Below are 57671 nucleotides of genomic sequence, written 5' to 3' on the forward strand. Positions count from 1 at the left end.
TTGCTTTGTAACCTTTAGCCGCTGCAATCATTGCAAGCCCGATACCTGTATTTCCACTCGTTGGTTCAATAATTGTATCACCTGGTTTAATTAAACCTTCGTCTTCTGCAGCTTCAATCATCGCAAGACCAATACGGTCTTTAACACTGCTCCCTGGGTTAAAATATTCAAGCTTTAGATAAACATCAGCACTATTTTCATCTACTAATCTGTTTAATTTTACAATTGGTGTTTGACCGACTAACTCAGCCACTGAATTTGCAACACGAACCATTAGGGCACCTCTATTCCGAGTATTTTTATTGGATTTATATTATTAAATTTACCAGTTTTTAAGCCAACTTGTCAATTGTTTTGATTGAAAAATTTCAAATAAATTGAAAATACGAATAGTAGATATGTACTAATTAAGTCAATTGTAATGGTTTTCCAAATAAAACCTCTTTAGGTCACAGAATGACGACCGTTGTTTAATGCGTTTCTTTTTCTCCATAAAACCAATTGACCTGCGCCTCATCCCAAAAAATAGAGGCTGTAGCTGGTGTTTTCATTTGATCGAGAGCAATTTGCCGGCGGATCTGGTCTTTTACCTCCGCATAGGAATAACTTTTTCCACTGATTTTCCCATTAAGTTTTAAGAGGACATACCCATCCTTCACCTTTATCGGCTTGCTGACAGCCTTTGGTGTTAATTTTTTAGCCTCGGTCATATATTGCTTTGGATATCGCTCATCGTCTTCACTAATGTAGCCGATATCCCCGCCTTCATTGGCTGAAAACTCCTCAATTGACCGTTCCATGGCCATGGCTGAAAAGCTAGACCCACGGGTAAGCTCTTTTGCAGCTGTTTCTGCTTCTTTTTTTGTTTTGACCACAATATGTGATAAGTGATAGGCAGCTGGTACAGTAAATAGATTTTTATTTTTCGTATAATACGTTTTCATTTCACTATTGGAAACAGACACATCCTTAGTCAAAAGCTCTTCTAAGAGCAGACTGCTGCGGATTTCATCCTTCCATTTAGTTTCGGTTTGATGACTTTTCTGACTAAAAGAATGATAAGTGGTCTGAAGCATTCGATATTCTCGGTTAACATCTTGATTTGATACCTTAATTTTATATTTCGCTGCCATTTCCTCGATTACTTTTTGATCAATCATTTCCTTCAATACATCTTTGCCATATTTAGCTTCTAATTCATTCAGCCAGGCTTGTCTCGTAATTTCCTTCTTCCCTATGTTTGCCACGGCCTCGTCATTAGCCGCTGTACCACTTACCTCGTTTGCCCTTGTCAGAAAAAAGGCTGCAGTCAGGCAGTTTAAAAAAACAAGGGCGGCAATGATCATCCAAAGCTGCTTCTTCCCCAACCATTTCTCCTCCTAAAGAAAAGTGCAAGCACCCTGGTCAGCGGCGTATGGCCTCCTCGAAAAAGCTATCGCTTTTCCTTCGTGCGGTGCTTATGCTGCCGAAGCCTTCCTTGTGGAGCACTCCAACTGAGATAAAGGAAACACGAAGAGCGGTAGCTTTTTCGTGTTGACTTATCGTAGGGCGGAGTGCGAAGAACACTAGCCGCTAGGGTGCTTGCGCTAGACAATTCTCAAAGATTTTTCTAGTTTCTTATTTCCTAAAGAAAAGTGCAAGCACCCGTTTAACAAAGTCCACCAGGGACAGGGTGTTGCACTCGATCTTTTTGCATAATATAGGACTTATTTCGATTCAGCCCTTAATGCTTCTAACTCTTCTCTTGAATACTGATACTTTTCATTACAGAAGTGGCAATGTGCTTCCGCCTGCCCATCTTCTTCAATCATAGCGGTGATTTCAGCAGCCCCTAGGCCAATAATAGCATTGGCAAAACGCTCTTTGGAGCAATTACATTCAAAGCTGACCGGCATTGTCTCTAATATCTTCACATGCTCTTTTCCAAATAATTCTTCAAGGATTTGCTCGGGGCTAAGTCCCCGCTCAATTAGTTTTGAAATCGGCTCTATCGTTTTTAGGCGTTCCTCTAATTTAGATATAAGCTCATCTGGTGTTCCCGGCATTAGTTGAAAAATAAATCCTCCTGCAGCCAAAATGGAGTCATCCGGGTTCACTAACACACCAACTCCTACAGAGGAAGGTATTTGTTCGGAGGTCGCAAAGTAATAGGTAAAGTCTTCACCAAGCTCTCCAGAAACAAGAGGAACTTGTCCGGAGAAAAAGTCCCTTAATCCGGTATCCTTTACCACGGCAAGTGTGCCCTCAGTACCGACCGCACGGCGGACGTCAAGTTTGCCGTGTTCATTGGATTCAAAATCAACCTCCGGATTAGTCACGTAACCGCGGACCTCACCCTTGGCATTACTATCAACCACTATCGGGCCAAGCGGACCGCCCCCATTAATTTTCACAGTGAGTTTATCCTCACCTTTAAGCATGGCCCCCATCATGACCGCTGCAGTCATCGTGCGGCCAAGCGCAGCTGACGCAGTGCGCCATGTTTGATGACGGCGCTGTGCCTCACTAATTGTCGCTGTAGTACGAACAGCATATGCCCGTATATTCCCATCATAGGCAAGTGCCTTTACTAGATAATCCTTCATTGTCTCGCTCCCTTCTTGCTGAATAATTTTAGGTTATCCCATGTTCCGTTTATAGATAAGTGAAAGACCCTTTAAAGTTAAAAAAGGATCGACAATATCAATAATCGTTGACTCTTGTGAAATTAAGCCTGCTAATCCACCTGTGGCGATCACAGTAGGCTTTTTGGAGCTTTGGTCCATCATCCTTTTCACAATTCCTTCAACTTGTCCTACATAGCCATAGACAATACCTGCCTGCATAGCAGAAACAGTATTTTTTCCAATAACCGCTTCTGGCCTGGCGATTTCAATCCGCGGTAATTTTGCTGCTCTTGAATAAAGCGCCTCCGTCGAAATTCCAATTCCAGGGGCAATGGCTCCACCCATATATTGACGTTCCTCATTCACATAACAATAGGTGGTTGCTGTACCAAAATCCACTATGATTAGTGGGCTTCCATATTCGTGAATAGCTGCAACAGCATTCACAATTCGGTCAGCACCAACTTCTCTTGGATTTTCGTATTTAATATTAAGTCCTGTTTTAATGCCAGGTCCGACAACAAGAGGCTTTACGTGAAAATACTTTTGACACATTCTTTCTAAAGCAAACATGATTGGCGGCACAACTGAAGAAATAATAATACCATCAATATCAGAAAACTTAAGACCGGAAAAGTCAAATAAGGCCTTTATATTCATTCCAAACTCATCTTCTGTACGGTTGCGGTTTGTTTCAACCCGCCAATGATACTTAAGGTCATCCCCATCATAAACACCTAAGACGATATTGGTATTTCCCACATCAAATACGAAAATCAAATCTATCACTCGCTTTTATTAATATTCTTTTCCTCATACGCAACATCATATCATAAATAGTATATGAGTAAAAAAAAAGAGTGCCTCCTTGAAGCACTCTTTTCAACTTTATTTACTTATAATCGATATCATCTGAAGGACTGTCTAGAAAAGATTTTTCCTCACTACCAGTTTCATCCTTCTTTTTATTGATATTGACCTTCACATCATCTGTTTTTTTCGGTCCAATCTTAACCGTTTCTAGATGAAGTGATGGCTCTGGCATATGACCATTTTCCACCAGATATTTAATTTGTTCAGCTACAAGCGTTTCAACCTCAAGAAGTGTTGTTGCAATGAGGTCAAGCTTATCACGATTTTCGGTAAGGATTTTTCTAGCTCTTTCATAACATTCTTTAATAATACTTTGGATCTCGAGGTCAATTTCATAGGCAATTGCATCAGAATAATTTTGCTCATTATGGATGTCACGTCCTAAGAAAACCTGACCGCCTGATCCTTGACCAAATTGGAGTGGTCCAAGCTTATCACTCATTCCATATTCCGTTACCATCTTACGAGCAATTCCTGTTGCACGCTGGAAGTCATTATGTGCACCAGTACTTACTTCACCAAACACGATTTCCTCTGCAACACGTCCGCCTAATAAACCAACAATTTTATCAAGCAATTCTGGTTTTGTCATAAAGTAACGATCTTCTCTTGGAAGCATAACAGCGTATCCACCAGCCTGCCCACGTGGAACGATCGTAACTTTGTGAACCATGTCAGCTTCATCAAGCACTAATCCAATAACAGTATGACCGCCCTCATGGAAGGCAACAATACGGCGTTCTTTTTCTGAAATAACACGGCTCTTTTTTGCTGGACCGGCAATAACACGGTCTGTTGCTTCATCAATGTCTTCCATGTCGATTTTCTTTTTATTACTGCGGGCAGCCACTAGTGCTGCTTCATTCAATAAGTTTTCTAAATCAGCACCGGAAAAACCAGGTGTACGCATAGCAATATTTTTTAAATTAACGGTTTCGTCTAATGGTTTATTACGAGCATGTACCTTCAATACTGCTTCACGTCCAACTACATCTGGGCGGTCGACCGTAATTTGACGGTCAAAACGTCCTGGACGTAATAACGCTGGATCGAGAATATCTGCCCGGTTTGTTGCAGCAATAATGATAATACCTTCATTAGCTCCGAATCCATCCATTTCAACTAAAAGTTGATTCAATGTTTGTTCACGTTCATCATGTCCACCGCCAAGTCCAGCTCCACGCTGACGTCCAACGGCATCGATCTCATCAATAAATATAATACACGGAGCATTCTTTTTCGCATTCTCAAATAAATCACGTACACGAGATGCCCCAACCCCGACAAACATTTCAACGAAATCTGAACCGCTTATCGAAAAGAAAGGTACGCCCGCTTCTCCGGCAGTGGCACGTGCTAGTAATGTCTTACCAGTACCTGGAGGTCCTACTAAAAGGACACCTTTTGGTATTCTTGCTCCAAGTTCAGCAAACCTTCGAGGGTCTTTTAAGAATTCAACTACCTCAACTAACTCTGCTTTTTCTTCATCTGCACCGGCAACATCTCTAAAACGAACCTTTTTCTTATCATCGTTATACAGCTTTGCCTTTGATTTACCAAAGTTCATGACTCGGCTTCCGCCGCCTTGAGCTTGGTTTAACAAAAAGAAGAATAAAATAAAGATAATCACGAACGGTATAATGGAAGTAAAGAAAGTAACCCAGCCGCTAGTTTCTTTTGCTGGTAAAACTTCCACTTTTGAATCAGCTTTATCAATACGGTCGAGAATCTTTTCACTGTTAGGTATATAGGTAATAAACTTCTTGTTATTAGCTTCAAACTGCCCCTGAACCTCATAAACACCTCGTTCAGGCTGCATGGAAAATGACTTAACTTTACCACTTTCTAGCTGCGATACAAATTTATCATATGAGATATGATCTGTCGGCTCGTTGCTTCCATTAAAGAAACTCACCACGCCGATAATAACTAAAAATATTAATAAATAAAAGATGGTATTACGGAAAATCCGATTCATCTCTTACCTCCTCCCGCGGATAAAAACTATATTAAATAGTATCATAGAAAATCTTACTAATTCAAGGAATTACTCTCAGTAAAAAGGCTTTCAACAACCAGACTGGCTGCTTCTTCTTATACATTATTTACTATAAACTTCTGGTTTTAATACACCAATATATGGTAGATTACGGTATTTCTCAATATAATCCAATCCATAACCCACCACAAACTCATCTGGAACAACAAAGCCAACATAATCAGCTTGGATGTCACTCTTCCTGCCAGTTGGTTTGTCGAGCAAAGTAACGATTTTAATGGATTTTGCTTTACGATAACGGAATAAATCAACCAGATAGCTTAGTGTTAATCCACTATCGATGATGTCTTCAATAATTAATATGTCCCTTCCTTCAACAGAAGTATCAAGGTCCTTTAAAATTTTAACCTCACCGGAGGATACAAGGGCCGTACCATAACTTGATACATCCATAAAATCCATTTCAAGATAACAATCCATTCGTTTTAGAAGGTCTGCCATGAATGGCATTGCTCCTTTTAAAACCCCAATCGCAAGCGGGAAACGGTCTTGATACTCTTCCGTTAGCTCCCCTGCTAATTGCTTAATCTTCTCTTGAATTTCTTCTTCTGAAACTAATACCTTTTCAATATCATCTTTCATCATAAAATGTGCCCCCTAGAAGATCATTACATAATGTATGTTAGTTGGATATATTGTTCTGCAGTTGGATCGATACCTTCAAAAGAAGACCTTTTTAAATTTGGTAGCCAAATAATGAATCCCTCTCCGTCGGTTATGACCGGCCAAACATCCCGGTCCTGCCGTGGAACTTTTTGATCAATAAAAATATCTTTTAATTTCTTTGAACCCTGTATGCCTTTGATTGTCATTCGATCGCCTTTTTTTCTATTTCGGATAATCAAGGGAAAATGAAGAAGGGCTAAGTTAAAAATGGCACTATTCGGTAACACGTCAGGGTTTTTCCCAGTTATATAATCGATTACAATGCTCCCTCCATTTGGCAGCATAATCGTTCCAGGCTCATTGATTTCAAAATGAAATAATTCTGGCTTTATTTGCTCATATTGGAAAACAAGTTGAGAATATGAGCGAATAACCTTTAAACCCTTAGGAAGATCAAGTGTTCCTGAAGGTTCGTGATGGCTAATTAAAGAAGATACTTGATCGATATGTATTGCAGAAAGAGATGCAGGTTTTTCTTTGTAAAGATAGTTTAATATTAGTTGAATCCCTCTCCTTTGTAAAGGTAAAGGCATTGTTTGGAATTGTTTTATGTCAATAGTAATTTTGTCCTCTTCTCTTTTTGTCAATACTGTATTCAATCGCTCAGCAGCTAATTCCAGCAAATACTCTTCATCACTTCGCAATTCTTCACTAAATCGTTGAAAATGTTCATGTACTTGTCTGTTTTCAGCTTTAAGGAAAGGCAGTACCTGTTTACGAAACCGATTCCGACTATAAATAACCTTCGCATTGCTTGGGTCTATCCTTGGGATGAGATTATGCTTTTTACAATAGTGTTGAAGCTCATCTTTCGTTAAACATAGAAAAGGGCGAAAGATAATCCCTTCATAAAACGGCCTGGAGAATGGGATACCCGCTCTTGCCTTTCCACTGCTTCCTCGTGTCAGCCGCATAAGTATTGTCTCCATTTGGTCATCACCATGGTGCCCTAAAGCTAAATACGGGGATTGGTACCGTTCCATTATGGTCTGATAAAAATCATATCTTACTTCTCTACCGGCAATTTGAGAACTTTTCCCTGTCTCTTCCATGATTTTTGTTACATTAACTTGAACCATTTCAAATGGAATGTTGAATTGTCCACAAAAGTCTTTGACAAACATGGCATCTTGGTAGGATTCTTCGCCACGGAACATATGGTCAACGTGGGCAGCCACAAGAAACAGATTTCTTTTTTCTCTTTCCTTCAGCAAATAATGCAGCAGTGCCAATGAATCGGGCCCACCCGACACCCCCACTACAATTCGTTTGTTTTCTAAGGAAAAGGAATGGTGCTGTAAAAAAGCTTCAACTTTTGATTCCAACATATCAATTGCACACTTTCTAAAGCAAATTTGATTAAAAGCGAATTAGAAACGCGCCTCCGCTTTTCTTTTTAGCTTACCACTTTTGATTATGAACTATCAAAAATTAAGGCAATGAAATTTGGGTTTTCTCTTTATACGGATGAAAGCAAGATTGGTTTCAATTTATTACGGTAAATTATTAAAAGTATACCAAGCATATAACACACCTAGAACGGTTGCGATAAATAAAAATTCCATCCAGCCGCTTTTTTTCTTTTTTCGCTTGTAGCTCTGTCTCGAAAGCGGGACGGATTGTGCAGCTTTACCCCCGGCTTGTTTCGTTTGAAGAGGATCCAGTTTGTTTACCTGAGGTTTTGTTTGTGCGGAAAGGTTCTTATTGTCAACCATTACACCTAATAAATCTGCCCGCATTTGTTTAGCTTGAGTGTATTGCCCTTGGAGTGCCTTTAGAATAACAGGTTCTAATTTTATTAATTCTCGGTTTTGTCGAATCGCATCCTTCAGTTGCTTGAGTCCGCCTGTTGTTTTCGTAAATCGTTTGGGATAGGCTGTATTGATCATGATCATGGCAACCGCAAATAAATCGTAGGATGGTTCAGCCTTTCTGGAGCCTAATCCCCAATAGCCGCGATCATAAAACTCAGTGAATTCTTTAATCGCTCTACCCTGAATGGTCGTTCCGCCGACATCTATACACCTGATTTTTGGCGGAGGCCCCGTCACGATTAAATTTTCCGGTTTCAAGTCCCCAAAGACCCAGCCATTTTGGTGAAGCTGCTCTAAATCATTCAGCAGCTGCAAAAACAAAACACTTGTCCAAGATGGACCTTTCGTTTGCAGGAAGGACAGGAAATCCGGTCCTTGAATATATTCCATTGCATAAAAAGAAATACGTCTGTTATCCCAATGCCAATCATCAACATCAAGCAAACAAGGTCCGAGGGAGTGTCCCTGGACCTTAGCAAAGGATTTTAAAACATTAACCTCTGAGGTGATTGACATACCATTATCACTCATTTTTAAAGCGACCTGTGTGTCTTTATGCTTGGCGAGATAAACCACCCCATTTGCACCAAATCCTAGTTCCTTAATAATCGTATATTTTCGTGCATGCCACTTTCCTGTAATGATTGTTCCTGGGCTAGCCTTACATTGAGTCTTCAAAGTATGATTCATCATCACGAGACAGCAGGCTCCTTAATGATTGTTTTTTTTCTGTAAAAGCAGATAAGGCCATTTTTAATGCCGGTCCAGTTGGCGTAATGCCCCCTGTCGACAGCTGGGAAAAGACACTTGTTAAAACTTGTAGTTTCGGTGTCCAATCGAGCAATTTTTCGACATCATTCTTTTTCCCGGGAAATACATAAACAGAAAACAGATTATCTCCGGTCCTAGCATTCAAGCTTAGAGAAAGGTCAAGGAGTGCCTCTTTTACAGTTGGGAGTTTGTGTTTCATACTTGCGCTTGTATCGACAAGAATCAACACCTCTAATTCGACCGTTTCCCCTAATTCATCGACAACCTCCATTACTTCGCCGCGCTTTTCTGGCGGCAGGTCCTCCATTGTTTGTGAACGTCCCAATATTTCCTGAAGCTGGCGGTTAACGACACCTTGAATGGTTTGATTCATTGCTTTACGAGTAACCATCTGCACCGTTTGCGATAGCCTTTCCGCATAAACAATTTGACTGACCCCTCCGCCTGACATGGCCATTCCTTCAATTTCGCTGATTCCTTTTTCATCTATCACATCATGTTCCATCACACCAATGACATTCACTGTAATCCCTTGTTCATTTGCAAGGGCAGCCATGGCAATCGGGTCATCCCCCTGGTTTGAGCACCCATCCGTAATCAGTAAAATTTGCCGAATCTTCCCTGTGTACATAACCTTCTCCCTCCAGATATAGTATTGCTACCATTTTCGACGGGATAAGGTGGATTTATACATAGTTTATTGGAAGGATGGTTAATATAATCGGTTAAGCATGGCGCTTTACTTTCTGAATAGGAATGGAGGCCCACTTTGGTGTGTTATGTTTTATTTTGGCAACCGTTACCGTCATGTCATCATCAATCAAACCAGATCTGGAGCGAATAACCTCTTCCATGATTAAATCTGCGACCTCTTGCGGATCATCGGTCTCCAATTCTTGTACCTTACGTTTCATCCATAAATCATAATTCTCTACATGCTTGGGTCCTTCAAATACTCCATCACTCATCATAATGAGCAGATCTCCTGCTTTTAATTGTTCGCTGACAACATCCACTTCAAATTCTTGAAGAATTCCCATTGGCAGATTACTGGCCTGAATTTTAATGACTTTATTTCCTCTTTTTATAAAGCTCGGTGTCGAGCCAATTTTAAGAAATTTAGCAGACGCATTTTTCAAGTCGATCATCGCTAAATCTAAAGTTGAAAAAATTTCATCAGTCGTCCGAAGCGATAGGATGCTGTTTACCGACTTAATCGCAACTTTCTCTTCTATTCCTGATTGTAATATTTTTTGCAGGAGCTGAAGTGTTTCACTGCTTTCATAATGAGCTCTTTCTCCATTCCCCATTCCGTCACTTATGGCGATAGCAAATTTACCTAGTCCGAGCTCAATAGTCGAATAGCTGTCACCTGAAACTAAGCCGCCATCTTTTGCTGCATGGGCGACACCCGTATCTACCGTGTAGGCCTTTGATGAGCGGAAGTTTACATTACATAACTCATGAGGAAGGCGGGCACATTCCTCCTTGTTTACTATAATTGTTTCCCCGAGAATATCTGACAGCATTGGTGCGATTAATTTATCACATTCCCCATGACCATTACAAAATGGTACTGTCATCTCGATATCGACATTGCCTTGTTCAAGGCTGTAAATTTCGACCTGTTCAATCTGAATCCCAAAATCCTGGATTGCCTCCATTATTTGTTCTTCCTGTTTATAATGATTCTCTCTTTCACGCTGGATTTCTTTTGCAAAGTTATCCATGACCTCAGAAACACCTAATAATTGCTCTGCAACCAGCTTACGGCTTTCCCGCACTTGCTTCTTTAGTTTTAAATTGGCTTGAAAGAAGGTTAACTGCTGGCCGATGGTTTCGTATACCTTTTTCGGACGAGAACAAATTTTATCCCATTCTCTTGCCAATCTAGGCGAAACATTTCCTTCATTTTGATCCATTTCATGAATAATTTCTTCCATCGCCGCATAGGTTGTATTAAAATTCTTTGCCCAGCATTGTTCCTTTTTAAAACAAGTTTGGCAAGTCCGTTCCGTTACATTGCTCATGAAATAATCCATTTCACGGTTTTCTTCCTCATCCTCCTGCATTATTTCCATTTGTGAGAAGCTCTTTGATAGGGCATGGAAGACACCCGAAAATTGCGACACCCGTTGTGCAGTAACATCGCGCATTTTACGCATGTATTTTTGCTGCTCTGCCGTATGTTCAGGTGTTCCCGGGATATATTTTGCTAGTCTTGATGTAAGAGCTTGGGGCGTTAAGAGAAATAGGAGAATGGCAGATAAGGTCTCCAAGACCGTTTGAAGAATCGAGCCTCCACCCTCCCCATACATGCCAATTAGCAGAGTGGCAATAAATAAGCCGATGGAAACCCCGATTTTTTTTCCTTCCTTTAATAAACCGCCAAGCACCCCTGAAAATGCTAACAAACTCATATGATAGAAGCTCGATACACTTGCAAGACTAAAAATTAACCCGGTCACTACTCCGACCGTGGAACCGACTGTGGCCCCGGCAATAAAGGAAAAGACCAATACCAAATATCTCGACATGATATGTTCTATTGACATATCATAAACCTTCCAGCCGATCGTCCCTGACATAATCGAGGCGAGCATAATAATTAAGCAAACAATCTCTTCCGTTTTTAATAGCTGTCTCCGCTTATTTAACGTTAATAATGGAATACTTTGCAGAAAAATGAGTGTCAGGATAAAGGCCAGGCTTGCTTGAACCCCGACCATCATTAAATCATAGAGGGTTATTTGTCTTGCTAGAATGAAGGCCTCTATTAATTTCCCTGCGCCAAGGATAATCCCGACAAAAAATGGCAGGGATCGTACTTCATTCGTCAGCCACTTTTCACTAATTCGATAGATAGTTAAAAATAGAACCGTTACAGCAAAGGTAAAGGCAGCGTTTCCTAAGGAAATAGTAGCAGCTCCGACGGTCAACCCGATTAGGGCAAGCGGTGCCCGATCTCGTTTGATTAAATAAACTGAGGCAAAAAACGGCAGGCAGAATGGTGTTAACTTTGCTAAAATCAGGGCCCGTCCTAGTAAGAATCCTACTAATACTAATAAATAACCCTTTTTAATTAAAAAGGACTCAAGCATTAATTGAACTTTCCGTAATCCTCTTCCTAAGTCCCATTTAGATGAATGAAGGTTGACTTCCCCGACTGGTTCTATGAAACTTACGTTAGCCTTTTCCATAAATCACACTCCCTATTCTTTCATCGTTGCAAACTATTATAAAATTAATAGTTTTAAAAGTTTGTCAAAATAGTGAACAAGTTAAAATAATCGTTCGACGGTTTTCACTATAATCATTCAAATAATATATTTATGTCGTTTAAAGTAGAAAAGGTGCCTGTCACCATGTGAAGAATTCACATGGTGACAGGCACCTTTTCTTAATGTTTGAGATTAGGATCAAACAAAAAAGACAAGCCGCCGTTGACTTGTCTTCTATATGTTAAGTGAAACCTGCCATATCCCATTAAGTGTGCAGCAAGTTAACCCCGTCTAGCTCCTCTTCCTCCACGCTTGGATTCCGTGGAGCGCTTTAAGGAAGTTAAACGATCCTCACTATCTTTTAGGAATTTGGCCATTTTAGACTCAAAATTTTCCCCTTTATTGTTATTACGATCGTTTGAACGGTTTTGACGAGGGCGTTGCGAATGTGAATATTGCTTTTTTTCCGGCTCTGGACGATCCTTTGCCTTTTTAATCGAGAGGCCGATTTTTCCATCTTTCTCAACATTAAGGACTTTAACCTCAACTTGGTCGCCAACCTTTAGATGGTCGTTAATATCTTTTACATAATTGTCAGCTACCTCACTGATGTGTACAAGCCCTGTTGATCGATCCGGCAACTCCACAAACGCTCCGAATTTTGTTATCCCTGTTACCTTCCCTTGTAACTTGCTGCCTACTTCAATTGACATAAAAAGAATGTTCCTCCTTAAATTTTCCAAAAATCAAACTTTTTATATATTATACAGAAACTAAAAAATCAGTGTCAATAACTCGCACAGCTGGGTCAATTTTCTTTACTGTCTTCAGGAATATTAAAAATGACTTCATCCTTTTTCGAGAAAAAATACTCTTTCCTCGCTAACTTTCCTATATAATCATCATCATTTAATTTAACAATATTTTCTTTAAGGATTGATTCCTGTTTTTTCAAATCTGCAAGCTGATGATCAAGCTTTTTCTTTTGCGCCAGTTTAGCATCGAGTTTAGCGGTTTGGGAAATGTGATTTGATATCATCAAATAGGTTAGCAAGCTAGCAAAAACAAAAAACACCGATAAACGTCTTAGCACTAATCTTCTTTTTCTGCTTGAGGCAATCTCGGCGTATTGTTGCTTCTCCACATAGGTTGTCTGAATTTTAGATACATTTCTTTTTAAATCCGCTCCCATTTCCCCTAAAACCTCCTTACTCTTTTTTCTTTTTCCATTTATCTCGCCATTTATTAATATAATTCATGATTTCCTTTAAATTTCCTGCCGTTTTATTATATAACTTCTCGACGGTTTTTTTAATACCCTTCGGCAAAAGTTTCCAAAATAACTGCAGTATTCTTTGCAATGGAAATACAATAATCTTGAGTATTAATAGTAAAACCTTATAAACAAATTTGACAAGGGTGATTAGTCCCCTGCCAAGTGCGAGAATTATCATAATTAATAGTTGAATAAGACCCACGACAGGTTTATAAATCAGCATTTGAATCATTTTGGTTATAAATTTATAAATGGCGATAACTGATTGAATCCCCATCTCTAAGAGATGAAGGTAAATGCCTTTAAGCAATGCCTGGTAGGCGGCATATCCGCAAAGAAGGGCAATAAAGATGTAAAAACGCAATTCACCGCTATTTACTATGAATAAGGTATAGAAAATAATCAAAGCTTGAATAACCCAAAATAAAATATCATTTATGAAGACAATCCAAGCTTTTTGTTTTGGACGATTTAAAAACCGTTGATACGTATCAAACATGGCACCAAACAACGACCCCATGCCAATCATGGAGAGCATGGTAAGGAATTGCGTTGAAAGGGTCATTTGAATAACTTGCTAAAGAACCCTTTAGCTTTCTCCCCATGCTGTTCATCCAGATAAACTAAGTCAAAGATCTTTCCTTTAATGGAGACAATTCCTTTTTCGACATCGAGATTTTTCATTTGCAAATTTTGTCCTTTAATTGCTAAAAATCCCATTACTGTTTCTAATAAGAATTCCTCATTATCAAAACTTTCTACTTGTTTTACTCCAGTAATTTCAAGCAGCTTTCTTCCTCTCATAATAACATCATGGTCAGGAACGCTGCTTTTTGGTGGATTGCTATCATAATATTGGCTCATCTTTCATCCCTCACAATCATTTGTACAACCTTTTGTACATTTTTATGTGAGGGATAGATAAATTAGAACAGTTACCTAAAACGGGTCTGGAGAACCCAACTTCTCTTCTTTTAAAATCGTATACATTTCAGCGGCTTCTTCCTTACGCGATGTTTCTTGAATTCGATCAATTCGCGCAGTTATTTTACGCTGCCCAAGGCGGATGGTTAATTCATCGCCTACCTTAACTGTCGAGCTGGCCTTTGCTTCTTTGCCATTAATTTCAATTCTGCCTTGATCAGAAACTTCCTTTGCCAAAGTTCTTCTCTTTATGATTCTTGAAACCTTTAAAAATTTATCTAAGCGCATTTGCACTTCCCCCTCTTTTATAATCCCTTTTCCTTCGCTTTATCCCAGTATAGATCAAGCTGTTCAAGTGTATGATCTTCAAATGACCGACCACTATTCTTTACCTTTTCTTCAACATACCGAAACCTTCGGATGAACTTTTCATTTGTTTCAAATAAGGCTTCCTCTGGATGAATGCTTAAAAATCTCGCAACATTCACGAAAGCAAATAGCAGATCGCCGAATTCCTTTTTAGCAAGGAGAAGGCCTTCCTCTGTTCCATCAAGCTCATTTACAAATTCATCCAGCTCTTCCTTCACTTTCTCTAACGCAGGGTTAATTTCCTTCCAATCAAAGCCAACCTTCGCCGCTTTCTTTTGCAGTTCATAGGCACGCAGCAGGTTTGGCAGTGCCATTGAAACACCTTCTAAGATGGAGGCAGGCTGCTGCTCTCCTTTTTCCTCCTGCTTGATCTCTTGCCAGTTCTGAACCACTTGTTCCGCAGTGTCTGCCTTCCTATTCCCAAATACATGTGGATGCCTGCGAATCATTTTCTCTGACAGTCCCTCGATAATATCATCGATGGAAAAATATCCATCATCCTCGCCTATTTGGGCATGTAGCATGACTTGAAGCAGTACATCGCCCAATTCCTCAACTAAATGATCAATATCATCATCATTAATCGCCTCTATGACTTCATAGGTTTCTTCAATTAAGTATCTCTTTAACGATTCATGAGTCTGTTCCTTATCCCAAGGACAACCTTCAGGACCCCTTAAGATCGCAATAATGTCACGAAGCTTTGCAAAATTTTTCAACAATATTTGTTCATTTTTAACAGGAGGAACATAAACAGATGTTAAATTGTTAACAGATACATTTCGGTCCAATTCATACAAGGCCACTCTTTCAATCGATTCCTGACTGCTTCCTGCCGCTGTTACTATATATACCTCATAATCATCCGGCAGCTTTTCCATTAAGGTTAGTTTAACTTCGGATGCGATAAATTGATCGTACACCTGGCTGATAAACATATGCTGCTCCAGCTGCAGCTGGCTGGCAAAAAGCGCTGTACCATCAAGAAGCTGGAAACCTTCGACCGGATCAATCTTTAATGAAGCAAAAATGGCATCTAAAAAGCTCTGCCCTCCGCCAATCGTGATGTGAATCCCTTTTTCTGGACCATATTCTAGAAGAAGCTGAACCGTCCGCTCCGCCACCAATGGATGCCCGGGAACAGCGTAAATAACTGATTCAGTTATTGCCTCCTGCAGCAAGGTCTGAGCAATTTCTTCATAGACAGCTTCAAACTGATCATGTTTTTCATAGACTGCATCAAATGAAACATAAGTTAGACCTTCTTTTTCAAGACTTGAGACAACTGGATGCTCTTTTGTCCGCAAGAAAAGACGGTTTGCCTTTAATATTTTCCTATATACCCCAACAGGCAGCTGCTCTAGATCTCCAGCACCCAGTCCTAGTACCTCAATTTCTTTCACCATGTTCACTCCTATCCTTTCGTGCTAATAAATGAATGAATTTGCTGCCAAACGGAAATAGTGCCAGTTCTTCCTCACGAAAAATTCTGCCGTGGATAATAATCAGTAGAAACAGGAAACCGCCAGTTACTACTGCGCTTATCGATTGCATGGCGGCACCGAGCCGCTCCATTTCAAAATAAGCAAACAAATAATCTGTTATGTATAAATAACCCTTTAAGAACAGGATCATACTCAACGTTGCTGTCAGTATCGTTCTTAAGAATCCATTTACTAATATTCTACCAGTAGATATTTTTCTAAATCCAATCATTAAGATTAGTGTAACGATTGCTAAGGAAATAAGCGAGGAAACTGCCGCTCCCCTAATACCTTCTAACGGAATCAACCAAATATTTAGTAGATATTTTACCGGAAACACCATGGTCACAGCAAAGGCTGGAAACAATACCTTTCCCATTCCCTGCATGATGGCAATGATCGTTGAGATGATCGATGTAAAGAAAATCACAAAACTTAGAATCCCCAAAACAGATGACCCTGACTTATTTTCAAACAGCATAATGTTAGTAGGCTCAATAATGGCCCAAAGGCCTGCAGAAGCCCCAGCACCAACGACAAAACTAACTTTTAATGCTAATTGAATATGTTTCTGCAATTCCTCCCGCTTAGACGTTAAACGTGCTCTAGCGATCAACGGCACAAGGGTTAGTGACATGGATGTTGCGGCAACGGTTCCTAATTGGATTAATGGCTGACCACGGTCAAAAACCCCTTTAACACTTTTGGCTAGTTCTGCTTCCATTCCATTAGCAACAAGCAGGGAATAAAGATTAAGGGAATCAGCTAATTGGGTGAAGATCATCAGCATTCCACTTAAACAAATCATCAACCCCTGGAAAAAGAGCACCTTCCAAATAGCTCCAATTTCCTGTTTATAATTTTGAAACAACCCTTTAACAGGCTTTATTATTTTCCATTCTTTACGAATCCTTAAGAACATAAACAGAATGATAGCGGAAATGATACTTCCGGTGATGGAGCCAAACATCGCCCCGCCCCCGGCTAAATACAATGAAAGTCCTTTGTTCATAAAAAGCGAGGACAAAAAAATAATCGTCAACACTCGGACCGATTGTTCCCCGACTTGTGATAAAGCTGTTGGGGCCATATCGCCGACTGCCTGATAATATCCCCTTAACAAGGAGCTGATCGGAAAGGTTAAAAACACAATCGCGACGACTCTTAGTAAAATCGTTAAATGTAAATCGTTCATCCAACCCGCAATTTCCTCAGCCCCTAGATAGAGAATGAAAAAACAGATAATCCCAAAAATTTGTAAAAAAAGATACGAGGCGGACAGTAGCACGCGAGACCGTATAACGTCACCTCTTTCCTTCTGCTCTGCATAAAGCTTAGAGATAACCACTGGAAAGCCAGTGGTTGACAAAACCACCGCCATGCCATAAAACGGGTATACTTGCTGATATATGTAAAAACCGACATCACCAACAATATTTTGAAAAGGAATTCGGTAAAAGGCACTTAAGATCTTTGTAACGATAGCCGCAATGGTTAAAATAAAGGCCCCTTTAAAGACGGCTTTTGATGGTTTTAAGGACTTTTGCATTTTTTCACCTGCCTAGTAAAACTCCAAGGTATTATAGCACAAGAAAAGCGGAAACGCCTTGAACAGGCGTAGCTGCTAGACAAATAAAAAAGACAGCAGATGCTGTCTTTTTTATAAATTATAAGTTCTATCTTAAGACTCCATTTGTCGGGCTAGAAACCCAGCCGCAGTTTCCACTGCTTTTTGCTCTACTTCACCAAGAGTACCTTCTTTAGAAAAGATAATCACTCCGCCTATTGGGTCTCCGTTTGCAATGATAGGCCCAATGGTGTACGATGAGACAGTTTCATTATTTCCTTCAATTAACGCCATTTCACCTTGCTGTGTATGTAGAACGGAATTTCGTTCTTCCATCGTTTTTTCGACTAACTCACTGATGTTCTTATTTAAATAATCCTTTTTGGAACCACCAGCTACTGCAATATACGTATCTCTATCACAAATTAAAACAGGATTACCGAGGCTATCAAATAGGGCTTCTGCATATTCTTTGGCAAAATCGCTTAGCTCGCTGATTGGTGAATATTTTTTCAAAATGACTTCTCCGTCTCGATCAACAAAAATCTCTAACGGATCCCCTTCACGGATACGCAAGGTTCTGCGTATTTCTTTAGGAATAACAACACGACCCAAATCATCGATTCGACGAACAATTCCAGTTGCTTTCATCCAATGTTGCCTCACTTTCATCTGATGATTTTACTAACTTGGCAATGATGTTAATCATCACCAGCTTTGAAATTAGTATCTTTCATCTGGAAAGTTCTATTCACAAACATAATAATTTTTCACATATAAGAGAAATATCACATTAATGGATATAAATAGCAGGCAAATTGGACCATTTCATTCCAACTGATCTGACTCATTTTCCATTAATTCACAGGATTTCCTTGACCCCTTTTAGCCATTGGTATCCCTTTGACCATTTCCCGGACAACATGAAGCCACTCTGCTGTTTCGTACTCTTTCGTCTTAATCATAATTTTCAACTTAGAGCCTTCCATCCCAGGAATAATATTTCTGCCAAACTGGCTGCCTATATGGAATATTTTACTTCCATCAATATTGCCGGTAACCTGTTCATTAACTAGGATCGTAACCTCTTGTTTCACTTGTTTAATTTGCTCAATACCATTTAACAAAGCATAAACCTTGATTTCGGCAATTTGGAAAAGATAATTCACTTCTACGGGATATTCGCCAAAACGATCAATCATTTCCGATTGAAGCTCTTCGATCTCCTCAAGACTATCTGCCCCTCTAAACCGTTTATACATCTCTATCTTCTGATGACCATCCTTAATATACGTATCGGGAATATAGGCATCAATTTCCAGATCAATTTCAACCGATTTTTTCACTTCTCCGCCAAGGTCACCCTTCCGCTCCTCAATTGCTTCCTTAAGCATTTGTGAATAAAGGTCAAATCCGACGGAATCAATAAATCCATGTTGCTGTGCACCTAACAGATTTCCTGCTCCGCGAATGGATAAGTCCCGCATCGCAATTTTAAATCCAGACCCTAACTCTGTAAATTCTTTAATCGCCTGGAGACGCTTTTCGGCAACTTCCGTTAAGACCTTATCCTTCCGGTAGGTAAAATAGGCATAGGCAACACGGTTCGATCTGCCCACCCGGCCGCGCAGCTGATAAAGCGTGGAAAGGCCCATTCGGTCTGCATCAAAAACAATTAACGTATTTACATTGGGGATATCAACACCTGTTTCGATAATTGTCGTACTGACGAGCACATCAAATTCTCCAGCCAAGAAACCAATCATAACGGACTCCAGTTCATTCTCCGTCATTTGTCCATGTGCATACGTTACGCGGGCATCGGGAACTAGCATAGAAATTTCTTCTGCCTTACGCTCGATATCTTCCACTCGGTTATATAAGAAGAATACTTGTCCGTCCCTGGCCAGTTCCCGTTCAATGGCTTCTCTTACCAATGATCCATTGTACTCCATTACATACGTTTGCACTGGAAAGCGATTTTCCGGAGGTGTTTCAATAACTGATAAATCACGCACACCGAGCATTGACATATGGAGTGTCCTTGGAATTGGTGTAGCGGTTAACGTTAACACATCCACATTGGTCTTTAACTTTTTGATCTTTTCTTTATGTGTAACACCAAATCTCTGCTCTTCATCGACAATCAATAGGCCTAAATCACGATAGATTATATCTTTTGATAGCAGACGATGAGTGCCGACAACAATATCAACTGTACCTGCTTTTAAGCCTTTAAGCGTTTCCGTCTGCTGTTTTTTTGTTCGGAATCGGCTTAATAAACCAATATTAATCGGATAATCCTGAAAACGCTCTCGAAGTGTCTCAAAGTGCTGCTGTGCCAAAATCGTTGTTGGCACTAGAAAGGCTACCTGTTTTCCATCTGCAATTGATTTGAATGCGGCACGGATGGCCACTTCTGTTTTACCGTAACCGACGTCACCGCAAAGAAGACGGTCCATCGGGCGAGGTCTTTCCATATCCTTTTTAATTTCATGGATTGAGCGCAGCTGATCTTCCGTTTCTTGATAGGCAAAAGAAGTTTCAAATTCACGCTGCAGGTCTCCATCAGGTGAGAAGGCATAGCCGACGGCTGCTTCCCGCTCAGCATATAGTTTAATAAGGTCATCAGCGATATCTTGTACAGATGATTCAACCTTTTTCTTGACCTTTTTCCAATCAGTGCCGCCAAGTTTATAAACCTTTGGCTCTTTACCTTCGGATCCCACATATTTTTGAACAAGGTCAATTTGTTCAACAGGTACGTAAAGTTTATCTGTTCCTTGATAGCGGATATGCAGGTAATCTTTATGAATACCATTAATAACAAGCGTTTCGATTCCTAAGTATTTGCCGATTCCATGATTAACATGAACAACATAGTCACCAATTTTTAATTCAGAGTAACTTTTTATCCGTTCTGCATTCGATAATTTCTGCCGGCTGGTTGATTTTTTGACGCGTTTATTAAATATTTCTTCCTCGGTAATGACAGCAATTTTTTGAATCGAGAGTTCGAATCCTGCATGAAGATTTCCTTGCATAATCTGAACTTTACCTGGTACGAGCTGCTGTTCCCCTTTTACCATACTCGCACTTATTTCATAATCCTCTAGAACCCGTTCTAATTTTTTTACTCTTTCTTCATCCGGGCCTAAAAATAAAATACAGTAATTTCCTTTTTTCCACCTGTCTATTTCTGCTTTTAATACATGCATTTGACCATGGAAATTTTGCATTTGTTTGCAAGTAATATTAATTATATTTTGTGGGCTTGTATTGGCCACATGACGCAAAAATAACGACATATAGAGAAGCGGAAATTCCTTTCGCTGCAGCATGGCCTGTAAGTCATGAGAAATATGCAGATCATGAATAATTTTCCCTTCAGAAAGTAACCCTGTATACCACTCTGCTTCTTCTTTTACAAGGGAATCATTCATCTCTTGAACTCTGCTAATTTCATCAACAAATACCAGTCCATTACTTGGCAGATAGTCTAGTAAACTAGCAGGTCTATCGTAGGCTAAGGATAAATATTTATAGACTTGGTCTGGCTTTTGGCCATTCTTTAACTGTTCAAGTTCATAGCTGAGGTTTTGACTAAGCTGCATCTTTGCTTTATCATCTTTTAATTTTCTTAAGGACAAAGCTAATCCTTCTTCAAGCTTCCCAATCATCCGGCTATAGTTCTCAGCTTCAAGAATGATTTCGCTTGCCGGTCCAATTAAAACCTCTTTAATCTTTTCTTTGGATCGCTGGTCATCAAGGGAGAAATAACGGATCGAATCAATTTCTGTATCAAATAGCTCAATCCGGAGCGGATCGGCTTCCGTAAGAGGATAGATATCAACAATTCCTCCTCTTACACTAAATTCTCCAGGAGTTGTTACCATTTCAGACCGGACATAACCCATTTTAACGAAAGTGTTTAACATCTTTTCTATATCAATATCTTCTCCCAGCTTTAATGAAAACTGGTATTGCTGCCATAGCGATTTAGGAGGAACAATCTTTTTCAGACCCGCAATTGGAACAATTAAAACCCCTTTATTTTGTCTGCTCCAATAATTAAGGGCATCAATCCGCTGGGCCTTTAGCTCCGGGCTGGCAATGCTTAGCTCTGCAGCTATTAACTCATTCGCTGGAAAAAGAAAGACTTCCTTTTCACTTAATAGATTGACAAGATCATCATAGAGTTTTTGAGCCTGTAGTAGATTATGGGTAACAAGCATGATCGGCCTGTTCATCTTTTCATAAACTGACGCAGTTAGGACTGTACGTGATGAGCCTGAAAGACCTGCAACCAGTTGTTCTTTTAACCCTTCTTCAATCCCGGCAATAATGGAGTGAACATCTTCCTGTTTTAAAAATATCGATTTTAAACCATTCAAGGTTTCTCCTCCCTTCCTAAAAAATAATTATATTAAAACAATATTTATATGAGGAAATTTTTAAACAGAAAAACGCTTTGGAGAGCTTCCAAAGCTGAGTAGAATAGCGGAAGCGCCCAATCAGCGGCGCAAACTAGCCGCGAAAGGCGCTAAGCTAGACTATTATCGTAAAGTTTTTTAACTATATTAATGGATAAGGAAATCATATTGATGGAAATCAGGGTTTCGTTCTAATGCTTCCTGACAATCTTCGCATATGGCCGTGATATGAATATCACCGGACGGTTCATACGAAACCATTTCCTGTCTTTCTTGATCCGTTAATTTATGAAGGCCTAGTGTTTCTGAATGAATCGATGTTTGTTCAATAGAACCAAGTTTTGTACCACAATGACGGCAATGATAATTGATGGCCACGCCTGTCCCTCCCTAATCTAGGATTCCACTACTAGTATTAACCTGGTAGATGAAAGTTATTCAACTAGATTACACAGAGAACGTGACACATGTTTTTCTTCAATGTATGACTGAAAGACTTGTATCATGAACGATTATTGATTATATTCATTCATAACTTGCAAGAAGGGTTTCTGCAGCCAGGCAGAACAGGCCTCTGCGCTTCTCTTAACTGCATCTTGAGTAAAAGGTCTTTCCTCCGCACGAAAGCGTCCAAGGACATAATCTGGTACGCTCATCCCTGGAGTTGGCCGGTCAATGCCAATCCGAATCCGATTAAATTCCTGTGTCCCTAAATGGGCGACAGTAGACTTAATTCCATTATGGCCTCCTGGGCTTCCCTTTTGGCGGAGTCTTATTTTGCCAACAGGCAAGTCGAGGTCATCATAAATGACTAGTACATCCTCTAACTCTATTTGATAATAATCCATCACGGCCCTAATTGATTCCCCTGATAAGTTCATATAGGTTAATGGTTTTAATAGTAATACCTTTTCCCCGTTATGAAGACCGATTCCATACATCCCCTTAAATTTTGACTGATTTAACGGGATGGAGAATAGGTCGGAAAGTACGTCGATTACTTCAAAGCCAATATTATGTCTTGTTTGATCGTATTGCTTCCCAGGGTTACCTAAACCTACGATTAGTTTCATCTGTGTTCCCACCTCTTCCGGTTTAGTCATCCTTCTAAATATTTTTCGAAACATCGTCATTCTCCCATAATAACATGATTTCTAAAATTATGCGTTAAAAGACGTAACCTTAAATAGGTTACGTCTCTTAATTATTCTTCACCAACCGGAGTGGTCTCTCTTCCCTCTTCATTGTCAGGATGACCCGCTTGCTGCTGTTCACCAGAGTTAATTTCTTCTTCCTGTCTTGGCGGCAATATAGAGGCTACTACTTCCTCATCCTCATGATTAATGGTAAAGCCGCCCACTTCAGGGATATCCCCCACCAATACTGTCTCGCCAACCTGGAGGTTTGAAATATCCACTTCGATTGCCTGTGGGATATTATCCGGAGTGGATGTAATCGATAATTCGTGAACCGATTGCTGCAGGACACCGCCATCTTTCACGCCAATTGCTTCCCCTACTAATGCAAGTCTCACTTGCACATTAATCTTCGAGGATTTGTCTACCGCTAAGAAATCAACATGGAGGATTTCTTTTTTAAAGGAATCTTCTTGATAATCAGATAAGATAACATCGTGCTTGTTTCCATCAATATCAAGGGAGATGATACCGTTTCTGCCGACCGTACGGATGGTTTTGGTTAAATCCGCCGAACTTACAAACACCGGTTTGCTTTCAACCTTTGCCCCATAAACCACAGCAGGGATGTTTCCATTATTGCGCAATTGTTTCAATGCTGAATGACGTAGTTCCGTCCGTTCTTTTGCTTGTAAAACAGTACTCATATGTTAAGATACCCTCCTATTTTTTCTGTCTATATAAAAATGCCCTAAAATAGGAAGGTCTAAACAAAATTTTTCAAAGTTAAATTTGATTGTACTTTGTAAGCTGCCTGGCTCTAGTGCCATTAAACAGACACTTTCGCTTTTCTTTTAATCAAATAATGTACTTACGGATTGTTCTTCGTGAACACGGATAATCGCTTCACCCAATAATGGAGCAACAGAGAGATGAATAATCTTTTCAATATTTTTCTCTTCAGGAAGCGCAATCGAATTGGTGATCACTAACTCTTTTATTTTTGAGTTTTGAATTCTTTCAATTGCAGGTCCTGACAACACAGGGTGTGTACAGCAGGCGTAAACTTCTTTTGCTCCATTTTCCACTAAGGCATTTGCAGCAAGGGTAATCGTACCGGCCGTATCAATGATATCGTCAATTAAGATTGCAATCTTCCCTTCGATATTACCGACAATATTCATAACCTCTGCAACATTTGGTCTTGGACGGCGTTTATCGATGATGGCAATTGGAGCCTTCAAACGTTCTGCCATTTTACGTGCTCTTGTTACACCGCCATGGTCTGGGGAAACGATAACCACGTCACCATTAAATTGGCGGCTTTTAAAATAATCCGCTAAAATCGGTACACCCATTAAATGATCAGTTGGGATTTCAAAGAAGCCTTGAATTTGCGGCGCATGAAGGTCAAGACAGATAACCCGGGTTGCTCCTGCCGTTTCGAGCAGGTTTGCCACTAATTTAGCGGTAATTGGCTCACGGGCCCGTGCTTTACGGTCCTGGCGAGCATAACCGTAATAAGGCATCACAATGTTGATGGTTTTGGCTGAAGCCCTTTTTAAGGCATCAATCATGATTAGTACTTCCATGATATTTTCATTCACTGGCGAGCTAGTTGATTGAATAACATAGACATCACAGCCACGGATACTTTCTTCAATATTAATTTGAATTTCACCATCACTAAATCTCGTTACAGAGCATTTTCCAAGCTCTACCCCAATAAATTTTGCAATTTCACTGGCCAGCGGCAGATTTGAGTTTAAACTAAATACTTTTAAATTCGGATCTAAATATTGATTTGACATGATTGCCCTCCAATTGTAATAGCTTTATTTCTTAAGATTAAGTCTCTGAACATAACCTTCTTTATTAACCTGTTTTGCACGAGCAATCGCTAAAGCTTCCTCAGGCACATTGTTTGTGATCGTTGAACCCGCAGCTACATATGATCCCTTTTTAATTGTTACTGGAGCAACTAAATTTGAATTGCAGCCAATAAAGACTCCATCTTCAATTTTGGTTAAGAATTTATTTTTCCCATCGTAATTAACTGTTATAGAACCGCAGCCAATGTTTACATCACTGCCCACCTCTGCATCACCAATATAGCTTAGATGTGACGCTTTACTTCCCTTACCAAAGACTGCCTTTTTAATCTCAACAAAGTTGCCGATTTTGACATCATCCAGGATGGTGGATTCAGGACGAATATGTGCAAATGGGCCAATATTTACATGAGATCCAATCGAACTGTTAAAAGCGGCTGATTGACGGATTACTGTTTCATCACCGATTTCACAGGCATCAATTTCTGAGTTAGGTCCAATTATACATTCCGTACCGATTTTAGCTTGACCTTTGATCATCGTTCCTGGATAGATAACAGTATCCTGCCCAATTTCAACATCTGCTTCTATGTAAGTATTTGCAGGATCAATAATGGTTACCCCATTGCGCATATGGGATTCATTAATCCGAGAGCGCATAATCCGCTCAGCCTCTGCTAAGGCAACCCGGTCATTTACACCTAGTGTTTCTTCAAATTCATCTGTCTGATAGGCTGTAACTACTTCCCCTTGTTTCTTCAGAATCTCAATCACATCTGGTAAATAGTATTCCCCTTGCACATTGTCATTGGATACCTTTTTTAATGCTTCAAACAATGCCTGGTTGTCAAAACAATACGTACCTGTATTTATTTCATTGATTTTCCGTTCTTCTTCTGTAGCATCTTTATGCTCTACGATTTTTTCGACTAAGCCCTCTTGGTTACGGATTATTCGTCCATAGCCTGTTGGGTTATCTATTTTAGCTGTAAGGATTGTCGCTTTTGCCTTAAATTTTTCATGGTGTTTGAATAGAGATTCCATTGTTTCTGCTTTGATTAAAGGAGTGTCACCGCACACAACGATAGTTATACCTTCTTTTCCCTTTAAGCTTTCTTGAGCCTGCATAACTGCATGAGCAGTACCCAGCTGTTCTTTTTGCAAAGCATAAAGACTCCGATCACCTAATTGTGTTTGGACCATTTCAGCTCCATGGCCAATAATAGTGACTATCTCTTTAATTTTAAGCTTCGATATTTGATCGACTACATGTTGTACCATAGGTTTACCGCACACTGGGTGTAAAACTTTATAAAGCTTAGATTTCATCCGCGTACCTTGCCCCGCAGCCAAAATCACAGCATAACGATTAGACATGGACAGTCCTCCAATTTACCTTTTTATCCATTAAAAATATTAACGTAAATGGGCTCGCTTTTCAAGGAATGATGGGAAAGTGTCTAATTTTGTCATATTATGTAGGAATTTTTGATAGAAGAAAATGTGTGAAGGGGGATGTTTTGGGGTAAAAAAATATAAAAAGAGCCTTCATAGAAGAAAGGCCCTAGTTGTTAAAATCCTTAGGAAGCTCCGGCTTCTTCAAACTCTACTTCCAATTCACCTAATCGGTGATACTCAGCCAAAACAGCTTCTTGGATCTTACCACGTGTTCCTGAATTGATTGGATGCGCAATGTCACGAAATTCTCCATCTGGAGTACGTTTACTTGGCATAGCTACAAATAAACCGTTGTTTCCGTCAATAACACGAATGTCGTGAACAACAAATTCATTGTCCAATGTGATTGATGCAATCGCTCTCATTCTTCCATCCGTATTAACCCGGCGTAATCTTACGTCAGTTACTTCCATGTGCTCACACCCTTTTTTGTTATATAAAATGCTAGTTAAATAAATTCCACAATTAATTCTATTATCCTTCTCAAATTATAAAATTTTTTTGAAAAATTAGGGCGAAATCGTGAACAATTGTAAAAAATAGCGTTTTCAACACATGTACAGTAGAAAATCGTCGAATAGAAAAGCGGAAGCGCCCGTTTAGCGCACGACAGGACTGGAGCCCATCGACTGAGATAAAGGAAACACGAAGAGCGTTAGCTTTTTCGTGTTGACTTATCGTAGGGAGATGGGCGAAGTCGTCTCGCCGCTGGGCGCTGGGGCTAGACAATTTTCAAAATAAGTAAAAAAAAAGCGCCCGGATTACTTCACGAGCGCGATAACTTCGATTTCAACTAAGGCATCTTTTGGCAGCCGGGCTACTTCTACACATGAACGGGCTGGTTTATGAATGGAGAAATATTCGCCATAGACTTCATTGACGTCAGCAAACTCATCCATATTTTTAATAAACACAGTTGCCTTTACAACCGTTTCAAGTGATGCTCCTGCTTCAGCTAATACGGCCTGTAAATTTTTAAATACTTGATGGGTCTGTTCCTTGACATCTCCGGTTACCATAATCCCTTCAGCAGTTAATGGGATTTGTCCAGAACTATAGAATAAATTATTGACCACAATCCCTTGAGAATATGGACCAATGGCTGCTGGTGCTTGGTTTGTTTGAACAACTTTCATGTTAACCCCTCCATATATTAAAATAATTACCTGCTTGTACACTAATCCGTTTTTCTTTTAAATCAACATCTGCTAGTTGAACCAGCGATAAATATTCATCCACTAACCGTTCCTGTATTTTCTCATCTTCCACTAAAACAGCAATTCCAGCGAGCTGGGAATTAAATTCCTCAAGCATACTGATCATTCCCATTACCGTTCCGCCTGCTTTCATAAAATCATCAACAATGAGGACACGGGAATCCTGTCTCATACTTTTTTTAGAAAGGACCATCGTTTGAATTCTCTTAGCCGATCCGGATACATAATTAATACTAACCGTCGGACCTTCCGTCACTTTACTATCTCTTCGAACAATCACTACCGGTACATTTAATTGGCTGGCAACAGCATACGCTAAAGGAATCCCTTTTGTAGCTACAGTCATGACAACATCAATTTTTGTGTCAGCATAGGCGGAAGCAATAATTCGTCCAGCCTTCTGAACAATTTGCGGATCTCCCAAAATATCTGTTAAATACAAATAACCGCCCGGTAATAGCCGTTCGGGATTGGCAATTAACTGACAAAGTTCATTTACGAATGGTTCTGCTTTTTCCTGGCTTACTTTTACAAAAAATTTCACACCACCGGCAGCCCCCGGCACTGTTTGTAAGGTGCCAATTCCCCGTTGTTCAAAGGTCTCTTTCACGATTGCTAGGTCTTCACTAATCGAGGACTTTGCGGACGCGTAACGATCGGCAAAAAAAGTGAGCGGCACAAGCTGGCGAGGATGGTCTAATAAATAATTGGTCATATCAATCAAACGTTCACTACGGCGAAATTTCATAACTACCCTCCCAGAACCCGAATATTCTAATTAAAGAATATCATTATTGTACGTCTTTAATCAAGCGAATGACGTTCTCCCAGCATGCGGACTGCAAAAACTTGGTCACAAAAACCTCTTAAGCCATTATAGATACGATGCATTCTCGAATCATGCTGTACAATTCCAAATACGGTCGGTCCACTTCCGCTCATTAATACTGCATCCGCCCCAAAACGCTTCATTTGGTCTTTGATTTGAGCAACTTCTGGATGAAGATTTAATGTCACTCCTTCAAGAACGTTTCCAACATTATCACAGACTCGTTGATAATCATGTTCTTTAATGGACTGGATCATTCCATAGATATCCGGATGTTTTGTTCGATTCAGGTCAAGCCGCCGATAAACCTCGGCTGTCGAGACCCCAATAAAGGGCTTTGCCAAAATAATCCAGCATGTTGGCGGTGGTGGAAGTTCCGTAATGATTTCACCTCTGCCCTTTGCCAAGGCTGTGCCCCCATAGACACAGAAAGAAACGTCTGAGCCAATTTCGCTGCCGAGCACTGCTAATTCATCCAAACTTAAGCCAAGGCCCCACATTTTATTCAGACCCCTTAGCGTTGCTGCAGCATCACTGCTGCCTCCTGCTAAGCCGGCTGCCACTGGAATTGTTTTTTCGATTGAAATTAGTACACCCTTTTTAACGTTAAAACGATCCTTTAACAACTGGGCCGCTTGATAGGCTAGATTTCGCTGATCATCCGGTACATAGCGATTATGAGAAAGAATATGTATTTTGTCCTGTTCTAATAGGGTTAGTTCAACCCTGTCGGCTAAATCAATCGTGGTCATGATCATTTCAACTTCATGATAGCCATCGGGTCGTTTATGTAAAACATCTAATGCTAAATTTATTTTAGCCGGTGCTTTGACTAAAAGCTTCACTACGTCACCTACTTTTGTTTTATCCACTTGCAACCCCATGGGTTGCTTCTGCATACGATTCCAAAAATCCACATTTTGTCCTATTTTACCACAAAAAGATAAATGTAAGACGTCAGATATGCGATATCTATCCAATTTTATAATTATATCAGTCGTTTTTCGTCGAAAAAAGCCACTTTTTCGACAAAAATGAAAAAGCTGCAACCCTTAGGCCAAGGATTGCAGCAAGAAAAAAGAAAAAGGCCAGTGCAAAAGCGGCCCTTTCGGTTCCTTGCACTGACCAAGCTGTGGTGAAGATTTGTTTAATGCGGAGGTGCTAATCTATGTTACGTTTGGCGATTCTGATTGACTAGCTGCTGCTGTGCAAGTTCTATAGCACGCTTCACCATATTCCCTGCATCCTTTGCACGGATGCCGCCCCAGCCTTCTTTTTGAACGACATCATAAAAACCAAGTTCCTTGGCTAGCTCCTCTTTAAAGCGATGGGACATGATCCCTCTTCTTCGGCCCATCTAAACAACCCCTTTCATACCACAGCATTCTTAGTATGTAAAAAAACATTTATTTTCATGAAGATTTTAGCTTATATAGACAGCAAAAAGCAGTAAACCTTGGTTTACTGCCACCCATTGCTTATATACTAGCTTAAAGCTACATGTCCTGCTGCATCATCATAGAAAGTAATTTGAACTGTTTCTGTAAGAACATCCGCATAGCTGTATGAAACACGCTCAAACGAATTTTCATCTTGATCTAACTCAATAACAAAAACTGACGGGTAAGTTTCAGCTAAAACTCCAGAACGTTCGATTGTTTTCCTGCGTCCACCGTTGGCTTTCAGCAATAATCTTTTTCCCAAATTTGTGTCAAGAGCCTTTTTAATATCGGCTAAGGTTTTTGGCATTCGGTCCACCTCACTGTGTAAAGTATAACACACTGACATAGTTCTGTCAAACAAAAATATAAATTATATCAGTCCAACAAAATGATTGTCAATATTTTTTGTTCTACTTTTTCTTCTAATTTTCAACATTGTTATCGTTACCTTATTCGGCGGTTAATATGTATTCAAAAAAAATTAAGTGCGGATTAGAATAAAGGGAGCCAAGTATGATGCTAGTTAGCTCCACTATTCTAATCACTTATTCATCCTCTTCAATAATTGGCCGATAAGGCATACCCGTCCGTAATACTCCCCTTGTTTCAATCCCTCCGAGACCCTTTTCACCTGTTAGCGTATTCCTTAATACATCCCAGACATTGATGCGCTCCATAAACGGGGTGAAACTTATTTTGGCCACGATATAAACAGGATCGAGTGCATGAATATTGATCCTTGCTGGAGAACTGGCATAGTTTGCCCCTGCGTAGATGAGTGATTCAAAGTGAGATTGGCAGGCGCCTGCAAAAATGACGAGTTGATCTAAATGGGGTACCTTTTTTCGGGCTTCTCTGACTGCTTGGACGAAATGTCTTGAATGTCGATAGGCATTGATATCAGACATCTTTCCCTTTGCCTTTGAATAGGCATCGTGGCCAGTAATAACCAAAATATCGGGACGATACTGATCCATTAATACGCCAATTCGTTCCGGCATTTCTTTTTCATTACAGTGCATCCCTACCACGGGGATGCCAATTTTTTCGTAAACAGCCATGCATTTTTTTAAATAGGAGGGATCACCGTCCAAGTGAAGAACCTTTCCAGGAATTTGAAAATAGTTGCTCGGTCGCACATAACCGCTGGTCGATTCATATTCCTGACGATGTTTAGCCAAATCGACATCCTGCTTAAATAGTCTTAATGACTGTTCTTCAAGTGTTCTATATTCTTGCTGCAGCTTTACCCGTTCAATTTGATTAAGGATAACTAAATCAGTGTATGGTGCATCTGCTGCTAGACGGAAATCCTCTCCATAGAGGATTGCTACTTTCTGGTTATTTATATTTTGAATATCGATAACGCGGAACATAATGTCACAGTTATACGATTTCCTTCCGACAATATCCATTAGCTTTATATCCACTGCCCGTCACTCCAATAAGACCAGCTTAGGCCTTTTAATTATGGGTTCTCTCATAGGCTATGCAAGGAAAGTTGTCCTTGTTAAAAATTTAAGAAAAATGAGACTTATGGAGGGGATTCTTCGCGGTGAAAATGTGGGGATTTGTTATTGTGGATGTGCTAATTTTCTTGTCTATGATTCTTTTATGGAACAGAAGCCTGGTTACATATCTCGTCTTTGTCCTCATGAACCTCTCATGCGGACAGATTCCTGATTGAACCTCTTGTCTTTGTCCTCATGAACCCCTCATGTGGACAGATTCCTGGTTAGAACCCTCCTCTTTGTCCTCATGAACCTCTCATGCGGGCAGGTTCCTGATTGGACCTCTCCTCTTTGTCCTCATGAACCTCTCATGCGGACAGAATTTGAAGAGTAAGCAAAATAAATGTCCCCATGAACCGATCATGAGGACAAAAGTATTAATGAAAGTATAAATATAGTTCATCTGCTAACCGGCCAAATTCCTCAAGAGAAAGTGTTTCTCCCCGGCGGACAGGCTCGATTCCGCTGGCACTTAAGGCCGTCAGAATTTCTTCCTTTTTCTGTTTCCCATCCGGCAGCTGACTCGTTAAATTATTTAATATTGTTTTCCGCCGCTGCGCAAAGCTCGCCTTGGTCACTTGAAAAAAGAAATCTTCATCCTTTACCACAACAGCGGGCTTCTCTCGTTTCGTTAATCTAATCACCGCAGAATCAACATTGGGCTGCGGCACAAAAACCGTTTTTGGTACAATCATGACGGTCTCAGCCTCTGTGTAATATTGAATAGCAATCGAAAGCGATCCATACTCCTTTGTGCCTGGCTTGGCAGAGATTCGGTCTGCTACTTCCTTTTGCAGCATACATACGATCCCGCGAATCGGCAGCTGATCCTCAAGAAGCTTCATAATGATCGGGGTAGTTACATAATAAGGGAGATTGGCCACTACCATAATATCATTAATTCCTTGAAACTCATCCTCCATCACCATTCGAACATCTGCCTCTAACACGTCCTTATGTATAACCTTTACATTATCATACGGTGACAAGGTATCCTGTAAAATTGGCAGCAATCTTTGGTCGATTTCAAAGGCAATCACCTTTTTGCTCGAACGTGCCAGCTGTTCAGTCAGCGCGCCAATCCCAGGGCCAATTTCAATTGCACCGGAGTTATCGGTCAAATCAGCAAAGCTGACAATTTTCTTTAATATATTTGTATCAATTAAAAAGTTTTGTCCTAGACTTTTCTTAAAAGAAAAACCATATTTTTCGAGGATTGCCCTCGTTCTGACGGGTGTTGCTATATCCTTATCCATGCTTTTCCTCCTGTTGTAAAACACGTAATGCTTCTGCAAATTCTTGTCTGCTAATCCGGAACATCATTAATCGCTTATGAAGCTGTTTTCCGTTTGTATAACCGATTTTCAAAAGCTTGCCCAGCAGAATTCTCCGCTCCTTCGAGCCTTCTCCGCCGATTAGTCCTGCTGTTACTAGGTCCTCTTGGGTAATTTCCTCTGAAATCACCTCATGCATGATTTGCGCATCCTTTAAAGCTTCTCTAATATCCTCAGGGCTGGCATGTTCAACGCCCAGTCCTTTTCCTTTTTTGGCTATTGCCGCCTCTTTTGGCAAAAAGGCATGTTTACAGCCGGAAACAGCTGCGGCAATGGTCTTTCTGATTTTTTCACCAGGATAGTCGGGGTCGGTAAAGATGATGACACCACGTGTTGCCTGGGCCCGTTTTATTTTTTCAATGGTAGCTTGATTGACAGCCGATCCATTCGTTTCAATGGTATCAGCGTCTACGGCTCGTTTTATTGTTGTCGTATCATCTTTTCCCTCTACGACGATGATTTCTTTGATTTTCATGTAAAAATAAAAGCCTCCATGATAAAAAATTAAAATGAAAAAATTGAAACATTTTTGTAATGTCCCTCGTCTATATTATTGATAGATTTCATACATTTAAATATAGGCTTTGATCAAGATATTGAAGCAAGTATTCGTTGTTAGTATAAAGAATTTTAAGGAAAAAGCAAAATGCAGAGGAATCAAATCCTCTGCACTTGAAATTAGTTTAGGACTGTTATCTTTACTTTCTTACGCCCCCAGCGGTATGCATCCGCATGTGTTGGCATTAATAAATCAACAATATACCCTTTAATTGCTCCACCTGTATCTGCAGCCACGGCGTATCCGTAACCTTCTACATACACCTTCGAACCAAGCGGAATGATACTTGGGTCGACCGCGATTACTTTCACATTTGGATTAGCACGAAGATTAAGACCTGTAGCTGTACGTCCGGAGCAGCCATTACAATAAGCAGTATACGCAGTTGCCGTCACATAAAACGCCTTTCCATTAGGAGTCTCACCGCGGGATACCTGTAACGCTAAATCCTTCGTACCGACAGCCACAATTTTATCCTGCTTTTGCAAGATATTCTGTTCGATGATCAATTTCCTTGAAACTTCCTTGCCATTTTCAAGCACGACCTCGTACTGTTTTGAGACACGTCCATGCTTTCCAGGAGCAATGACCTTTTCCTGCCCTTTTTGCAATTTATTATCCTTTTTCGTTACCACGGCAAATTGAACGGGTTCTTCCACTACATCGGTGACTTTTTCTACCCGAATGACGTTCACCACACCATTCTCTGTTATTTTATCTGTTAGTGACGGTTCCACTCGGTCTAATTCATTTAGTTTTATGCCCTGTTGTGTTAAAAAGTCAGCGACCGTAGTCGAAGTGGACCAAACCTTTTGCGCCTTTCCGCCGTCAACATATGTAAGATGCAACGCAATATTAAGCTTTACATTCATCTTATTTTCAATTGCCGTTTGTGGATTTGGTGAAATTTGATCGTGTTCCTTTAATACAATCTTCTGCTCTTTTAGGAGTCCAGCCACAGTATCGGCTGTAGTCCAGATCGTTTTCTTCTCGTTGTCTTTGACAATGTGAACCATGTTCGCCTGCTTCCAAACGACATGAAGATCATCCCTAACCTTCGTACTTGCCCTTGGATACAGATAGTCCTTTGACGCGAGGGGTACATCCAGCTCATCTAAAAGATCCTTGATGGTATCTGCATGTGTGTTCACAACCATCTTCTTGCCATCTAATGTCATTGCTACAGTATGCTTTGAGCCTTCAAATAAAAGAATTCCCAGAGTTGTAAGCAAAACTATAAAACTAGCAAATATGATGGTCCATGACCTCCCGCTCAAAGACTTTGGGAACAGGTTTTTCATGTTTTGGAATACGATGAAAAACGCCTCCTTTTCTTTGGAGAGATTATAGAGAACCATACGCCGGCTGTCATTCCTTGCTAATCCTGTGAAGGTAGTTCTAATTATGCACAACCTTCAAAGCTTTGCAAAGAAAAACTTATCGACACGTTCATCCTATGTTGAAAAGGAGACATGTAGAACTTTTTGTTATCAGAAAAAATTAGGACAAGCTTCTTGTCGTTTCGACAAATTCCCTTATCACTTTATGCCGAATAATTTCTTAGCATTTTGTGTCGTGGCTTGAGCTACTTCTTCAAATGTCAAGCCCTTTATTTCGGCAATTTGTTCGGCAACCAGCTTCACATAACTTGGTTCATTTCGCTTTCCTCGATAAGGATGCGGGGCTAAATACGGGCAATCCGTTTCAATTAAAAGCCTATCGAGTGGTACTTCAGCTGCTACTTCTTTTGGTTTTTTGGCATTTTTAAAGGTGACTGGCCCCCCCAAGGAAATATAGAAATTCATTTTCACACATTCTTTTGCAACCTCAGGGCTGCCGCTAAAGCAATGCATAATTCCTCCTACTTCCTCCGCTCCTTCTTCTTTTAAAATTTCAACGATGTCTGCTGTTGCCTCACGGTTATGGATGACTATAGGAAGCTTCACCTTTTTAGCTAAACGGATTTGTCTGCGAAAAACTTCTTGCTGGATGTCCTTCGGTGACTTGTCCCAATGATAATCCAGGCCCATTTCTCCTATAGCGACTACCTTGGGGTGTGCTGCTAATTTCTCAATCCAGGTTAAGTCCTCATCGGTCATGTCAATCGCATCCACTGGATGCCAGCCAACGCAGGCAAACATAAAATCGTAGCGTTCGACTAACTCCATAGCCCGTTGAATCGTTGGACGATCAAAACCTACAATGACCATATAGGAAACTCCCTCAGTTTGAGCCCGGTCTATGACCTCTTCAAGGTCTTCGTTAAATTGAGTGTCATTTAAATGTGCGTGTGTGTCGAATAACATACGAATCAATACTCCTCTTTTCATGTTTTTTCTCGTTATTTTGTACTTCTAGTATTCCATTGTCAAAAGACAACTAATTAACAGGATAAATGTTCCACGTGAAACATTTTAAAGCAAATCCTGACATTTTTCTAAGTAAAAAGCGCCCGGTTTGGGCGCTTTGTCTATATTTATTTTACTTTCGACCCATTTGGCAGCGATTGATCGACGGTTGCGATTGAAAGCTGACCATCCTTAGAGCCAGCCAAAATCATTCCTTGTGACAATTCACCACGAAGTTTAACAGGCTTTAAGTTGGTAATACAAATGACTTTCCGGCCAACAAGCTCTTCAGGCTTATAGTATTGGGCGATACCTGAAACCACTTGCCGCTTTTCATACCCTAAATCTAACTGAAGCTTAAGTAATTTATCTGCCTTTTTCACCGGCTCTGCTTGAAGTACCTCAGCTACTCGTAAATCTACCTTCATGAAATCATCGATAGAAATTTCCGCAAGCTCCTCCGGCTTCTCTTCTTCTTTCTTTTCTTCAGGAGCAGCTGTAGTTCCTTGCATTTTCGTTTTGATGAATTCTACTTCTTCAGCAATTTCGAGTCTTGGGAATAATGGGGCACCTTTTTCTACCTTAGTGCCGCTCGGTATTAATCCAAAGTTCTCAAGGCTTTCCCACGTTTTTAATCCCTCATCTTTTATACCAAGCTGCGTAAAGATCCCATTTGGCGTACGCGTTAAAAACGGCTTTAAAAGAATAGCAATTCGTCGTAAGGATTCTGCTAAGTGCATCATTACACTAGCAAGTTCACCTTTTTGCTCCTCATTCTTTGCCAATGTCCACGGTTGGGTTTCATCAATATACTTATTGGTCCGGCTGACTAACTGCCAGATGGAAGTTAGTGCCACAGAAAATTCCATCTTTTCCATTGCCTCTTCGTATTTTACAACAGTTTCTCTGTTTACCTGAAGCAGTGATTCATCGTATTCACCAACAGAACCTGCATATTCGGGAATGACGCCGGCAAAATATTTTTCAATCATGGCCACTGTACGGTTTAAAAGGTTTCCAAGGTCATTGGCCAAATCAAAATTAATTCTTTCAACAAATCCTTCTGGTGTAAATACTCCGTCAGCCCCAAATGGTACTTCCCTTAATAAATAATACCGTAAGGCATCTAAACCGTAGCGGTCGATTAAGGTAACTGGGTCCACTACATTTCCTTTAGATTTTGACATTTTCCCGTCTTTCATCAGCAGCCAGCCATGGGCAAATACCTTCTTTGGAAGTGGTAAATCTAATGCCATTAACATAATCGGCCAATAAATGGTATGGAAACGGACAATTTCCTTACCCACCAAATGAACATCTGCTGGCCAGAACTTTTTATATTTGCTATCATCCTCTGCACCATATCCCAGCGCAGTAATATAATTGGAAAGCGCATCAATCCATACATAAATCACATGTTTAGGATTACCTGGCACCTTGATACCCCAATCGAATGTTGTTCTTGATACGGCTAAATCCTCAAGACCTGGCTTAATAAAATTATTTACCATTTCATTTTTTCGGGATTCTGGTTGGATAAACTCTGGATTTTCCTCGTAATATTGCAAAAGTCTGTCCACATACTTACTCATTCTAAAAAAGTATGATTCTTCCTTCACCTTTTCAACAGGGCGGCCGCAATCAGGGCAGTTTCCATCTGCCAGCTGGCGGTCCGTGTAAAAGGATTCACAAGGTGTACAATACCAGCCCTCATACTGATCAAGATAGATGTCTCCCTGCTCAAGAAGCTTGGCAAAGATTTTTTCTACTACTTCTTTATGTCTATCTTCTGTTGTCCGAATAAAATCATCATATGAAATATCAAGCTTATTCCAAAGGTCTTTAATACCTCCGACAATTTCATCAACATATTGCTTTGGTGTAATACCCTTTTCTTCAGCCTTGCGTTGAATTTTTTGTCCATGTTCATCCGTACCTGTTAGATACATAACATCAAAACCGCGCATCCGCTTATAACGAGCCATAGCATCACCAGCAACAGTGGTATACGCATGTCCAATATGTAAATTACCGCTTGGATAATAAATCGGTGTGGTTAAATAAAAAGTCTTTGATTTTTCCTCCATTATATTCCCTCCTAAACAATGCAAAACCCATTAAACCATTATTGCCTCTTTTTAACACTTCTATCATCAAAATATACCGAAAAATAAACTTTTGTGCAAGAAAGCGTATTGCTAGACTTCCAGATTTTTAAAAATATTTCCTCTTACACCCATAAAGGAGATAAAATCTACGAAGCATATGAGCGATAACAGGTTTATTGTAGAACTTTGTCGAAATTCTAATTTATGTTACGACAATTAGTACGTTTCCCATACGATCGTTTTATTAACCTTCCTGGTGAAAGAATTTCAATATTATTCCTTGGTATATCAACAAATTTACGAATGGAAAAATTTACACTATTGCTTTTGAAAATAAAATAATTGACGAATATGGGAAGTACTGGTATTATAAATCTATAAGAATTTTGTCGAATTGTGACGAATTAAAAAGAAAAGATAGATAAATAATTTAAGTGTTTTTGAGAGGAGATTATAAAATGAAATCTACTGGTATTGTTCGTAAAGTTGATGAGTTAGGCCGTGTAGTTATCCCGATTGAATTAAGACGTACACTTGGTATTGCGGAGAAGGATGCTCTTGAAATCTATGTTGATGATGAGCGCATTATCTTGAAAAAATACAAGCCAAATATGACTTGCCAAGTAACTGGTGAAGTTTCTGATGATAACATGGCTCTTGCCGGCGGAAAATTAATTCTTAGCCGTGAAGGTGCAGAACAATTAATTGAAGAAATTCAAAAGAATTTTGAACTTGTAAAATAAAACCAAAACTCCGGCACTCAAATGAGTACCGGAGTTTTTTTAATGTTCATCAATATGATAAGCCTGATACACCTCGCGCTTATTAAGACCTCGATCTTTTGCTGTTTGCTTAATCGCGTCCTTTGAAGAAATGCTATTAGCGGTTATGTAATGTTTCACATGTTCCTCTATAGATAAATCCTGCCACCAAGTTTCCTCTTCATCGACTTCTTGATATTCGGATCCTTCTACAATCAGACAGAATTCTCCGCGAATTTCATCCGAATAAGCCCACTCAACGATTTCCTCAAGTGTTCCACGAATAAACTCCTCATACTTTTTTGTTAATTCCCTGCAGATGACTATCTTCCGATTACCAAGAACCTCCAGCATAATGGCTAAAGTTTCTTTGATTCGATGGGGCGATTCATAAAAGATTAGGGTAGCATTTTGTTTCCCCAACATATCTAATTCTGCCCGCTTCTCTTTCTTATTACGATGCAAAAATCCATAAAAGTAAAACGGCTGGCAGGAGATCCCTGAGGCAATTAAAGAAGTAAGTGCTGCATTTGCCCCCGGTAATGGAACCACAGCTACTTGTTCACTAATTGCTGCATGGACGAGCTCATATCCTGGATCAGAAATAGCTGGCATTCCTGCGTCACTGACCAGCGCTACCTTTAAGCCTTGCTTGACCTTTTCAATCAGCTTTTCCCCGCTGGCTTCTTTATTATGTTCATGATAGCTGACAATATGGGTATCAATTTCAAAGTAATTACAGAGTTTCTTTGTATTCCTTGTATCCTCCGCGGCAATCAAATCTGCCTCTTTAAGGATTCTAATCGCTCGAAAGCTCATATCCTCTAGATTTCCGATTGGAGTAGGAACAAGATAGAGGATTCCTTTATTAGCTTCGTTCTCAAAGCTTTTTTGCTGCCACATCCGATTCACCTGCTCTCATTATATACTCTAACTTTTTCTTTCTTGTTAACTGCTTAAACTGATATTCTGCCCTTAAGGCTTCACCTTTGCTCGCAAAAACTTGATAATACGTCAATTTGACCGGTCCTCTGCCTCGTGTATATTTTGCTCCCTTGCCATCATTATGCTGCTCAATCCGACGTTGAAGATCATTTGTATAGCCGCCATACAGACTGTCATCTCTGCATGTTAAGACGTAAAAATAATGATGATTACTCTCCATATAAAATTCCACTGATTTCAGGAGTGTATTCGCCCGCTTCGTTATATACGGTCAATGGAGGAAGTATTTTTAAATCTGGGCTGCCGTCTTTAGTCGCTTCTACTAAAAGGATATTTGCTTCCTTCCCTTGCTTTGGGTAAACAAACTGAATCCGCTTTGGTTCAAGCCTGTACTGGCGCATTAATGTAATTATATCAATCAGACGGCCAGGACGGTGAACGAAAGCAACCTTGCCCCCTTGCCTGACTAGCTGACTCGAAGCTTTAATCGCATCTTCAAGCGTGCAGAGAATTTCATGTCTGGCAATAGCTAAATGCTCATTAGGGTTTATTTCTTCCTTAGAAAGAGTGGTAAAGTAAGGGGGATTACAGGTAACCACATCAAATTTACCATGTCCTAACGCTTTAGGCATTTCTTTAATATCGCCATGGATCATTTTTAAACGGTCTGTAAGATTATTGTATTCAATACTTCGGACAGCCATATCGTATAGTCGTTCTTGTATTTCTACACCTGTGATTTGTCCTTTTGTCCGTGCACTTAAGAATAAAGGGATCACCCCGTTACCGCTGCAAAGGTCAATTAAGTTCCCCTTTTGAATTGGAACATAAACAAACCGGGCCAGCAGGACTGCATCGAGAGAAAAGGCAAATACAGATGGACTTTGAATAATTCGGAGCTTCTCAGCTAGTAAATAATCAAGCCGTTCATCTTTCTTTAAAAACACCACAATATCCATCACCCTACCAAAAAGATATGAAAATAGAGGCTGCATTAATCAGCCTCTTAAGGTTATTTCTTATTAAGAAAAGAAAGACAAAACAAACAATCGCCTTCTTTACGCAAACTGCCGAAGTGAAGGTTACAAATATGAAACCCCTCTTGATAGAGCCTTGCGAGGTTATCATATCCTTCACCAACATCAAAATGCTTCCCTCTTGGTGTTTCCACAGCTGCTTCAGCGCCTTGGGTTCTATCCGTTTCTTTCTTTTCATCTTCCATGGTTACATCTAAACGGCGCCTTAAATGTTCATTTTCAAGCTTTAAATAATGATTCTCTTCTAGTATCTCGGCTAAATGCTGCTTTAATTCCCCTAATTGCTGATAAAGATGGCCAATTTGTGTTTCCATATTACTTACTGATTCAAAAATTTCCTTTTTATCCACGGCTTCCACCTCTTAATCTGTGGATTGTATAGAAAAGGCACCTTCTTTAATGATTTCATCCAAAGTATACTCCAGAACCCGTTCTTGTTCCTTTAGTTCAATCTGAAGTACCCGCTCTAATATATTTAATCCAACCACTTTTCCTTTACCCTGTGGTGTTTCAATGATTTCCCCTAAATCAGGCAGAGCTTCTTTAGCGGATTCATATTCATCATTCTCATATTTCAAGCAGCACATAAGTCTTCCGCATAATCCGGAAATCTTTGTTGGATTCAATGAAAGGTTTTGATCCTTTGCCATTTTAATCGAGACAGGATCAAAATCACCTAAAAAGGTTGAACAGCACAGCATTCTTCCACATGGTCCAATACCGCCAAGCATTTTTGCTTCATCGCGGACACCAATTTGGCGTAGTTCAATGCGTGTCCGAAAAATAGCTGCTAAATCCTTTACAAGCTCTCGGAAATCCACTCTTCCATCTGCTGTAAAGTAGAAGATTACTTTATTTCTGTCAAATGTATATTCAACATCGACTAGTTTCATATCCAGCTGATGTTCATTTACTTTTTCATTACAAACCTCATAAGCTTCCTGGGCTGCCTGCTTATTTTCTTCAACAATCATTCGATCCTTTTGGTCGGCAACTCTAACTACCTTTTTTAATGGAAGAACTACATCATTTTCTTCCACCTGTTTACGGGCAATCACTGCCTTCCCATATTCTACACCGCGAACTGTTTCAACAATGACAAAGTCATCCTTTTCAATTGAGAGGTCTCCCGGATCAAAATAATAGATTTTCCCCGCTTTTTTAAAGCGTACTCCTACAACATCATACAAATGAAGATCCCTCCTGCAATTTTAACACAAGCTGTTCCATCATCAGCTGAGGATTCATATTTGCCTGCAGCTTCCTTTTGGCATCAAGAATAGCTGACATTTGATCCGATAAGCGCCGTCCAGATGTTTGCAGGGCATATTGTCTTAACCGCTCATTCTCCTCAATAAAAACAAGCTGCTCCTGCCTATCCAATTGTATATATAGTAAATCTTTAAAAACTAAAAGTAATAGATCTAAACCACGTTGAATCTGTTCTTTCTCTTTAAAGTGTAAAAACCATTCTCCTTGGAGTGTAACCATTGCCTCCAGCGGATTTTTTTTTAACACCTCATATAATTTTACCACTATTTTTTGGGCTTGTGCAAACCATTCATCAACATTTAATTTGAGAGCTTCTTCCAAATTATTGGTTAGCTGTGCTAGCAATGGTGCCTTAGCAGGATGAACCCCGTTTTCAATTAACTGTTTGATCATCATCTGCGGTGCTAAAGGTTGGAATACCAGCATTTGACATCTAGATAAGATTGTTGGCAGCAACTGTTGGACCTGTTCTGTTAGGAGAAATGCAACCGTGCCCGGATTTGGTTCTTCGAGAAATTTTAGTAAGCTGTTTGAAGCACTCACACTCATTTTATCAGCATGAGAGATTAAGTAAACTTTATTAAATGATTCTACTCCCTTTTTTGAAAACTCTGCCTGAAGGTTTCGTATCTGCTCCACTTTAATCGATAAGCCATCCGGCTCTACCATATGAACATCTGGATGGTTACCATTATTGATTCGAAGGCAATTATTACAGGACTCGCAAGGTTTACAGCCGTCAATTAACTTTTCACAAAATAAAGACTTTGTGAGCAATAAGGCTATTTCCTTTTTTCCTGTTCCTCTCATGCCTTCAAAAAGGTAAGCATGGGCCACTCGATTTTTCAGCAAGCTGTTTTTTAACATTTTCAATACTTTCGGCTGCAGCTCCAGTAGTTGATCCCATGTTTTAACCAAATTAATCACTCACTATCTATTATTAAAAATGCATATATTGCTCAATTGGTAATACAAATACGGTTGCTCCGCCTACTTCCACTTCTACTGGATAAGGAACGTAAGAGTCAGCGTTTCCTCCCATTGGTGAAACAGGGGCAACTAGTTGATCCCTGGACTTGCAGTTATCCTTAATAATTTGAAGAGCACGATCTACCCGAATATCCTCAGTACCGATCATAAAGGTAGTGTTCCCCGACTTCAAAAAACCTCCGGTACTAGCTAATTTGGTTGCTCTAAAATTATTATCCACTAGTGCTTTCGATAAACGATTGCTATCTTGATCTTGAACGACGGCTATGATCATTTTCATATGGAACACCCTCTCCTCTTTTTCCTTTATTTTTATTATAACAGGTTATCCGCTGCCATACCTTTTTTTAGGATAAAAAAAGCCTTATAATAAAGGCTTTTTCTCAACTAATCTTGCTTTAACGATACTGAGTGTTTTTTGATATACTTCCTCAATTGTCCCTGAAGCATCAATCCGTACCATTCTATTTGGAAAACGTTCCATTAGTAAATGATAACCTTGTCTTACTTTAAGGTGGAAATCAAGATTTTCTAAGTCAAGACGGTTTACTTCTCTTCCCTTATTTTTATTGATTCGCTTCATTCCTAATTCAGGTTCTATATCAAAGTAAATAGTCAACTCCGGCATTAAGTCTTCGATGGCAAACTGATTAATTAAATATACCTCGTCGATCCCTAACCCGCGGGCATATCCTTGATAAGCCAGTGAACTATCAACAAACCGATCACATAAGACTACTTTCCCCTCTTGTAATGCCGGTTTTACTTTTTCAATTAAATGCTGCCTGCGGGCTGCCGCATAAAGCAGCGCTTCTGTTCGAGGGTCCATCGCCGTATTTTCTTTATCTAAAATAACGCTTCTAATTTGTTCTGCTATTTCAATGCCTCCTGGTTCTCTGGTCAATAGAGCATGTTCCAGTTCTTTGGCTATTAATTTAATAATGGTCGTCTTTCCGGCCCCGTCTGGACCTTCAAAACTGATAAATACTCCACTTTTCAAGATAAAACCTCCAGTATGTATTCATGTTGTACAAAATACCTTTATATAACCTGCTGCTAAACGCGCATCATCTCCTTGGAATCTTGCACCTGATTGTAATAAGCGTTTGAGCTGGGCGAGCCTTCCGTCCGTTATTCTTTCACCCTTCATAAACAAAGGAATTCCAGGTGGATATGGAATGATTGTCTCTGCACAAATCAATCCTGAACTCCTATCAATAGGGCCTTCCGTTATGCGGAGATTTTCCATTTCCTTATAACTAATCGCCAACTCTGAGATCCTTTCTCCTCCCGACGGGAATTCTTCCTTTATGTATGCAGCTTTCAATCCATAAAATGCCATCGTTATTTTTTTCAGGCTTCCAGGTAAAGGAAAAACCTGTCCTTTTTTTAGAAGCGGGAAAATGAATAAAATATTATACGGATCTGCTAACTCAGTATAAATTCCATATGTCTCGAGTCTTTTTTGTAATTCAAACCCACTTAACCCACATCTTGACTGTACGGTAATCTTAAGAGAATCACCGAGGTTATCAGGATAGGTTAACACTTTTATCGTTTCAATTTTAGCTAATCCTTCTCTAAAGGAACTGATTTCAGATAGAAGGCAGCGTACGTCTTCATCTCCATAGCCGGCTAAATAATGTCTGGCAATATCAAGTGATGCCATAATTGGATAGGACGGGCTGCTAGACTGGAAAATACTTAGATATTCTTTGACCACTTCCAAGTTTACCAGGTTGCTATTTACATGCATAAAAGAACCCATTGTCATTGCTGGAAGGGTCTTATGGGCAGAATGCACAACCATATCTGCTCCTAATTGTAACGCAGACGATGGAAAAGGACCATCAATGATAAAATGCGGACCATGCGCTTCATCTACCAATACCGGAATATGCTGGAGATGAGCCAAATCAATAATTCCTTTTAAATCATAAACCATGCCATAATAATTTGGATATGTTAAAATGATCGCCTTCACATTAGGATACTGGTTAATTGCCTGTTGGACGGTTTCAGTTCTGACGCCACCTGCTACTTTCCAGTCTTGATTCACTTCCGGTTCGATAAATATCGGCCTAACTTTTGCTAACCTCAGCGCAATTTAAAACGGATTTATGACAGTTTCTTTGAACGAGGACATTTGAATCTTCCGGGCAAGCAGCCATGATCATAGCGAGATTTCCCACAGTTGAACCATTTACAAGAAAGAAGCTTTTTTTCGATCCATATAACTCAGTTAACAGCTCTTCTGCTTCCTTAATGGGCCCCTCTGGTGAATGTAGGTCATCTAAACCTGTTAATTCTGTTGCATCTATTTTTAATATCCCTGAAAAAAGTTCATCTTGTTTATATGGGGTCATCAAACCATATTTGTGACCGGGAACATGAAAGGAAACGGGATTATTGTTTACATGTTTCCTTAAAGCCTCATAAAGTGGTGTTTGCATTTGATTGCTCATTTTAACTCTTCCTTATCTGTTTTCCGTACTGTATCAGCATTATATTATTTTAGCAAAAAAGATAAAGCTTTCCTATTTTTCGCAAAAAAAATAAAGTCCTGAGTGAGGACTTATTATGAAAAAATTTCCGGAGTTGTAATCTTTTTTAGCTGCTTTAGAAAATATTTATATCTAGGATCATTGGTATCTGTTTGAATCAAATCATTTTCGCATTCTGTACAAATGAAAGAAGTGTATAGATGTATGCCTTTTGGTTTTAGACACTCACAAATAACGCACGTTTCCTCATAATGATTATGTGCTAATAATGAACTCAATTCCTCCACCTCCATACACCCATTCTGTCCGAAACCGCTAATTTGTATACAATTTTTCGAATACTCTTTTCAGCCTCGCTCCTGTATTATCTTATGTTGCTGCCCCTCTTTGGGTGTATGTCTATAAGCGTTTATTTCAAAAACACTTCGTACTTTTTACTTTTTTAGCTCTTCATATTTTAGTAAGCAAAAAAGACAATCCTTTTGGATTGTCCTAACATGCCTGGCAACGTCCTACTCTCACAGGGACAAAGTCCCAACTACCATCGGCGCTGAGAAGCTTAACTTCCGTGTTCGGTATGGGAACGGGTGTGACCTTCTCGCCTTAATTGCCAGACTATTTAATTGAAAGATCGCTCTCTCAAAACTAGATAATGTAGAAGAAACTTTATAAAAACGAGTTATTCGCTTTAGACTATGGTTAAGTCCTCGATCGATTAGTATCAGTCAGCTCCACATGTCGCCACGCTTCCACCTCTGACCTATCAACCTGATCATCTTTCAGGGATCTTACTAGCTTAACGCTATGGGAAATCTCATCTTGAGGGGGGCTTCATGCTTAGATGCTTTCAGCACTTATCCCGTCCGCACATAGCTACCCAGCGATGCCTTTGGCAAGACAACTGGTACACCAGCGGTGCGTCCATCCCGGTCCTCTCGTACTAAGGACAGCTCCTCTCAAATTTCCTGCGCCCACGACGGATAGGGACCGAACTGTCTCACGACGTTCTGAACCCAGCTCGCGTACCGCTTTAATGGGCGAACAGCCCAACCCTTGGGACCGACTACAGCCCCAGGATGCGATGAGCCGACATCGAGGTGCCAAACCTCCCCGTCGATGTGGACTCTTGGGGGAGATAAGCCTGTTATCCCCGGGGTAGCTTTTATCCGTTGAGCGATGGCCCTTCCATGCGGAACCACCGGATCACTAAGCCCGACTTTCGTCCCTGCTCGACTTGTAGGTCTCGCAGTCAAGCTCCCTTGTGCCTTTACACTCTACGAATGATTTCCAACCATTCTGAGGGAACCTTTGGGCGCCTCCGTTACTCTTTAGGAGGCGACCGCCCCAGTCAAACTGCCCACCTGACACTGTCTCCCACCCCGATCAGGGGTGCGGGTTAGAATTTCAATACAGCCAGGGTAGTATCCCACCGACGCCTCCACCGAAGCTGGCGCTCCGGCTTCTCAGGCTCCTACCTATCCTGTACAAGCTGTACCAAAATTCAATATCAGGCTACAGTAAAGCTCCACGGGGTCTTTCCGTCCTGTCGCGGGTAACCTGCATCTTCACAGGTACTATAATTTCACCGAGTCTCTCGTTGAGACAGTGCCCAGATCGTTACGCCTTTCGTGCGGGTCGGAACTTACCCGACAAGGAATTTCGCTACCTTAGGACCGTTATAGTTACGGCCGCCGTTTACTGGGGCTTCGATTCAGAGCTTCGCTTGCGCTAACCCCTCCTCTTAACCTTCCAGCACCGGGCAGGCGTCAGCCCCTATACTTCGCCTTGCGGCTTCGCAGAGACCTGTGTTTTTGCTAAACAGTCGCCTGGGCCTATTCACTGCGGCTCTTCGAGGCTATGAACCCCAAAGAGCACCCCTTCTCCCGAAGTTACGGGGTCATTTTGCCGAGTTCCTTAACGAGAGTTCTCTCGCTCACCTTAGGATTCTCTCCTCGCCTACCTGTGTCGGTTTGCGGTACGGGCACCCTTTTATCTCGCTAGAGGCTTTTCTTGGCAGTGTGGAATCAGGAACTTCGGTACTATATTTCCCTCGCTGTCACAGCTCAGCCTTCACGAGAAGCGGATTTTCCTGCTTCTCAGCCTAACTGCTTAGACGCGCATATCCAACAGCGCGCTTACCCTATCCTCCTGCGTCCCCCCATCACTCAAACGATAAAGAGGTGGTACAGGAATATCAACCTGTTGTCCATCGCCTACGCCTTTCGGCCTCGGCTTAGGTCCCGACTAACCCTGAGCGGACGAGCCTTCCTCAGGAAACCTTAGGCATTCGGTGGATGAGATTCTCACTCATCTTTCGCTACTCATACCGGCATTCTCACTTCTAAGCGCTCCACCAGTCCTTACGGTCTAGCTTCAACGCCCTTAGAACGCTCTCCTACCACTGACATCGAAGATGTCAATCCACAGCTTCGGTGATACGTTTAGCCCCGGTACATTTTCGGCGCAGAGTCACTCGACCAGTGAGCTATTACGCACTCTTTAAATGGTGGCTGCTTCTAAGCCAACATCCTGGTTGTCTAAGCAACTCCACATCCTTTTCCACTTAACGTATACTTTGGGACCTTAGCTGGTGGTCTGGGCTGTTTCCCTTTTGACTACGGATCTTATCACTCGCAGTCTGACTCCCACGGATAAGTCTTTGGCATTCGGAGTTTGTCTGAATTCGGTAACCCGATGAGGGCCCCTAGTCCAAACAGTGCTCTACCTCCAAGACTCTAACTACGTGAGGCTAGCCCTAAAGCTATTTCGGAGAGAACCAGCTATCTCCAAGTTCGATTGGAATTTCTCCGCTACCCACACCTCATCCCCGCACTTTTCAACGTGCGTGGGTTCGGGCCTCCATCCAGTGTTACCTGGACTTCACCCTGGACATGGGTAGATCACCTGGTTTCGGGTCTACGACCACATACTAATTCGCCCTATTCAGACTCGCTTTCGCTGCGGCTCCGTCTCTTCAACTTAACCTTGCATGTAATCGTAACTCGCCGGTTCATTCTACAAAAGGCACGCTATCACCCATTAACGGGCTCTAACTACTTGTAGGCACACGGTTTCAGGAACTATTTCACTCCCCTTCCGGGGTGCTTTTCACCTTTCCCTCACGGTACTGGTTCACTATCGGTCACTAGGGAGTATTTAGCCTTGGGAGATGGTCCTCCCTGCTTCCGACCGGATTTCACGTGTCCGGCCGTACTCAGGATCCACTCAGGAGGGAACGAAGTTTCAACTACAGGGCTTTTACCTTCTATGACGGGCCTTTCCAGACCGCTTCATCTACCCCGTTCCTTTGTAACTCCATGTTGAGTGTCCTACAACCCCAAGAGGCAAGCCTCTTGGTTTGGGCTAATCCCGTTTCGCTCGCCGCTACTTAGGGAATCGCGTTTGCTTTCTCTTCCTCCGGGTACTTAGATGTTTCAGTTCCCCGGGTCTGCCATCAATACCCTATGTATTCAGGTAAAGATACTGCTCCATTACGAGCAGTGGGTTTCCCCATTCGGAAATCTCCGGATCAAAGCTTACTTACAGCTCCCCGAAGCATATCGGTGTTAGTCCCGTCCTTCATCGGCTCCTAGTGCCAAGGCATTCACCGTGCGCCCTTTCTAACTTAACCTAAAAGGTTTTACTCTATTTAAAATAGAGAGAAAAACTAAAATGGCGATTTTACTCGGTTTTTACTTGGTTTCTTCTATACGATTATCTAGTTTTCAAAGAACGAATTTCGACGTTTTTAATCGTCATTGGTGGAGTCTAGGGGGATCGAACCCCTGACCTCCTGCGTGCAAAGCAGGCGCTCTCCCAGCTGAGCTAAGACCCCGTTATGAAGTATGGTGGGCCTAAATGGACTCGAACCATCGACCTCACGCTTATCAGGCGTGCGCTCTAACCAGCTGAGCTATAGGCCCATACCATAAAATATTTTGAGAGGATTGCTCCCTCAAAACTAAACAAACAAAAAACGGTCAACTTCTTATCAGTCCATAAGGACTGCATTATCCTTAGAAAGGAGGTGATCCAGCCGCACCTTCCGATACGGCTACCTTGTTACGACTTCACCCCAATCATCTGTCCCACCTTAGGCGGCTGGCTCCGAAAAGGTTACCCCACCGACTTCGGGTGTTACAAACTCTCGTGGTGTGACGGGCGGTGTGTACAAGGCCCGGGAACGTATTCACCGCGGCATGCTGATCCGCGATTACTAGCGATTCCGGCTTCATGTAGGCGAGTTGCAGCCTACAATCCGAACTGAGAATGGTTTTATGGGATTGGCTAGGCCTCGCGGCTTTGCTGCCCTTTGTACCATCCATTGTAGCACGTGTGTAGCCCAGGTCATAAGGGGCATGATGATTTGACGTCATCCCCACCTTCCTCCGGTTTGTCACCGGCAGTCACCTTAGAGTGCCCAACTGAATGCTGGCAACTAAGATCAAGGGTTGCGCTCGTTGCGGGACTTAACCCAACATCTCACGACACGAGCTGACGACAACCATGCACCACCTGTCACTCTGTCCCCCGAAGGGGAAATTCCTATCTCTAGGAGTGTCAGAGGATGTCAAGACCTGGTAAGGTTCTTCGCGTTGCTTCGAATTAAACCACATGCTCCACCGCTTGTGCGGGCCCCCGTCAATTCCTTTGAGTTTCAGCCTTGCGGCCGTACTCCCCAGGCGGAGTGCTTAATGCGTTAGCTGCAGCACTAAAGGGCGGAAACCCTCTAACACTTAGCACTCATCGTTTACGGCGTGGACTACCAGGGTATCTAATCCTGTTTGCTCCCCACGCTTTCGCGCCTCAGCGTCAGTTACAGACCAGAAAGCCGCCTTCGCCACTGGTGTTCCTCCACATCTCTACGCATTTCACCGCTACACGTGGAATTCCGCTTTCCTCTTCTGCACTCAAGTCCCCCAGTTTCCAATGACCCTCCACGGTTGAGCCGTGGGCTTTCACATCAGACTTAAAGGACCGCCTGCGCGCGCTTTACGCCCAATAATTCCGGACAACGCTTGCCACCTACGTATTACCGCGGCTGCTGGCACGTAGTTAGCCGTGGCTTTCTGGTTAGGTACCGTCAAGGTACCGGCAGTTACTCCGGTACTTGTTCTTCCCTAACAACAGAGCTTTACGACCCGAAGGCCTTCATCGCTCACGCGGCGTTGCTCCATCAGACTTTCGTCCATTGTGGAAGATTCCCTACTGCTGCCTCCCGTAGGAGTCTGGGCCGTGTCTCAGTCCCAGTGTGGCCGATCACCCTCTCAGGTCGGCTACGCATCGTCGCCTTGGTGAGCCATTACCTCACCAACTAGCTAATGCGCCGCGGGCCCATCTGTAAGTGTCAGCCGAAACCGACTTTCAGCTTTCCCTCATGAGAGGAAAGGGATTATCCGGTATTAGCACCGGTTTCCCGGTGTTATCCCAGTCTTACAGGCAGGTTGCCCACGTGTTACTCACCCGTCCGCCGCTAACCAACAGGAGCAAGCTCCTATTGATTCGCTCGACTTGCATGTATTAGGCACGCCGCCAGCGTTCGTCCTGAGCCAGGATCAAACTCTCCAAGAAAGTTGATTTAGCTCATAATTTAAAACGTTGGCTTCATTTCATAAGAAATGAATATTTATTGTTTGTTGACGTTTTTGTTTGTTTAGTTTTCAAAGAGCAAATATAACTTATCGCTTAAAAGCGACTTTATTATCATAACAAGTTATCAACTAGAAGTCAATAACTTTCTTTTTTTATGTGTCGTCTTGGTGACGACTTTTAATATATTACAGCATCAAACTTAATCCGTCAAGCAAATAGTTACTATTTTTTCTAGAATAAATTCTTTCTTTTGATCCTCTCTACAGAAATAAGGAAAACCGCTGTTTTATCAGCGGTTTTTTGTCCTATAAAACCCAATGTTGGATTGCAACCAACGCAACTAATCCGGGTATACCAAGAAATCCTGACACAGCAGACGTTGCATAATTAATCGGGACATGAATTCCGTAACGATTGCCGGCCACGTTCAAAAAAAATAGAAACAAGGCTCCTATTAAAAATTTCACAGCTGCCTGTCCGACAAATCTTACAGGCTTAACTGGTGCACCAGAAAATAATAATAAAAGTATAAGCCCGCCTAAAATAGAAATCACAACAATTGGTTCCAATTAGTGCTTTCCCCCTTTAAGGTCTTTTTACTTACAACATATGTACAAGTTGTTAGGTATAGACCATAGGGGGTAAAATACTATTTACTTTAGGATTGTTACATTACGTTGCTTTGCTTCTCTTAATAAAAAGATATATTTAGCTTCAGCTATTTTAGTTTGGCAGATCACTTCTTCCGAGGGATCAAAACTTTTTTCTAAAAGCAGCTTTTCTTGTTGCCAATTTATTTTATATCGGTTTAACTGTGCTAACAGCTTTTCATCATATTCTTTTCGAAGCCGTCCTTTGCGCCGAAACAACATGTGTTATTCCTCCGGTAATCGTGTCTAGCTAACCTCTGTAATTAGACATTACATTCGCCGTTCACTTATTTATGGTTTACAATTCCCGTCTTCCTTCTAGCGCCTTAGATAAGGTTACCTCATCTGCATACTCCAGGTCCCCTCCAACAGGAAGTCCATGAGCAATTCTTGTGGTTTTAATACCTGATGGTTTCAATAAACGGGAGATGTACATAGCTGTTGCTTCTCCCTCAATATTGGGATTTGTGGCGAGAATCACTTCTTGAACCGTTTCATCTTGAAGCCGCTTCAACAAATCAGGGATATTTATATCCTCTGGCCCAATTCCATCCATAGGCGAAATAGCCCCGTGCAGAACATGATATAAGCCGTTGAATTCCTTCATCTTTTCCATTGCAATAACATCCTTTGGATCCTGAACGACACAAATAATGCTTTTATCCCTGCGCTGATCTTCACAGATATAACACGGATCTTGATCAGTAATATGGCCACAGACCGAGCAGTAAGTAAGATTACGTTTGGCATTCACAAGTGCCTTTGCAAAATCGAGCACTGTGTCTTCTTTCATATTCAAAACATGAAATGCAAGACGGGCAGCCGTTTTAGGGCCAATCCCAGGCAGTTTCATAAAGCTGTCAATCAGCTTTGATATTGGTTCTGGATAGTGCATGTGATTTTTCTCCTCTAGAAAAGCAGGGGTGCCTGACCTCGGAGGGTTAACCCCGAATGCCTATGCACCCCTGCTAATGTATAATTAAAAAGGTAAATTCATTCCTTTAGTAAATTGCCCCATTGTATTGTTTGTTAATTCTTCTGCCTTTTTAAGGGCATCATTAACAGCTGCAAGTACTAGGTCTTGAAGCATTTCAACATCATCAGGATCTACGGCCTCAGGCTTAATTTGCACATCTACCACTTCTTTATGTCCTGTCACTATGACAGTCACCATGCCTCCGCCAGCAGTACCTTCAATTTTTTGCTGACCTAGCTCTTCTTGAGCCTCAGCCATTTTCTTTTGCATTTTTTGCATTTGTTTCATCATATTTTGCATGTTACCCATTCCTCCACCACGCATCATAAATCTAGCCTCCATTTAATTAGTTATTTATTAGTCAATAATTTCTACAAAATCAGCACCAAATATTTTCTTTGCTTCAGCGATATGCGGTTCTTCTTCCTTAACAGATTCACCACTGATACTTGTTCCTTCTTCACTATGCTGAGTGTTCAAAAAGCTTTCGCGAATCGGCATCCATTGATCTTCAGGAACACCTAAAAGCTGAAGCCTCTTTCCAGTTAATTTTAAAAGTGAGGATGTTACAGCGTCAAGGAAATCGGTGCGGTTCATTGCCATTTGGCAAATCATTTCATGCTTAAACTTTATAATAAAAGCAGTCGAAGAGGCCGCAATCGGTTCAGCATCATTTAATAATGCCGCCTGTGATTTTAACAGACTCGAAAGCATTTCTCCCCAGTTCGCTTTAATTAAATTTAAATCATTCTTCGTTGCCAGTTTTAAAACTTCATTGATTTTTCCAACCGGCGGCTGAAAGGCTTTTTTCGATGACCTCTGTGCCTGCTTTTGCTGTTGTGGTGCTGTATCCTGAGCAGCCGGGACTATCCCATTTTCTTTTAAGCGCTGAAGCTCCGACTCAAGTTGATCGATTCTGGCAAGTAATTGTCCAATAGGCGCAGAATCAACAGAGACGGTTGGTTTCACTTCCGTTTGACAGAGCTTTACCACCGCTACCTCCAAAAAGATTCGCGGATGATTTGTCCAGCGCATTTCCTGCTGTGTCTTATTTAATAGATCAATTAACTGATAAATTTGTTCGACTGGGATGGTTTCAGCTAAATGCCGAAAATCATCATCCAACATCACTCTTTCTAGTGATTCTTCTAGATTAGGAGCTGTTTTGTATAGCAGCATATCCCGATAAAATAAAATTAAGTCCTCTATAAATCTTGCTGGATCTTTTCCGTGGAATAGCAGTTCATCGAGCGCCTCTAAACCGCTGGACACGTCACCTTCCTGAAAAGCATGGGCTAATTTATTCAGGAATCCTTGTGATACGGACCCTGTTACGGTTAAGGCATCTTCAAGTGTTACTCGGTCTTGGCTGTAGGAAATAGCCTGATCCAACAGACTTAACGCATCACGCATACCACCCTCAGCTGCACGGGCAATCATTTGCAGCGCCGTTTCATCACAGTTCACACCTGTTTCTTCTACGATTAATTTCATCCGGTTCACAATTGATCCTGCTGTAATGCGCCTAAAGTCAAAACGCTGACACCTTGAGATAATCGTTAGTGGAATTTTATGTGGTTCCGTTGTCGCTAAAATAAAAATGACATGCTTTGGCGGTTCCTCTAACGTCTTTAATAAGGCATTAAAAGCACTAATTGAAAGCATATGCACTTCATCAATGATATAAACCTTGTAATTTACAGCGGTTGGGGCAAATTTCACTTTATCGAGGACATCCCTCATTTCCTCCACACGGGAATTTGAGGCAGCATCAAATTCTAATACATCTGGTATGGTGCCGTTAGTGATGCCTCGGCATGCTGCACATTCATTACACGGCTCTGAAACTGGTGCACGCTCACAATTAATCGCCTTTGCTAATATTTTAGCCGCACTTGTTTTACCTGTTCCTCTTGGACCAGAAAAAAGATAGGCATGTGAAGTTTTTTGTTGAAGCAGGGCGTTCTGCAATGTCTTGGTTACATGTTCTTGTCCTACTACATCAATAAATGCCTGCGGCCGCCAAACACGATATAAAGCTTGATATGCCAATGGACACCGCCCCCTTCAAATTTTTATCATCCTACCTATTATAGCCTATTTAACTTCCATTTTCCAAAGCGTATGTAAAAAAACTCACCCCAAATTGAGATGAGTTTATTAGTGCATGCATATATGTACTGCCGTGCACCTTCCGTCGACTTACGCCCATAAGCGTTACTTAAGCAGTTAGCTCGGCCCAGGCAACCCTGCGGCACATGGGAGCGTCCACTTAATGCTGCTTCCTTCCGGACCTGACATGGTTCATGGATTCCCATTGCGCAGGACCCGGGCGTCAACACCACTTACTTAAGGCAGACCCTACAGGCAATAAGCCTCGGGAAAGGGATTCAGTCCCGCTAGAGCGGATTGCGGGTACAGGGCACCGCTGCCTCCCCACCTAGCACGGCAAAATTGATACCTAAATATTAATGCGTCGTAACTGACGCCTTTTAAATATACAACTCTTTACGGAAAAAAGCAATCTTAATCAATTTGTAAATTACTGTAAATTATCCAAGGCCTGATTTTTCTTCATTTGTCTTGCAAGCTTTTTTCTATCTCTAATGCTTCGAAAAAAGTCAGAGAGCATTTGCCCGCATTCGGATTCTAATACACCCTTAGTGATTTCACATTGATGATTGAAGCGATCATCCTGTAACAAATTCATGAGCGTGCCCGCGCATCCTCCTTTAGGATCACTCGCGCCATACACTACCCTTTTCACTCTTGATAATATAATCGCACCTGCACACATAGGACATGGCTCAAGCGTGACATAGAGGGTTGAATCCTCTAATCGCCAAGAACCGATAAAACGGCAGGCCTGATCAATCGCTAGCAATTCTGCATGAGCAATTGCATTTTGCTCAAGCTCCCTTAAATTATGGGCCCGGGAAATAATTTCATTATTCATTACCAGTACTGCACCAATCGGTACTTCATTTAATTCTTCCGCTTTCTTTGCTTCCTTAATTGCTTCTTTCATAAAATATTCATCTTGGTTTTCTTCGATATTTATCAAATTATCACCTAATTATTTTAATATTACAGGTTTGAAATCCCTTGAGATAGGATAAAAACTTCCTAGCTACTCCAAAATAAACAAAAAGGAGAGAGACAGTTTGAATAATGAACGTCCTGCCCTGTTAATCATTGACATGATCAATAACTTTGATTTTATCCATGGCCACATTCTTGCCGAAAAGGCACTAAAAATTGCCGGGCCCATTAAAGAATTAAAGGATCAATTTAATCAACAGCAGCTCCCTGTTGTCTTTATTAATGATCATTATAATTTATGGCAAGCAGATTACCATACCATTATCGAACATTGCCGAAATCAATATAGTGAGCCTATCTATGATAAAGTGCTGCCGGATAAAAATGATTACTTTTTAATAAAGCCGAAACACTCTGCCTTTTACGGAACTGCCTTAAATACCTTACTGCATCAGCTAAAAGTAAACACCCTTATTATAGCAGGAATTGCGGGCAATATCTGTGTCCTATTTACAGCAAACGACGCCTATATGCGTGAATACAAGCTATATATCCCTAAAAATTGTATTGCCTCGACAGATGATCAAGATAACCAATATGCTTTAACGATGATGAAAAATGTCTTAAAGGCAGATATTAAATCCTCGCAGGATTTACCAAAAGTGTATCATGTAAATCCGCCCTCCCTCATAGAATAGCTTTAGCGTATGTTTCAGGGAGGGATAAGGATGCAAATCCATGTAATAAAGAGGAATGAAAGTTTAACAACGATTGCAAGGACTTATCATACAACTGTACAAGACATTGTTGAGGCAAACGATCTGCCCAATCCAAATAATCTTGTCATTGGGCAATCGATTGTTATTCCCATTATCGGCCATTTTTATTTCGTTCAATCTGGAGATTCCCTTTATTCTATAGGTCGTAAGTTCGGCGTTTCTCCTCAACAATTGGCAAGCGTGAATCGTATAAATATCAACCAGCCTTTGAATGTAGGTTTCCGTCTCTATATTCCCCAAGGGGCCAAAAGAAATGCTGAGTTTAACGCCTATGTTGAACCGCGCGGTACCACTGTTGCCCCTGCTTTAGAGACGAGCGCACGGGAAGCCGCACCTTATCTAACCTATCTTGCCCCTTTTAGCTTCCAGGCCCGCCGCGATGGGACTTTAAAAGAACCCTTACTAAATAATTTTCCAGCAATAGCCAGAGCCAATCGAAACGTCTTAATGATGGTCATTAACAACCAGGAGAATGATCAATTTAGTGATGAACTTGGTCGTATTTTACTGAATGATCTCGCTATCCAGGAGCGGTTCCTTAATAATATTGTTGCAACTGCCAATAGATATGGATTCCGTGACATTCATTTTGATTTTGAGTTTTTGCGGCCAGCCGACAGAGAAGCCTACAACAACTTTTTACGAAAGGCTAAACAAAGATTTAGCAGGGAAGGCTGGCTCATGTCGACTGCCCTTGCCCCAAAAACAAGTGCAACTCAAAAAGGAAAATGGTATGAGGCCCACGACTATCGAGCTCATGGGGAGATCTCAGACTTTGTCGTAATAATGACCTATGAATGGGGATACAGCGGCGGCCCTGCCATGGCTGTATCACCAATTGAACAGGTTAGAAGAGTTCTTGAATACGCGATTACTGAAATGCCGTCGAATAAAATTTTAATGGGGCAAAACCTTTATGGCTATGACTGGACACTTCCCTTTGTTCAAGGAACAATCGCAAAAGCGGTGAGCCCGCAGCAGGCGATTCAGCTTGCCGCCACACATAATGTCCCGATCGAATATGATACAAGAGCGCAAGCTCCTCATTTTCGGTATACTGCTGGTGATGGTAAACAGCATGAGGTCTGGTTTGAAGATGCCCGTTCTATCCAGGCAAAGTTTGATTTAATCAAGGAGCTTAATCTTAGAGGAATGAGCTATTGGAAACTGGGCTTAGCCTTCCCACAGAATTGGCTGTTGATTGTGGACAATTTCAATGTAACGAAACGGGGTTCGTAAAAAGCCTCATAACAGGAATATAAAAATTACCATTCTACAAAAACTGC

54 protein-coding genes, 2 tRNA genes, 3 rRNA genes, 1 other RNA gene and 1 pseudogene (1 of these 61 cut by a window edge) are annotated in these 57671 nt (G+C 41.0%); 3 read left to right on the forward strand and 58 right to left on the reverse strand.

What is annotated here, in order from left to right:
* From cysK to metG, 36 genes are all read right to left on the reverse strand, one after another.
* Positions 1–274: the start of a cysteine synthase A gene (gene cysK, locus ACZ9EE_RS15640; protein ID WP_215045763.1), read on the reverse strand. 653 nt of this gene lie to the left of the window's left edge; 274 of the gene's 927 nt are visible here — the first part of the coding sequence; the start codon lies at positions 272–274; its stop codon lies beyond the left edge, outside the window.
* A 196-nt stretch (positions 275–470) separates the two neighbouring features.
* Entirely contained in the window at positions 471–1367 is an 897-nt protein-coding gene (locus ACZ9EE_RS15645; RefSeq protein ID WP_476028406.1) for a peptidyl-prolyl cis-trans isomerase, read from the reverse strand.
* Between the two features lie 339 nt (positions 1368–1706).
* Positions 1707–2585: an Hsp33 family molecular chaperone HslO gene (gene hslO, locus ACZ9EE_RS15650; RefSeq protein WP_476028408.1), complete on the reverse strand. Its 879-nt coding sequence runs from the start codon at positions 2583–2585 to the stop codon at positions 1707–1709.
* Between the two features lie 33 nt (positions 2586–2618).
* A complete protein-coding gene (locus tag ACZ9EE_RS15655) occupies positions 2619–3386 on the reverse strand; it encodes a type III pantothenate kinase (protein ID WP_476032973.1) in 768 nt (255 codons plus the stop codon).
* A gap of 112 nt (positions 3387–3498) precedes the next feature.
* Positions 3499–5457, reverse strand: a complete 1959-nt coding sequence (gene ftsH / locus ACZ9EE_RS15660; RefSeq protein WP_476028410.1) for an ATP-dependent zinc metalloprotease FtsH — start codon at positions 5455–5457, stop codon at positions 3499–3501.
* 123 nt (positions 5458–5580) lie between these two features.
* Positions 5581–6123: a hypoxanthine phosphoribosyltransferase gene (gene hpt / locus ACZ9EE_RS15665; protein ID WP_476028412.1), complete on the reverse strand. Its 543-nt coding sequence runs from the start codon at positions 6121–6123 to the stop codon at positions 5581–5583.
* 23 nt (positions 6124–6146) lie between these two features.
* Positions 6147–7532, reverse strand: a complete 1386-nt coding sequence (gene tilS / locus ACZ9EE_RS15670; RefSeq protein WP_476028414.1) for a tRNA lysidine(34) synthetase TilS — start codon at positions 7530–7532, stop codon at positions 6147–6149.
* A gap of 165 nt (positions 7533–7697) precedes the next feature.
* On the reverse strand, positions 7698–8711 hold the full coding sequence (locus ACZ9EE_RS15675) for a protein kinase domain-containing protein (protein ID WP_476028416.1): 1014 nt from the start codon (positions 8709–8711) through the stop codon (positions 7698–7700).
* The gene (locus ACZ9EE_RS15680; RefSeq protein ID WP_476028418.1) at positions 8680–9420 is read right to left on the reverse strand and encodes a VWA domain-containing protein; all 741 of its coding nucleotides are present in this window, start codon (positions 9418–9420) and stop codon (positions 8680–8682) included. The genes ACZ9EE_RS15675 and ACZ9EE_RS15680 overlap by 32 nt, the downstream gene beginning before the upstream one ends.
* Before the next feature lie 94 nt (positions 9421–9514).
* Positions 9515–11989, reverse strand: a complete 2475-nt coding sequence (gene spoIIE / locus ACZ9EE_RS15685) for a stage II sporulation protein E (protein WP_476028420.1) — start codon at positions 11987–11989, stop codon at positions 9515–9517.
* Between the two features lie 302 nt (positions 11990–12291).
* Entirely contained in the window at positions 12292–12723 is a 432-nt protein-coding gene (locus tag ACZ9EE_RS15690) for a S1 domain-containing RNA-binding protein (protein ID WP_476028422.1), read from the reverse strand.
* 95 nt (positions 12724–12818) lie between these two features.
* Complete coding sequence (locus ACZ9EE_RS15695; protein ID WP_476028424.1) at positions 12819–13202, reverse strand: FtsB family cell division protein; 384 nt, start codon at positions 13200–13202, stop codon at positions 12819–12821.
* A gap of 16 nt (positions 13203–13218) precedes the next feature.
* On the reverse strand, positions 13219–13851 hold the full coding sequence (gene yabQ / locus ACZ9EE_RS15700; protein ID WP_476028426.1) for a spore cortex biosynthesis protein YabQ: 633 nt from the start codon (positions 13849–13851) through the stop codon (positions 13219–13221).
* On the reverse strand, positions 13848–14150 hold the full coding sequence (gene yabP, locus ACZ9EE_RS15705; protein WP_476028428.1) for a sporulation protein YabP: 303 nt from the start codon (positions 14148–14150) through the stop codon (positions 13848–13850). The genes yabQ and yabP overlap by 4 nt, the downstream gene beginning before the upstream one ends.
* 75 nt (positions 14151–14225) lie before the next feature.
* The gene (locus ACZ9EE_RS15710) at positions 14226–14498 is read right to left on the reverse strand and encodes an RNA-binding S4 domain-containing protein (protein ID WP_476028430.1); all 273 of its coding nucleotides are present in this window, start codon (positions 14496–14498) and stop codon (positions 14226–14228) included.
* 17 nt (positions 14499–14515) lie between these two features.
* Positions 14516–15985: a bifunctional methyltransferase/pyrophosphohydrolase YabN gene (yabN, locus tag ACZ9EE_RS15715; RefSeq protein ID WP_476028432.1), complete on the reverse strand. Its 1470-nt coding sequence runs from the start codon at positions 15983–15985 to the stop codon at positions 14516–14518.
* Positions 15969–17612 carry a putative polysaccharide biosynthesis protein gene (locus tag ACZ9EE_RS15720; RefSeq protein ID WP_476028434.1) on the reverse strand — a complete coding sequence of 548 codons (1644 nt, stop codon included), beginning with the start codon at positions 17610–17612 and terminating at the stop codon, positions 15969–15971. The genes yabN and ACZ9EE_RS15720 overlap by 17 nt, the downstream gene beginning before the upstream one ends.
* A gap of 132 nt (positions 17613–17744) precedes the next feature.
* On the reverse strand, positions 17745–18281 hold the full coding sequence (gene spoVT, locus ACZ9EE_RS15725; RefSeq protein WP_098530257.1) for a stage V sporulation protein T: 537 nt from the start codon (positions 18279–18281) through the stop codon (positions 17745–17747).
* 206 nt (positions 18282–18487) lie between these two features.
* The gene (gene mfd / locus ACZ9EE_RS15730; protein WP_476028436.1) at positions 18488–22024 is read right to left on the reverse strand and encodes a transcription-repair coupling factor; all 3537 of its coding nucleotides are present in this window, start codon (positions 22022–22024) and stop codon (positions 18488–18490) included.
* Positions 22025–22210: 186 nt separating this feature from the next.
* Positions 22211–22441 (reverse strand): anti-sigma-F factor Fin family protein, encoded by a 231-nt coding sequence (locus tag ACZ9EE_RS15735; protein ID WP_476028437.1) that lies wholly within the window; start codon positions 22439–22441, stop codon positions 22211–22213.
* A gap of 134 nt (positions 22442–22575) precedes the next feature.
* Complete coding sequence (gene pth / locus ACZ9EE_RS15740) at positions 22576–23136, reverse strand: aminoacyl-tRNA hydrolase (RefSeq protein ID WP_476028439.1); 561 nt, start codon at positions 23134–23136, stop codon at positions 22576–22578.
* Between the two features lie 131 nt (positions 23137–23267).
* Positions 23268–23906, reverse strand: coding sequence for a 50S ribosomal protein L25/general stress protein Ctc (locus ACZ9EE_RS15745; protein ID WP_476028441.1), 639 nt, complete (start codon positions 23904–23906; stop codon positions 23268–23270).
* 147 nt (positions 23907–24053) lie between these two features.
* Positions 24054–25010 carry a ribose-phosphate diphosphokinase gene (locus ACZ9EE_RS15750; protein WP_476028442.1) on the reverse strand — a complete coding sequence of 319 codons (957 nt, stop codon included), beginning with the start codon at positions 25008–25010 and terminating at the stop codon, positions 24054–24056.
* Between the two features lie 24 nt (positions 25011–25034).
* A complete protein-coding gene (glmU, locus tag ACZ9EE_RS15755) occupies positions 25035–26408 on the reverse strand; it encodes a bifunctional UDP-N-acetylglucosamine diphosphorylase/glucosamine-1-phosphate N-acetyltransferase GlmU (protein WP_476028444.1) in 1374 nt (457 codons plus the stop codon).
* 203 nt (positions 26409–26611) lie between these two features.
* Positions 26612–26902, reverse strand: a complete 291-nt coding sequence (spoVG, locus tag ACZ9EE_RS15760; RefSeq protein WP_003347151.1) for a septation regulator SpoVG — start codon at positions 26900–26902, stop codon at positions 26612–26614.
* A gap of 348 nt (positions 26903–27250) precedes the next feature.
* Positions 27251–27625, reverse strand: coding sequence for a 2-iminobutanoate/2-iminopropanoate deaminase (ridA, locus tag ACZ9EE_RS15765; protein WP_476028447.1), 375 nt, complete (start codon positions 27623–27625; stop codon positions 27251–27253).
* Between the two features lies 1 nt (position 27626).
* On the reverse strand, positions 27627–28454 hold the full coding sequence (gene purR, locus ACZ9EE_RS15770; protein WP_476028449.1) for a pur operon repressor: 828 nt from the start codon (positions 28452–28454) through the stop codon (positions 27627–27629).
* 56 nt (positions 28455–28510) lie between these two features.
* Positions 28511–29380 carry a 4-(cytidine 5'-diphospho)-2-C-methyl-D-erythritol kinase gene (ispE, locus tag ACZ9EE_RS15775; RefSeq protein WP_476032974.1) on the reverse strand — a complete coding sequence of 290 codons (870 nt, stop codon included), beginning with the start codon at positions 29378–29380 and terminating at the stop codon, positions 28511–28513.
* Positions 29381–29706: 326 nt separating this feature from the next.
* Positions 29707–29892, reverse strand: coding sequence for a small, acid-soluble spore protein, alpha/beta type (locus ACZ9EE_RS15780; RefSeq protein WP_476028451.1), 186 nt, complete (start codon positions 29890–29892; stop codon positions 29707–29709).
* 128 nt (positions 29893–30020) lie between these two features.
* Positions 30021–30284, reverse strand: coding sequence for a biofilm formation stimulator Veg (gene veg, locus ACZ9EE_RS15785; protein WP_007084178.1), 264 nt, complete (start codon positions 30282–30284; stop codon positions 30021–30023).
* Positions 30285–30522: 238 nt separating this feature from the next.
* Positions 30523–31407 (reverse strand): sporulation peptidase YabG, encoded by an 885-nt coding sequence (gene yabG, locus ACZ9EE_RS15790; RefSeq protein ID WP_476028453.1) that lies wholly within the window; start codon positions 31405–31407, stop codon positions 30523–30525.
* 458 nt (positions 31408–31865) lie between these two features.
* Positions 31866–32744 carry a 16S rRNA (adenine(1518)-N(6)/adenine(1519)-N(6))-dimethyltransferase RsmA gene (gene rsmA, locus ACZ9EE_RS15795; protein ID WP_476028455.1) on the reverse strand — a complete coding sequence of 293 codons (879 nt, stop codon included), beginning with the start codon at positions 32742–32744 and terminating at the stop codon, positions 31866–31868.
* Positions 32737–33297 (reverse strand): ribonuclease M5, encoded by a 561-nt coding sequence (rnmV, locus tag ACZ9EE_RS15800; protein ID WP_476028456.1) that lies wholly within the window; start codon positions 33295–33297, stop codon positions 32737–32739. The genes rsmA and rnmV overlap by 8 nt, the downstream gene beginning before the upstream one ends.
* A gap of 203 nt (positions 33298–33500) precedes the next feature.
* A complete protein-coding gene (locus ACZ9EE_RS15805) occupies positions 33501–34682 on the reverse strand; it encodes a ubiquitin-like domain-containing protein (RefSeq protein WP_476028458.1) in 1182 nt (393 codons plus the stop codon).
* 237 nt (positions 34683–34919) lie between these two features.
* Positions 34920–35687 carry a TatD family hydrolase gene (locus ACZ9EE_RS15810; protein WP_476028460.1) on the reverse strand — a complete coding sequence of 256 codons (768 nt, stop codon included), beginning with the start codon at positions 35685–35687 and terminating at the stop codon, positions 34920–34922.
* 170 nt (positions 35688–35857) lie between these two features.
* Positions 35858–37816, reverse strand: a complete 1959-nt coding sequence (gene metG, locus ACZ9EE_RS15815; RefSeq protein ID WP_476028462.1) for a methionine--tRNA ligase — start codon at positions 37814–37816, stop codon at positions 35858–35860.
* 479 nt (positions 37817–38295) lie between these two features.
* Here metG and ACZ9EE_RS15820 point away from each other — a divergent pair, with 479 nt between their 5' ends.
* Positions 38296–38580, forward strand: coding sequence for an AbrB/MazE/SpoVT family DNA-binding domain-containing protein (locus tag ACZ9EE_RS15820; RefSeq protein ID WP_098530272.1), 285 nt, complete (start codon positions 38296–38298; stop codon positions 38578–38580).
* A 39-nt stretch (positions 38581–38619) separates the two neighbouring features.
* Here ACZ9EE_RS15820 and rsmI read toward each other — a convergent pair whose 3' ends face one another.
* The 22 genes and pseudogenes from rsmI to tadA all read right to left on the reverse strand — a co-directional run bounded on the left by rsmI (position 38620) and on the right by tadA (position 55619).
* Entirely contained in the window at positions 38620–39501 is an 882-nt protein-coding gene (gene rsmI / locus ACZ9EE_RS15825; protein ID WP_476028465.1) for a 16S rRNA (cytidine(1402)-2'-O)-methyltransferase, read from the reverse strand.
* Positions 39479–39763 carry a GIY-YIG nuclease family protein gene (locus tag ACZ9EE_RS15830; RefSeq protein WP_476028467.1) on the reverse strand — a complete coding sequence of 95 codons (285 nt, stop codon included), beginning with the start codon at positions 39761–39763 and terminating at the stop codon, positions 39479–39481. Before ACZ9EE_RS15830 ends, rsmI begins: the two co-directional genes overlap by 23 nt.
* On the reverse strand, positions 39753–40493 hold the full coding sequence (locus ACZ9EE_RS15835; protein ID WP_476032975.1) for a tRNA1(Val) (adenine(37)-N6)-methyltransferase: 741 nt from the start codon (positions 40491–40493) through the stop codon (positions 39753–39755). The genes ACZ9EE_RS15830 and ACZ9EE_RS15835 overlap by 11 nt, the downstream gene beginning before the upstream one ends.
* Before the next feature lie 62 nt (positions 40494–40555).
* Positions 40556–40930 carry a DNA replication initiation control protein YabA gene (gene yabA, locus ACZ9EE_RS15840; protein WP_476028469.1) on the reverse strand — a complete coding sequence of 125 codons (375 nt, stop codon included), beginning with the start codon at positions 40928–40930 and terminating at the stop codon, positions 40556–40558.
* Positions 40931–40942: 12 nt separating this feature from the next.
* Positions 40943–41770 carry a PSP1 domain-containing protein gene (locus tag ACZ9EE_RS15845; protein WP_476028471.1) on the reverse strand — a complete coding sequence of 276 codons (828 nt, stop codon included), beginning with the start codon at positions 41768–41770 and terminating at the stop codon, positions 40943–40945.
* Complete coding sequence (gene holB, locus ACZ9EE_RS15850; protein ID WP_476032976.1) at positions 41763–42770, reverse strand: DNA polymerase III subunit delta'; 1008 nt, start codon at positions 42768–42770, stop codon at positions 41763–41765. Before holB ends, ACZ9EE_RS15845 begins: the two co-directional genes overlap by 8 nt.
* A gap of 22 nt (positions 42771–42792) precedes the next feature.
* Complete coding sequence (locus ACZ9EE_RS15855; protein ID WP_098530279.1) at positions 42793–43122, reverse strand: cyclic-di-AMP receptor; 330 nt, start codon at positions 43120–43122, stop codon at positions 42793–42795.
* Positions 43123–43206: 84 nt separating this feature from the next.
* Entirely contained in the window at positions 43207–43842 is a 636-nt protein-coding gene (gene tmk, locus ACZ9EE_RS15860; RefSeq protein ID WP_476028473.1) for a dTMP kinase, read from the reverse strand.
* A 21-nt stretch (positions 43843–43863) separates the two neighbouring features.
* Positions 43864–45307 (reverse strand): annotated as a pseudogene (locus tag ACZ9EE_RS15865) (aminotransferase class I/II-fold pyridoxal phosphate-dependent enzyme).
* A 113-nt stretch (positions 45308–45420) separates the two neighbouring features.
* Positions 45421–45639, reverse strand: coding sequence for a sigma factor G inhibitor Gin (locus tag ACZ9EE_RS15870; protein WP_476028475.1), 219 nt, complete (start codon positions 45637–45639; stop codon positions 45421–45423).
* A gap of 206 nt (positions 45640–45845) precedes the next feature.
* Positions 45846–45961 (reverse strand): 5S ribosomal RNA (gene rrf, locus ACZ9EE_RS15875).
* An 80-nt stretch (positions 45962–46041) separates the two neighbouring features.
* Positions 46042–48977, reverse strand: a 23S ribosomal RNA gene (locus tag ACZ9EE_RS15880).
* A gap of 128 nt (positions 48978–49105) precedes the next feature.
* A tRNA-Ala gene (locus ACZ9EE_RS15885) sits at positions 49106–49181 on the reverse strand.
* A gap of 11 nt (positions 49182–49192) precedes the next feature.
* Positions 49193–49269 (reverse strand) — tRNA-Ile (locus ACZ9EE_RS15890).
* 97 nt (positions 49270–49366) lie between these two features.
* Positions 49367–50917, reverse strand: a 16S ribosomal RNA gene (locus ACZ9EE_RS15895).
* Together the 16S, 23S and 5S rRNA genes with 2 tRNA genes alongside form the textbook arrangement of a ribosomal RNA operon.
* Positions 50918–51243: 326 nt before the next feature.
* Entirely contained in the window at positions 51244–51507 is a 264-nt protein-coding gene (locus ACZ9EE_RS15900) for a pro-sigmaK processing inhibitor BofA family protein (RefSeq protein ID WP_476028477.1), read from the reverse strand.
* An 84-nt stretch (positions 51508–51591) separates the two neighbouring features.
* Entirely contained in the window at positions 51592–51810 is a 219-nt protein-coding gene (locus ACZ9EE_RS15905; RefSeq protein WP_476028479.1) for a YaaL family protein, read from the reverse strand.
* Between the two features lie 76 nt (positions 51811–51886).
* On the reverse strand, positions 51887–52483 hold the full coding sequence (recR, locus tag ACZ9EE_RS15910; RefSeq protein ID WP_098533749.1) for a recombination mediator RecR: 597 nt from the start codon (positions 52481–52483) through the stop codon (positions 51887–51889).
* 84 nt (positions 52484–52567) lie between these two features.
* Positions 52568–52891, reverse strand: coding sequence for a YbaB/EbfC family nucleoid-associated protein (locus ACZ9EE_RS15915; RefSeq protein WP_374110708.1), 324 nt, complete (start codon positions 52889–52891; stop codon positions 52568–52570).
* Positions 52892–52921: 30 nt separating this feature from the next.
* Complete coding sequence (dnaX, locus tag ACZ9EE_RS15920; RefSeq protein ID WP_476028482.1) at positions 52922–54616, reverse strand: DNA polymerase III subunit gamma/tau; 1695 nt, start codon at positions 54614–54616, stop codon at positions 52922–52924.
* A 131-nt stretch (positions 54617–54747) separates the two neighbouring features.
* Positions 54748–55013: signal recognition particle sRNA large type (gene ffs / locus ACZ9EE_RS15925), an RNA gene on the reverse strand.
* A gap of 93 nt (positions 55014–55106) precedes the next feature.
* A complete protein-coding gene (gene tadA / locus ACZ9EE_RS15930; RefSeq protein WP_476032977.1) occupies positions 55107–55619 on the reverse strand; it encodes a tRNA adenosine(34) deaminase TadA in 513 nt (170 codons plus the stop codon).
* 109 nt (positions 55620–55728) lie between these two features.
* Here tadA and ACZ9EE_RS15935 point away from each other — a divergent pair, with 109 nt between their 5' ends.
* Positions 55729–56304 (forward strand): cysteine hydrolase family protein, encoded by a 576-nt coding sequence (locus ACZ9EE_RS15935; protein ID WP_476028484.1) that lies wholly within the window; start codon positions 55729–55731, stop codon positions 56302–56304.
* A 30-nt stretch (positions 56305–56334) separates the two neighbouring features.
* On the forward strand, positions 56335–57624 hold the full coding sequence (locus ACZ9EE_RS15940; RefSeq protein ID WP_476028486.1) for a LysM peptidoglycan-binding domain-containing protein: 1290 nt from the start codon (positions 56335–56337) through the stop codon (positions 57622–57624).
* The last annotated feature ends 47 nt before the right edge of the window (positions 57625–57671 follow it).

It is taken from the genome of Bacillus sp. URHA0034, from assembly GCF_056280405.1.

Bases quoted from the DNA above. Each gene is read 5' to 3' on its own strand.
- hslO (WP_476028408.1), bottom strand. From the start codon at position 2,585: ATGAAGGATTATCTAGTAAAGGCACTTGCCTATGATGGGAATATACGG.
- ftsH (WP_476028410.1), bottom strand. From the start codon at position 5,457: ATGAATCGGATTTTCCGTAATACCATCTTTTATTTATTAATATTTTTA.
- hpt (WP_476028412.1), bottom strand. From the start codon at position 6,123: ATGATGAAAGATGATATTGAAAAGGTATTAGTTTCAGAAGAAGAAATT.
- tilS (WP_476028414.1), bottom strand. From the start codon at position 7,532: ATGTTGGAATCAAAAGTTGAAGCTTTTTTACAGCACCATTCCTTTTCC.
- ACZ9EE_RS15675 (WP_476028416.1), bottom strand. From the start codon at position 8,711: ATGATGAATCATACTTTGAAGACTCAATGTAAGGCTAGCCCAGGAACA.
- ACZ9EE_RS15680 (WP_476028418.1), bottom strand. From the start codon at position 9,420: ATGTACACAGGGAAGATTCGGCAAATTTTACTGATTACGGATGGGTGC.
- spoIIE (WP_476028420.1), bottom strand. From the start codon at position 11,989: ATGGAAAAGGCTAACGTAAGTTTCATAGAACCAGTCGGGGAAGTCAAC.
- ACZ9EE_RS15690 (WP_476028422.1), bottom strand. From the start codon at position 12,723: ATGTCAATTGAAGTAGGCAGCAAGTTACAAGGGAAGGTAACAGGGATA.
- ACZ9EE_RS15695 (WP_476028424.1), bottom strand. From the start codon at position 13,202: ATGGGAGCGGATTTAAAAAGAAATGTATCTAAAATTCAGACAACCTAT.
- yabQ (WP_476028426.1), bottom strand. From the start codon at position 13,851: ATGACCCTTTCAACGCAATTCCTTACCATGCTCTCCATGATTGGCATG.
- yabP (WP_476028428.1), bottom strand. From the start codon at position 14,150: ATGAGCCAATATTATGATAGCAATCCACCAAAAAGCAGCGTTCCTGAC.
- ACZ9EE_RS15710 (WP_476028430.1), bottom strand. From the start codon at position 14,498: ATGCGCTTAGATAAATTTTTAAAGGTTTCAAGAATCATAAAGAGAAGA.
- yabN (WP_476028432.1), bottom strand. From the start codon at position 15,985: ATGGTGAAAGAAATTGAGGTACTAGGACTGGGTGCTGGAGATCTAGAG.
- ACZ9EE_RS15720 (WP_476028434.1), bottom strand. From the start codon at position 17,612: ATGCAAAAGTCCTTAAAACCATCAAAAGCCGTCTTTAAAGGGGCCTTT.
- spoVT (WP_098530257.1), bottom strand. From the start codon at position 18,281: ATGAAAGCAACTGGAATTGTTCGTCGAATCGATGATTTGGGTCGTGTT.
- pth (WP_476028439.1), bottom strand. From the start codon at position 23,136: ATGAAACTAATCGTAGGTTTAGGTAACCCTGGGAAGCAATACGATCAA.
- ACZ9EE_RS15745 (WP_476028441.1), bottom strand. From the start codon at position 23,906: ATGAGTACTGTTTTACAAGCAAAAGAACGGACGGAACTACGTCATTCA.
- ACZ9EE_RS15750 (WP_476028442.1), bottom strand. From the start codon at position 25,010: ATGTCAAATCAATATTTAGATCCGAATTTAAAAGTATTTAGTTTAAAC.
- glmU (WP_476028444.1), bottom strand. From the start codon at position 26,408: ATGTCTAATCGTTATGCTGTGATTTTGGCTGCGGGGCAAGGTACGCGG.
- spoVG (WP_003347151.1), bottom strand. From the start codon at position 26,902: ATGGAAGTAACTGACGTAAGATTACGCCGGGTTAATACGGATGGAAGA.
- ridA (WP_476028447.1), bottom strand. From the start codon at position 27,625: ATGAAAGTTGTTCAAACAAACCAAGCACCAGCAGCCATTGGTCCATAT.
- purR (WP_476028449.1), bottom strand. From the start codon at position 28,454: ATGAAATTTCGCCGTAGTGAACGTTTGATTGATATGACCAATTATTTA.
- ACZ9EE_RS15780 (WP_476028451.1), bottom strand. From the start codon at position 29,892: ATGGGCCGAAGAAGAGGGATCATGTCCCATCGCTTTAAAGAGGAGCTA.
- veg (WP_007084178.1), bottom strand. From the start codon at position 30,284: ATGCCAAAAACCTTAGCCGATATTAAAAAGGCTCTTGACACAAATTTG.
- rsmA (WP_476028455.1), bottom strand. From the start codon at position 32,744: ATGGATAAGGATATAGCAACACCCGTCAGAACGAGGGCAATCCTCGAA.
- rnmV (WP_476028456.1), bottom strand. From the start codon at position 33,297: ATGAAAATCAAAGAAATCATCGTCGTAGAGGGAAAAGATGATACGACA.
- ACZ9EE_RS15805 (WP_476028458.1), bottom strand. From the start codon at position 34,682: ATGAAAAACCTGTTCCCAAAGTCTTTGAGCGGGAGGTCATGGACCATC.
- ACZ9EE_RS15810 (WP_476028460.1), bottom strand. From the start codon at position 35,687: ATGTTATTCGACACACACGCACATTTAAATGACACTCAATTTAACGAA.
- metG (WP_476028462.1), bottom strand. From the start codon at position 37,816: ATGGAGGAAAAATCAAAGACTTTTTATTTAACCACACCGATTTATTAT.
- ACZ9EE_RS15820 (WP_098530272.1), top strand. From the start codon at position 38,296: ATGAAATCTACTGGTATTGTTCGTAAAGTTGATGAGTTAGGCCGTGTA.
- rsmI (WP_476028465.1), bottom strand. From the start codon at position 39,501: ATGTGGCAGCAAAAAAGCTTTGAGAACGAAGCTAATAAAGGAATCCTC.
- ACZ9EE_RS15830 (WP_476028467.1), bottom strand. From the start codon at position 39,763: ATGGAGAGTAATCATCATTATTTTTACGTCTTAACATGCAGAGATGAC.
- ACZ9EE_RS15855 (WP_098530279.1), bottom strand. From the start codon at position 43,122: ATGAAAATGATCATAGCCGTCGTTCAAGATCAAGATAGCAATCGTTTA.
- ACZ9EE_RS15870 (WP_476028475.1), bottom strand. From the start codon at position 45,639: ATGGAGGTGGAGGAATTGAGTTCATTATTAGCACATAATCATTATGAG.
- ACZ9EE_RS15905 (WP_476028479.1), bottom strand. From the start codon at position 51,810: ATGTTGTTTCGGCGCAAAGGACGGCTTCGAAAAGAATATGATGAAAAG.
- recR (WP_098533749.1), bottom strand. From the start codon at position 52,483: ATGCACTATCCAGAACCAATATCAAAGCTGATTGACAGCTTTATGAAA.
- ACZ9EE_RS15915 (WP_374110708.1), bottom strand. From the start codon at position 52,891: ATGATGCGTGGTGGAGGAATGGGTAACATGCAAAATATGATGAAACAA.
- ACZ9EE_RS15940 (WP_476028486.1), top strand. From the start codon at position 56,335: ATGCAAATCCATGTAATAAAGAGGAATGAAAGTTTAACAACGATTGCA.